Below are 40,556 nucleotides of genomic sequence, written 5' to 3' on the forward strand. Positions count from 1 at the left end.
TTTTCCCAACAGTCCGCCCACTCTACTTTTGTCTAAATTCATCGCCGCTAAGCTAGACTCCTGCCCCAGCGCTGGTGCACCTGACTTGGCGGCCTAGAAATCCAATCAAGAACTTAGGACTGCCCAGTTAACAAACTTGACGCTATAGGCAGAACAAACTTGACACTAGCTAAGGACAAAAGTTATGACTGTGGGAAGAAGAATGGTTGTATATGCAATTTTGCTTACAGCTACCTGCCATATCGTTTTATCTTAGTATGTTGACAGGAACCTCCTAAAGATTCTTTGAGATCTCCAAGTTTGTAGCCTTGTTAGATAATATGAGTTCAAAAAGTAAGCGAAGACACATTTTTATCAGTCATCACCATGCTGATGATTCCGAAGTCGGTAATTTAACATCTCTTCTGTCACGCGGTGGCTATGACATCCGTAACAGTTCGGTTAGGATGAAACCTGCTAACCAAAGGAGATTTGAGCAAGGAATGGTGAGCGATGAAACAATCCGACGATTGCTTCGCATGAAAATTTCTTGGGCTGGAAAAATTGTAGTTTTGATTGGCAAAGAAACCCATTCAAGACCCTGGGTAAACTGGGAAATTGAACAGGCTCATTCAAAGATTCACTAAACCAAGTGTCAGGAGATCCTTTTGACTTCCAAAATAGTGAAAGACGTTACTCTCCATAAAGGCTCGATTGTTTTGCTTGAAGAGCGTCTCGACAAGGCGAGTTATTCAAGTCGCCATCAAAAGCTTAAGACTTCACTTGCTGACTCAAAGTTTCCTGCATGGTGGCTATGCTTCAATACTTACTTATTGGAGGATGGGCATGTTTTGAACTAAACTAAACTGCCGATTTCGATTCAGCAAACTTAAAACCTCTCCCTGCTCCAGTATGATCAGAATTCCCGAATCCAAGATGATGATCAACTGATTTCAGTGCAATATCTTAAGGTCATCGACCTGACCCTCAGTACGCATCACCCGCCACAATTCTTGCTAATGCCTTCATGATCTGTAGCGTTTTGGCTAGCCCCTCATCCTGATCCAAAATCAGCTCCTTAGAGCGGGCATATTGCCGACCCAACCGCTTTACAAACACAAAACTACTGCCGTTTGTCACCAGCCCATACAGCGGCAGCGATGTGTCTGGGGCGGCCATCATATAGCCCAACACTTGAGGAATCCCCACCTTGAGCGAAAACTCAGCCCGCTTTGACTCAATCACCAGCACCCAGAGTTGATCTTTCAGCACCAGTACATCGAGCCGCCCCCTCAGGGTAAGGTCATCGGCTGAGGCCGTAATTTCTACCGTTTTCTCGGTGGTGACATAGAACGGCGGCAAAAACAGCCCGGCCAAATCGAGTAGGGGCGCGACCACGGCCAGCTTGACGGTATTTTCGAGCAGCGATCGCCGCTCCAGATTGGCATAGGCTGCCTCTACCCGTGCCAACCGTTCCCGCTCTGCCGAGCTGAGCTCAGGTAGATCGCCCTGCCATTCTGAGAAAAAAGAGCCAGCGGCAACCTCCTGAAGCCCGAACTGCTGTTCCAGGTCATACAGGGTCAACTGCTCAATGGGTAATGTCTGCACCATGGCGAAACCTCCTACCGCTATTGTGGCATTTGTGAAACGTCTAAGTTTTCCTGGAGTCCGGATATCTATTGAATGACTAAAAACCAGTGTCATCCGAAGGAAAGGTACCCAATTCTTTCGGTATAGTGCAGCACATGCCCCGAAGCCGATTCCTGCGGGGGGTGAGCTAGACTAAAAAGCACACAACACAATCACTGTGGCTCTGTTATGGCATTGTCCTTGCCCCCTGAACTACAACAGTTTGCAGAACGCCAAATTGCCAGTGGTCGATACACCTCCCTAGACGAGGTGCTTTTGGCCGGTCTACAGGCTTTAGTCGAGCGCGAGCACCTCTACCAGGGCAGATTTGAAGAGCTACGCCACGACATTTTGGTAGGGGCTATTGAGGCTGAGCAAGGCCAGCTCTTGGACGGGGCCGAAGAAATTAGCGCTATCCGTCAGCGGTTGCGCCAGCGTCATGCTGAGTCATGAGCCGAGTCTGTCGCATTACGCCGCGAGCGAGTCAAGATATTGAAGCGATCGCAGACTACCTGGCCACCCAAAGTAGTTTAGCCAGTGCAGAAACCTTTCTAACTGAGGTTGAACGAGTCTTGCAGCGCATTGGTCAGTTTCCCAACATTGGCCGTCAGCGAGATGAGCTATACCCAAATTTGCGTAGCTTTCCCCATCGGCAGTACCTGATTTTCTATCGGTTGCTAGACAATGAAATAGAGGTTTTCCGTGTCGTAAGTGGCTATCAAGATCTGACAGCGCTGTTTGAAGAAGGCCAGTAGCCCTGTACGTTTGGCCCACCGTCTGAGATTTAATCGCAACCAACGCTATGCAAGACAAAACCCTATCTATCCCCAACGCCGCTATTCTCGCCGCCCTGGAACGCCTGGTGGATATCATTGCCCAGCTGCGCCATCCCGAAACCGGCTGCCCGTGGGATTTAGCCCAAACCCCTACCAGCCTGATTCCCTACGTGATCGAAGAAGCCTACGAGGTGGTCGATGCCATTCAGGTGGGGGAACAGGATGCGATCGCAGAGGAACTCGGCGACCTGCTGCTTCAGGTCGTGCTCCAGGCCCAGGTGGCTAGCGACAACGGCGACTTTGACCTGGCCACCGTCGCCACCGGCATTGCCAACAAAATGGTGCGTCGCCACCCCCATGTCTTTGGCGATACCAGCGCAGCTACCCCCGCCGAAGTAAACCAAAACTGGGACCGCATCAAGGCCGAAGAAAAGGGCATTCCCCACGAACCCCACAAACTATCGCCCAAGCTGACCAAGTACAGCCGCACTCTGCCGCCGCTGATGGCCGCCAGCAAAATCTCGGTCAAAGCCGCCAAGGCCGGGTTTGAGTGGGAAGATATTAACGGCGTGTGGAATAAATTTCACGAAGAGCTAGACGAATTTCGTCTGGCCCTGGCCCACGAACCGAAGGAAAACCAGCGAGCGGAACTGGGCGATCTGCTGTTTACCCTGGTAAACTTGGCCCGCTGGTACGACCTCGACCCGTCAGAGGCTTTGCAGAACACCAACCGCCGCTTTATCCAGCGCTTTGAGCTGGTGGAAGGGGCGGCGGAGAAACCCCTAAATGAGTATTCGATTGAGGAGCTAGAAGCGCTGTGGCAGCAAGCCAAGGCGCAGCTGGCTGATGCGTAAGCCTGAAACCATAGTGGGCGGCGCCCACCAACACCCATGCCATGGTCATACAACTACTTCGGTGCATCGGGTTTGTAGTAATCTTTGGAGCTGGCAGACTGGTTGCCGCCATTTTGGTTGATACAGCCAGGCTTGTCGATGTGGCGACAGACACGAGCGTACAGCTTGAGGCGGGTGCCCGGTGGCCCCACAGAAAACAATACGCGATCGCCCCCCGCGCAGCCCACCAAAATTTTAACGCCGCACACGGGGCAAGTTTGAGGAGCCGCCATCGCCATGAACCCGAGACAACTGGGGAAGGGTTCAGCCTTCCAGTTGTCAGCATCCTACCCTGCGGATTAGCCCGCAAGGCTTTGCAACTAAACGATAAATCTGCCCGGTTTAGACCGCTATGGTAGAGAGCCGCTGTCGCCAGGCTTGGACTCGCGATCGCATGGATACGGGTAGCCAGCTGTCGTACTGGGGGTAGATGGGCAGACGGGGATGGAGCTGCCAGCCAGCGGGGGCGATCGCTGCCTCAAGTGCCGCTGGGTGGGGATGCTCGTAGTCAGGATTTACCTCGTCTACCGGGCTAATGCCGCCCAAATCCCTGGCGCCCGCCTCCAGGCAAGCCAGCAATCCACGGGGGCTCACCAGATTCGGCGGAATCTGCACAACGATATCTGAAGACAAGTACTCTTTTGCCAGCCCTACAGCGCTTGCTAAGGCTGTCTCTGTCAGCGCCAGCCCTGGCTGAGCCTGACTTTGACCGGGGCTGTGGGGCTGCAAAATGACCTCTTGAATGTGGCCGTAGCGCCTGTGAATAGCGTTAATTGCCTGCAAAGCTTCGATCCAGTCGGTTTCGGTTTCCCCTAACCCCAACAGCAGCCCGGTCGTAAAGGGAATGCCCAGTTCGCCCGCCTGCACCAGCTGCCTCAAACGCACCTCGGGGCGCTTGCTGGGGGCATGGCGGTGCACCGTATCAAGCAGCGTTGGCGTCACCTGTTCGACCATCAAGCCCATCGACACATTCACCCGCTGAAGCTGGGCCATTTCGTCGCGACTGAGCGGCCCAGCGTTGGTGTGGGGGAGCAGTCCGGCATTGAGGGCCAGCTCGCAGATCTGGTAAATATGATTGACCCAATCAGCACGTCGGGGGCTGTGGGGGGCCACTTCGCCGCTGAGCACCAGCAGTTCACACACCCCCTTTTGCCGCAGCCGTTCACATTGACGCTCGACTGCTTCCAAGCTCAGCCAGGGCGATTGGCCCACATCGGCCCGAAAATTGCAGTAGGTACAGCGGTTAAAGCATTCGTAGGTGGGCACCAATGTGTGGGCAAAGCTGTAGGTCGCTACTCGATGCAAAACACCTAGCGCCGAGCGGCTACCCCACCAGCCCACTGTCTTAGCCTGAACCATACTGCGATTTGACCCAACGGTGCCAGTGTAGACGACATTAGGCCACTGCCGTTGTCACCATCTCTACCGGAAACCCCGCCGCTTTCCAGGCGGCCACCCCGCCGCGCACGATGGCCACTCGCACAAAGCCTGCCTGGCGTAGCTGCTCGGCCACCGCCATAGATTCGTCATCGGTGTTGCTGTAGACATAGAGATCGCGATTGACCTCAAAGCAGTTGACCGCCGTAGTCAACAACGACTCTAGGGGCATAGAGATGGCCCCCGTAATGTGGCTTTGGTTAAACTCGACGCGATCGCGCACATCGATAATTGTCAACGCTGGCTCACCCCAATCTAAACGCTCTTTCAGGTCATATACCCGAGACTCGGGGCGCAGCGGCGATGGCTTGGGAAACAGACCAAAGAAAAGATTCATGGTGAGGAGGATCCACTAGAGGCGTTCTCCTGCAATGTAACAAACCTTAATAGGTTGCGCAAACTTTTGTTAGAAAAGGTAGACAAAGTTGTCAATGATTTTGCTTATTTTGATTGATTTAGATCAATCTATTGCGTTGAGAAAGTTTTGGGATGGAAGTCCCCATGAGCTCTATCCACCGAGCTAGAGCACAGGTATGGTGAGGGGGCTCCCCTCGCAGTAGCATGAAGCTAGTTGCCCTGGAGACAAATTCCAATTCCTGCATCCAGCCCGTTCGAAGCCCATAACCACCCCATTCAGCCACTGCCGGGCGCGGTAGTGCACAGCATTGCCGCTGGGGAGGTGATCGACTCGCTGGCGGCGGCGGTGCGCGAGCTGATCGAAAACGCCCTGGATGCCCGCGCTACTCACATCACCCTTAATCTTTGGCCCCACCAGGGGCGGGTGCAGGTAGCCGACAACGGGATCGGTATGACCCTTGAGGATCTGCACCGGGCGGCAGTACCCCACAGCACCAGCAAAATACGTACCCAAGCCGATCTGTGGCAGGTGGCGAGCCTGGGGTTTCGCGGTGAAGCATTACACAGTTTGGCTCAGGTCGGTCACCTAGAGATTTGCAGTCGCCTCTCGGGGCAGGCCTCAGGCTGGCGGGTCACCTATTCTCCTCAGGGTGACCCGCTGGTGACTACACCTGTCGCCCTGGCACCGGGCACGGTGGTCATTGTAAACGAGCTCTTTGGCCGCTGGCCTGCCCGGCAGCAGCGCTTGCCAGCGCTCTCTCAACAGTTGCACCAGGTGCAGTGGGTGATCTACCACTGCGCCCTCGCCCACCCCACCGTGACCTGGGCCGTGCAACTCAGCGATCGCCCCTGGCTGGCCCTCACCCCCAGCCCTACCGCCCGCGGGCTCGTGCCCCAGATGGTGCGGGCTGTCCAGGATGCCGATTTGCACGAAGGGCAGCAGGTGGCTCCCTGGTTGAACGATCAAGACAACCCATACCATCCAGGTATTTACGGCCTCATTGGGCTACCCGATCGCTGTCATCGGCCACGGGCTGACTGGGTCAAAGTGGCGGTGAATGGGCGGCTGGTGACGGTACCCGAGCTAGAGCAGGGCATTGTGCAGGCCTTTCGTCAGACATTACCTCGTCACCGCTATCCGCTGGCCTTTATTCATCTGACGGTGGCGCCGCACCACATCGACTGGAATCGTCGCCCCGATAAGGGCACGTTGTACCTGCACCAGCTCGACCAATGGGTCGCCCTGTGTCAAAACCAGGTAGACCTGCTGCTGGGTCAGCAGGCAACTCCCCTCGCCGACCAGGGGCAGCAGCGGCTGACCCAGTTGATTAAAACCGCCGAATCCAGCGGCGCCTATGCCCTGCCCACAGAGCTATCCGATCAGTTGCCCCACCGGGCTCGCCCCGGCAACCTGCGGGCGCTCGCCCAGGTTCACAACCGCTATATTCTGGCCGAGCAGCCCGACGGCCTCTGCCTGATTGAGCAACACATTGCCCACGAGCGCGTGCTCTACGAGCGTTTGCAGGCCCGGTGGCAGCTCGTGCCCCTGGCTACCCCCGTCGTGCTGGAGGGCCTGAGCGCAAGACAGCTGGAGCAATTTCAGCGCCTGGAGCTGGAGCCAGAAGCCTTTGGCCCCAATCGGTGGGCCATTCGTCAGGCTCCAGAACCGCTGCGCGATCGCGACGATTTGCCCAACGCCTTGCTGGAACTGAGTCTTGGCGGCGATCTCCATACGGCCCAGGTTGCGATTGCCTGTCGGACGGCCCTGCGCAACGGCATCCCGCTCAATTTAAAGGCAATGCAGACCCTACTCGACGATTGGCAACAGACCCGCAACCCCCGCACCTGCCCCCACGGTCGCCCCATTTGCCTCACCCTAAGTGAAACCAGCCTGGCTCGATTTTTCCGGCGTCATTGGGTGGTTGGCAAGAGCCACGGCATCTAAGCGAGAACAGAACCCCGGTTTCTCGTCCTTGCAGCTACAGACACCTTGCGATCGCCCAGCAGAAACCAGGGTTCTTTGCCCCTACGCAGCAAAGTTCGCCGGGTCTTGATCCCGGCGATGGCGCGTGGGCAGCGGGTCAGGCTGGGCATCTCCCGCCAGGGCAGCCGTGGTTTCTAGCGCATCGCGCAGGCGTTTGGCAGCATAGATCGACATATCGCGGGGCACATTGATGCGATCGCGCAGATACCGCAACCCTCGATCAGCGCCAGTCGGAGGCACACAGGGTGCGCCGGTGATCAAATAGGTGAGGGCGCACCGCAACGCCGGGTCGATTACCTCTGGGGCCGCTGGATTGACCCTCATAATGCTGTCCCGATGTTTCAGCATCCGAGCCAGCGCTTCAACCCGTGAGGTTTCCGGTTCTGGGTAGGCCACATCGGGCAGACCCAACCAGGGGCCGTAGTCAACCTGGGTTTGGTTGCGTTTGGTCTGAGGCAACTCGTTTTCGTAGCAGCCCCCCATCTGGGGCGGCAGATCATGGACATGGGTATGAAAATCACTTTGGGTGCCGCGATAGGTCGAGCGACTTTCCAAGCCGTCAAACCAGGCGCTCAGCCCAGGGTTTTCCTCTCGCAGAGAATAGCCCTTGTAGTAGTAGAGGCTGGCATTCATGCGCTCCACGTAGGGTACAAACACTACGTCAGCGGTGCTAAACGCCGACAAAAAGAAAGGCCCTGGGGTGCTGGCTAAGGCCTGTTCGACCCGTTGCACAACGCCAACAAACTGATCCCCGGCCCGCTGGTCAGCCGCCTGCGATCGCACTGGCTGGCATAGCCACAGACACCAGGCCCGAAAGAGTAAGCGCTCCAGCTGCCGCAGCGGTACCACGGTGGGGTCGTTCATGCCCCAGACCAGCGGCCCAAAGGCGGCTTCCAGGGCCAGCAGAATATCGTCACTCTCAGTAATCATGCGCCCGTCTAGCTCCAAAGCGGGCAGCATACCGGAAGGCACCTTGCACTTATACCAGGTTTCCTTCTCGCCGTAGCAAAACATAGTGACCTTTTGGATGCGGTAAGGCACCTGTTTTTCTTCTAGCCATAGCCACACCTTCTGGCAGTAGGGGCACCAGGCGTGGTTATCGCGGTAAAGGGTCACTCGCACCGCCGACTCAGGCTGGCCAAACAGGCGCAGTCGGGCCTGGGCATTGGTGGGGCCGTTGACGGCATCAGTGGAAAAGTCGGCCATCTCTTCCAGGGCCGACCAGCTCAGGGGGGCAGTCGTCATACAAAAAAATGCTAGTAGGTCGCTAGTCTGATTTTGACAGACATCGCTTCATCCCTACCCGCCAATTCATCCACCCATCCACAACCAGAGGGGCCCAGGCAGGGTTAAGCCTTGTTGTTTTCGATGGCCCAGCGGGCTAACTCAGTACGATTATTCAGGCCAGTCTTACCCAGCATATTGCTGACGTGGCTCTCGATGGTGCGCTGGCTCACTTGCAGCTCATTGGCGATCTCGCGGTTGGCCATCCCCCGGGCGACAAACTGCACGACTCGCAGCTCAGTAGGGGTCAGCTCAACGTCAAAGGGCACCTGAATCGCCGGGCTGCCCGCACCTTTAATTTGCTGCTTAATCAGGCGAGACGCCTGTTTGAGCGAAGACTCTACCTGAGCCACCAGTTCTTCAGGCTCAAAGGGCTTGACCATGTACACGTCGGCCCCGGTATTGAGCCCTTTGACGCGATCCTGACTTTGCCCCTTAGCGGACAGAAACAAAATTGGAATCCACTCAGTAGAGGGGCTTTCGCGCACGTGACGGACAAAAGCATGACCATCCATCTCAGGCATCATCACGTCGCAGATAATCATGTCTGGGGAAGTCTCTTCCAGCATGTCGAGGGCTTCTCGCCCATTGCCTGCCGTTTTTACTTCGTAACCGCGAAACTCAAGGTAGTCCTTGACCAGCAAGATCAAATTAGGGTCGTCATCAATTAGCAAAAGCTGCTTCTGATCGCCTGGGGTTGAATCCTTCATGCTCTGATCATCACTACGATTAGCTCTTAGTTAATATGCCCCTGAAGTAATGCGCACTCTCACTGACGTAGTTCTGGTGCGTTTTGAGCCTAGCCCCGGTAGCTTGCGGCTAGAAGACCAGCTCTTACTGCTGATGATACTTCAACAAACGACTGTCGGGGCGCGAGCGCCCCGGCATGTCCTGGATCAGGAATCAGCTACGGCAGCGACTAAATCGGTAGCAGCACCGCATCAATGACGTGAATGACGCCATTACTAGCTTTAATATCGGCAACCACGACATTAGCGTCATTGACAGTGACCATGTCTCCATCAACCGACACCATTACGGATGCACCTGCCATAGTGTCCACTTCCCCAGCCGCCAGATCCGTAGATAGCACCTCACCATCTACCACGTGGTAGCCCAAGAGTTGAACGAGTTGGCCACGATTTTCGGCTAGCAGCAGCTCATCTAGGGTACCTTCAGGCAACGCCGCAAAGGCATCGTCCGTAGGCGCAAATACCGTCACCGCTAGGTCGTCGTCGCTAAACGCTTCAGTCAGGCCAGCCGCTTCAATGGCAGCCGTTAAGATCTCAAAATTTTCGTCACTGGCGGCAATCTCTGCGATGGACTGTTCAGCCGCAACGGGCGACTCCCCTGGGGCGAGTTGCTCAGCCTGAGCACTATAGGTATCTGAAATAGCCTGCTGAGGCAACACGGCGATAGCGGCGGGGGCAGCGGCAAACAGCAATATGCCCAGGGCAATGCGAAGAGTGTTCGGAGTCATGGGAAGCTAAGTCCTGACGAGGATTACAGACAATTTAGTCAAGTTGTTTTACACAGCTTAACGAAATTCAATGAACTGTAACATCCTGACTTGGGTGGGCTATCTATCTCCCGACATAACTAAGTCACTCATGGCGCTGACTACCAGCCTGCGAACGACCGGGGACAGATTCCATCGCCGCGATTACAGCCTGTTGGGCCGCCAGAATGTCACGCTCTTCGCCCCCCAGGTACAGTCGCCCAAAGCTGCCCACCGAGCTAATCTGCAAAATGTTGATAAAGGCCGCTTTTTCGGCCTCATTGGCGGCCAGCGAGGCATAGGCTGCGGGCTCGACCTCAAATACGTAGAGGGTCTGACCGGCCACAATCATATTGCCCCGGCGGCTGCGGTTGATCAGCTGCACATGGTGAGGGTCGAGGTTGCGAATTACCTGGCTTGAGATCACGCGGGGCTTGAGGCGTTCTCGGTAGGAGAGACCTAGGGCATCGAGCATGGCGCCACCGGCGGCGTGCACTTCTCCCTGATTACTGGCATGGATTTCAAGCAGACCGTAGAGGCGTTCTACAATCAGGGTGCCGGGGCGCACTACCGCCGCCTTCAGGCCAATGTCGAGGATGCGGTTGATCTCAATGCCAGGAGAGATTTCTATCCACAGGGAGGCATCACCAGGCAATGGCAAAAACCCCAGCGACACAGTGCCCATGTAGGCGGCGTGCTGGGGTTGAAGACTATCAATGTAGACATAGCTGCGAAGATCGACGCCCAAAGCCCTCTATCCTACTTTCCTTCCTTGGTAGTATACCGGGCCAGGGTACAACCAACCGAGGCGCTAGGGGCAGGGCAAAGGTCTGGAAAACCGCTTAAAACTCAGAGCCAAAGCCTATAGAGGTTGTGCCCATAGCATCATAGACAGTTAGCCCCAGAGGCAGATTGAGGTTTCCTGACTCATCTAGTAAGTCATCTAATAGCGGTATATTTAACGACTCAATGACATCAGGGGTTCCACTGTTTGCTTGGCGACCGACCTGCTGGCCCATTTGGTTAGCCAGGCGAGACAGGCTACTTTGGCTATGCTGGTCAGCCGCTAGGGCATCGGCCATGGTCAGTGGAGTAGTTTGCAAATCCTGGGGCGCAGCCGTTGCCTGTACGGGCGCACTACAAATTCCTAGGACTGTTGCTGCCGCAAGCCAGTGAAAAGTATTCATAGAATTGTGTGTGTGAGGGTGGTCAAAGGTTGACGATCAGAAACTCAAACCCCTGGCCCTGACAAAAAGGCGAAGTGTTTCTCTAGGTATAGCCCGCCATAGCAAATTGTCAAAGCAAACTTATTTTGAGTTTATGAAGTTGCAAATTTACGATGCAACATGATCAAACTACTGAGAATTCGGGCTAGTAGACATCGGTCTACAGGGGTAGATGATCCAGGCTGCCCTTTCAGCACCACAGTCTTAATCCAACGGAATAACCGGTTCGAAGGCCATGGGCCTGGTGCTCAAACTTAGATCTCTACCCGCTGGCCGGTATCAGCAGCGGTCGCAATGGCTTCCATGAGTTTGATCAAGTCGGTGGCCATCGCTCCCGACGAAATAGGGGAAGGGCGATTGGCGGCAACCCCGTCTAAAAAGTGCTGGCACATGGCCTGAAGGGGTTCTGTGGGAGCGATCGCAATGTTTTCGGCCTCGATCGCAGTCGGTAGAAAGGGCAATGCCTGGGTCTGAAACTCACCCCGGTAAAGGGTCAGGGGGTTGGCCGGGGAACCTTCGTCAAAGACCAGGGTACCGCGATCGCCCACTAGCGCCAGTCGCCGCTGTCGGTCGGGGTTGGCCCAACTCACCTGTACTACTACTTCAAGGGCGGGGTGGCCAGGTTCAGTAGCGTAGATCAACCGCAGCCAGCCCGCATCTCGCAACCCGAAAGGAAATCTATCCTGGGGCTGGGATTGCAGCCAGACCGGCCCCCAGGCCTCCACAGCCGTAGGCATGTGCCCTACCCAATAATTCAAAATTGATACGTCATGGATGGCCAGATCCCAGAAGACGTCGGCATCGGGCCGGACGGGGCCGAGATTGGTGCGCGCGGCATAGCCGTAGCGCAGAGTACCGATTTGAGAGCATAGCGGCTGCCCCTGCTGCACTGCGGCATGAAACAGGTAGGTGTGATCGACCATGAGTTGCCGCCCTTGGGTCTGGGCCAACTGACACAGAGCAGCGCTAGTAGAGCTCTCCAGGGTAAGGGGCTTTTCGCTCAACACATGCAGCCCCGCCCCCAGCGCTGCGTCAATAATCGGGTAATGGGTTTCAGCGGGGGTGGCAATCACGACAGCATCGAGGCCAGGATGCGCGATCGCCGGTTGCCAAGTCCCATAGCAGGTGACCGTATCATGCAGCTGAAAGCGATCGCGGCTCTCCCACAGCCGCTGAGGGTGAGGGTCTACTAGCGCCACCACATTGGCCCCAGGCAACCTCAAAAAATTACGCAGTAGATGGGTTCCCCAGCGACCCAAGCCAAAAATAGCCAAGTTAAGGGGTGGAAGATGGGTGGTCATAGATGGGTGCTGGGCTGAGGCGATCGTAGGCAACGGCGGCAGCGGCTTGCTCAGCCTGTTTTTTAGTGGGGCCGTAGCCACGGCCCCAGCAGGCAGATTGAAACCAGACTGTAGCCGCAAAGCGCTCAGGGTCGCCATCTACGGGGCGCTGTTCGACGGTGCGATATTCGGGCAAGGTTTTACTGCGGGCTTGGGTGAGTTCTTGCAACGCTACCTTATAGTTTTGGCGGGCTGGATCGCGGCGAACGGTAACGGCTAAGGGGTGTAATTTAGCATCTAGCCAGGTTCGCACTAGCTCAAGGGTATGGGTTTCTAGATAGAACACGGCCACAACTGCCTCTAGAGCATCAGCGAGATGCGTGGGGCCAACAGTCATACCTGGGCCAACTCTCAGCAGAGGGGCGAGACCCATGTCTTGGCCCAACTGACCCAAGGTGCGATCGCTAATCAGCACCGACCGTACCGCTGACAGCTCTCCTACCGACAGATCGGCAAAAGCCTCCTGCAAACATTCTGTCGCCGCCAGCCGCAACACGGCATCTCCGAGCAGTTCTAGCTGCTCGTAGTTATAGTCAACATCGGCAGATTTGTGGGTCAAAGCCTGATCCAGACGCACCCAACTGAAGGCAATCGGAGGGCTTAACCCGATCTGCTGCACCCAATCTTTCAGCTGGTGCTGCCGATCCGGCCCGAGTATTACAGGGGGGAAGGAGGTAGACATAAGCCGGGTTCTGTTCCTCCGTTGCCGGAGGGGCGGTTATCTATCTGGGACGCTTGTTACCAAACGCCTCTTGCGGTACTTACAACAGGGCCGGAAAAAGACCAACCTTGCCCCTTGACCTTGCACCCAACCGGGGTTTACCGAGCCAGCACCTCTCGATGCTGCTGGTGCGCTCTTACCGCACCCTTGCACCCTTACCTGTGCCCTTAGAAAATTCCTGAGGGCCATCGGCGGTATGTTTCTGTGGCACTCTCCTCACGGTCGCCCGCACTGGGCGTTACCCAGCAAGTCTGGTCTTTCGGGAGCCCGGACTTTCCTCAGACTGACCTAGGCCAGTCCGCAACCACCTACACTACCTCCCTCTTAGTTCTAGTGTAAGCCGCTTAGCCCAGAACGCCTTACCTAAGGTAGCAAAAGCCCTGGCTGAGCAAGTCAGCCAAGGCTTTGAACTCTCGGCCTAGAGGGCCTCAGTCTGGTCGTCAATCAGCAGGTCATCATCATCGAGGCTGGCGCCATTCCCACTCGGAGGAGCCTCACCATTGCCCCGCGAGCTGCCGTCATCCACCGACATTCCCCCAATCATTTCATCATCACTGAGCATGTTGAGGTTGCCATCTAGGTCGTAGCTACGGGCCGTGAAATCGTCCAACACCACATCTTGAAGCACCATATCATCGTCTAAAATAGCCGACTCATAGGCCGGATCCAGCTCTGGAGCAGGCGTCTCATCATAGGCGTTATAGCCCGTACCCGCCGGAATCAAACGGCCAATGATGACATTTTCCTTCAGACCACGCAGCCAGTCCGACTTACCTTCAATCGCCGCCTCCGTCAGCACCCGGGTCGTCTCTTGGAAGCTAGCCGCAGAGATAAAGCTGTCAGTATTCAGCGACGCCTTGGTAATTCCCAGCAGCACAGGCGTGTATTCGGCTGGGGCACCACCGGTAATGGCCATCGCCTCATTCACCTGCTCCACCTGGTAGATTTCCACCAGCTCACCGGGCAGCATAGTGGTATCACCACCGTCGTCAATGCGGCACTTCGACGACATCTGCCGCACAATCACCTCGGTGTGTTTGTCAGAAATATCGATGCCCTGGGACTGGTACACCGACTGCACCTCATTCACCAAGAACGACTGCACCTGCTGCAGCGCCCCCAGAGCCGCATCGTGAATTCCCTGGCCGAGGCTGAGGTTGTACTTAAAGAACACCTCTAGAATCTGGTGGGGATTGGCCGGGCCGTCGGTGAGGTGCTCAGCCGTGCTGACGCGCTGACTGTCGGATACAATCACATTCTGGCCAGGGCTAACCGGATACTCGGTAACTACGCCATCGTCTTCAATGATTTTGACCTCTACGGTTTCATCATCGCTATACACCACCTGAGCGTTGCCCGGACGCTCAGCCAGGACACAGGCCTCCTTGGGCTTGCGCGCTTCTAGCAGTTCTTCAATGCGGGGAAGACCCTGGATAATGTCGCCAGTCTTAGCTCGCTCAAATACCAGCAGCACCAGATTGTCACCCCGCTGTACCAGATCCCCGTCTTCAATATGAAGTACCGCCCCGGTAGACACCCGGTAGGGACGTGCCAGCCTCAGCAAAATCTGGTCACCGTCAATGGCCGTTACGGTGCCTGAGTCCTCATAACTAATACCGGGAGCAAGCTCGGTATTGGCTACCACCAAGTCACCCACTTTTGCCGTGGGGGTTTTACCCTGCAAGTCCACCTTGACTCGGTCGGTCTCACGCACCACTAGCAATCGACGAATAGCCTCTTGACCTTCGCGAATACCGCGCACTTCTCCCGATTCTTTACAACGAATCTCGGTACGGGCAACCACAGCCCCAGGCTCAATCTGCTGCCCTTCTTCTACCAACAAACGAGTAACCGTACTCCCCTGGGTCTGATCGGCGACCACATCGCGACGAATCACCTGGGTCTCAAGCACAACCATCTGCAACCGCATCAGATCATCGTCTTGGTCATCGGGCACGAGCTCAATATCGGCTACCACGTGGGGCGATTCCTCTTCAATATCAAGCACCAGTTGAGTGCGCAACAGCTCAACGCCATCCACTGACTTAACGCGCTCTCCGTCTTTGAAAGGAATACGCTGAATGGCACGAAGTTTGATCGAGCCAGCCGCATCGGCAGCAGAGTCCTGACTGGGTACCGCAGGTTCGTCGGGCACCACATACTCTTCCACAGGGCGCAGTAGCAGCGCTGGCCCGTCGGGAGTTTCGACGTACTCTACGTAACGCAGATCACTGGCAACTAGCCCTGGCATCACCTCTTCTCCGGCGTTGACCAGGGTACCATCGCGGTCCATGACGTCTTCGGGGGCGTCTACCATGTGAATGTCACCAGGCTTGACCAGGATCTCCCGCAGAATGTCATTCTTTTGGGTGACTTCAACCACGCCGCTGTTTTGGCAGAAGATGTCTTTTACAACTTCGGTGCCGGCCTCTAGGTACTGGCCATCTTCCACCATGAGCAGAGAGATATCTTTGTTGACTTCGTGGGCCTCTTCTGGAATCCAAAGTAGGGTGCCGCCCTGGACAACTTCGTAGCCCTGTTTGCCCTTGCCTTTTTTAGCCACATCCACTCCGGAGAATTTGACGATACCACCGGTTTGAGTGCGGTAACGATCGTCTTCTAGCTCAGCAATTACCTGGCCACTGGTGACCTTGGCCCCCGGTGTAGCAATGAGGGAGAAACGCTGACCGTGGGAGGTTTCAATGAAGTAGTGCTCGCGCCCCTGGCCATGCTCTTTGCGCACCTGAGCCTGATCTAGCATCACTGAGGCCGTGATAATTTCCACCTCTCGCGTGCCCTTTTCGTCGTCGGCTTCGGGCAACCGCACCAAGCCACCTCGTTCGGTGGTGAGTTTGGTTTCGGCCAGGGTGTCGTCGGCATTGACGTAGTCGCCGTTGCGAACTACCGGCTCAGCGCTAGGAGGTAGGTTATACACATCCCCAGCCAGGACCCAAAGCAACCCACCCCGTTGAGCCAAACGAGTCGTGTTGCCCTGGCGGTCAGTTTTTTCTTCCTGCACTAGACCGGCAAATTTCACCTCTCCGGCCAGGTCAGAGGTCACGTCTTTAGTCGCCTTCTCGGTGACTTTACGGGTACGCCCAGCGGAGGGTAGCTCAGCCAAAAGCGCTTCTTTTTTGACCACATCGCCGTCGTTAACAAACAGAATCGTGCCCTGGGGCAGTGACTCGGTCTTGTTTTTGCCGGTGCCCTCAATGACAACGTCGGCATTTGACTCCAGCATCAGCGCCTCTTCGCCGTAGCGGGTGCGGAAAACGCGGGTCTTGAGGTTTTTGGGCAGCTTCACGGTGCCATCCTTAACCGCCCGAATGCGGGGGGCGACCTCACCAGTAAACGTACCCCCCGTGTGGAAGGTACGCATGGTCATCTGGGTGCCCGGTTCACCAATAGACTGAGCTGCGATAATGCCCACCGCCTCGCCCAGGTCAACCATTTCTGAGTGGGCCAAACTCCAGCCGTAGCAGAGGCGGCACACGGAACGGGTAGCCTCGCAGGTGAGGGGCGATCGCACCACCACCCCTGCGACCCCTGCCTCTGCCAGCATTTCTGCAGTTTCTGGCGATACGGCATGATCTTTTGCCAGCAGCACTTCACCCGTTTTAGGGTGAACCACATCTTTGGCAACGACCCGACCCAGCAGCCGGTTTTCTAGCGGAATCAGCACCCGCTCACCATCGGTCATGCTGCGCAGGGGAATGCCTCGCTCGGTGCCGCAGTCGTGCTCACGGATAATCACATCCTGGGATACGTCCACCAAGCGGCGGGTGAGATAGCCCGAGTCAGCCGTACGCAGGGCGGTGTCAACCAGACCCTTACGAGCACCATAGGAGGAGATCACATACTCGGTAACGGTCAGCCCCTCACGGAAGTTGGTCTTAATCGGTAGGTCAATGATCTCCCCTTGGGGATTGGCCATCAGACCCCGCATGCCCACCAGCTGGCGAACCTGAGAGATATTTCCCCGCGCTCCGGAGAAGGCCATCATGTACACCGAGTTGAGCGGGTTATTTTCCTTAAAGTTCTTCACCACCTGATCTTTCAGCTCTTCGCTAGTGTCATTCCAGGTGTCGATTACTTTAGTCAGACGCTCAACCTCGGTAATTTCACCTCGGGTGTAGCGCTCCTCGGTAACGCGAATATCCTCCTCGGCAGCGGCTAGCATGCCCTTCTTTTCCTGGGGTACCTGGAGATCTTCCACGCTAATGGAAACCCCTGCCCGAGTGGCATATTTGAAGCCCAAATCCTTGATGCGGTCAGCCATCTGGGATGTGCGCGCCGTGCCGTAGTGGGTAAACGACCAAGAAATCAACTTCTTGAGCTGCTTCTTGTCGATGATCCGATTTCGAAAGGTCAGTGCGTTTTGAGGTGCCCCTTGCTCAGCCATAGGTTTCGCCCTTATGTAATGGTGATGGTCGTGCGGTAGTAGTTGTGGTTTGAGATGGCCCCTTAGCCTGCGATCGCGTCGAGCACCGCTTTGTTGTAGATAATGCGGCCTGGCGTCGTCTGGATATATTGAGAAATCAGGTTGCCCTCGCTGTCTAGGCGACGGCGGCGATCGGGATAAATTTCAGTGATGGTGCCGTCTTCAGATTCCATCCGCTCGGGAGCCGCTGTATTGGGCTGATCGGACTCAACTTCGCCATCAAACCGCAACCACACCTTGGCGTGGAGCTCCACTAACCCCTGCTCAAAAGCCATGATGGCATCCTCCATGCTGGCAAAGTAGTGACCAGCTCCCTTGGTAGCACCAGGATTCTCTGCCGTCAGGTAGTAGCACCCCAGCACCATATCCTGGGATGGCGTAATGATCGGCTGCCCCGTAGCCGGTGACAACACATTGTTCGAGGCCAGCATGAGCAGCCGCGCCTCTGACTGAGCTTCTAGCGACAGCGGCACGTGAACCGCCATCTGGTCACCGTCAAAGTCAGCATTAAAGGCCGGACACACCAAGGGGTGCAGCTGAATCGCGCGGCCTTCGACCAAAATTGGCTCAAAGGCCTGAATACCTAAACGGTGCAGGGTAGGTGCCCGGTTGAGCATCACCGGGTGGCTCTCAATCACCTCTTCTAATACATCCCATACGCTGGGATCATTGTGCTGAATCAGTTTTTTCGCCGCTTTGATGTTGTTAACGAGACCCTGGCGAATCAGGCGATGGATGACAAACGGCTGAAACAGCTCAATGGCCATTTCCCGGGGCAGCCCACACTGATGGATCTTCAACTTCGGCCCCACCACAATGACCGAACGCCCAGAGTAGTCAACCCGCTTACCGAGCAGGTTTTGCCGAAAGCGGCCCTGCTTACCTTCGATAATGTCAGAGAGCGACTTCAGCGGCCTGTTGTTGGCCCCGACCACCGTGCGTCCCCGACGACCGTTGTCGATCAGCGCATCTACGGCCTCCTGAAGCATCCGTTTTTCGTTACGAACAATGATTTCAGGGGCGAGAATCTCCTGCAAGCGAGCCAGACGATTGTTGCGGTTAATCACCCGACGATAGAGATCGTTAAGGTCAGAGGTGGCGAACCGTCCGCCGTCTAACTGCACCATAGGCCGTAGATCGGGTGGAATTACCGGAATAACATCCAGCACCATCCACTCGGTTTTAGAACCGGTAGCAATAAAGTTGTCAATCACCCGCAGACGCTTGATCAACTTGGCCCGCTTCTGACCCTTAGAATTGGCAATGTCTTCCCGCAGCTTTTCAGCTACCGCCTCCAATTCCAAGTCCTCTAGTAGGCGCTGAAGGGCTTCTGCGCCAATACCCACTTCAACCCCGACCAATTCAGTCTCTTCGTCATAGAGCTGATCTTCAATTTCAATCCACTGATCTTCGGTGAGCAGCTGCTTATAGCTCAGATTTTCGGCATTACCAGGGTCGAGCACTACATAGGCATTGAAGTAGACAATCTGCTCTACGTCTCGCAAGGGCATGTCGAGCAAAATAGCAATGTAGCTCGGAATGCCCTTGAGATACCAAACGTGAGCTACTGGCGCAGCCAGTTTGATATAGCCCATGCGATGACGGCGTACCCGAGACTCAGTCACCTCCACACCGCAGCGCTCGCAAACAATGCCGCGGTGACGAACACGCTTATATTTGCCGCAGTGACATTCCCAATCCTTAGCAGGGCCAAAGATCCGCTCACAGAACAGCCCGTCCATTTCAGGCTTGAGGGTGCGGTAGTTAATGGTTTCGGGCTTGGTCACTTCGCCCACGATTTGCCCATTGGGTAGGGTGCGTTCACCCCACTGGCGAATCCGTTCGGGAGAAGCTATTCCAATTTTGACGTAGTCAAACCGCTGTTCTAGCTTGGCCATGCTGAGTGTTTTCCTTGTAAGCGCAATCTAAAGGGGGCGGGGTTAACCAACCCCTGGGGCAGGCATAGGAGCGATCGCAAAACCACAACCACTCCCAACCACAATTCAAAAGTAGAGAAGATAGGAATACTGTGGACTATTCCTCAACTTCCTCGAGATCTTCTTCCCGGGCAATCGACTCATAGGTAGGGCGAGAAGGCGTGCGTCGACTATTAACATCAGCCATCAGATCCACCTCGGTATCCCGGCTGGTGCCATCTTCCCGAGTCTCAACCTTATGCACCGCAATGTCTAAACAGAGAGACTGCAATTCCCGCATCAGCACTTTGAAGGATTCAGGAGTACCCGGACGAGGGATCGACTTGCCCTTGACAATGGCATTCAGCGCTTCGTTGCGACCCTGCATATCGTCCGACTTCACTGTCAGCAATTCTTGCAGAGTATAGGCGGCGCCAAAGGCTTCCAGTGCCCACACCTCCATTTCACCGAAACGCTGACCGCCCTGCTGGGCCTTGCCGCCCAGGGGTTGCTGGGTCACCAACGAGTAAGGCCCCGTAGAGCGAGCGTGAATCTTGTCGTCAACCAAATGCACCAGCTTCAGCATATAGGCCCGCCCCACAGTGACAGGATGATCAAAGGGCTCCCCGGTACGACCGTCGAAAACCTGAATTTTCCCAGGGTTGTCGGGGTTAAAGACCCAGTCATTACCGGTGGTCTCCCGAGCCTCCATCAGCTTGCCGTGGGTGGAGTTGCGGGAGGCCTCTTCGCCATACATCTCGTCAAAGGGAATCACCTTAAACCGGGCATCCAGGTTGTCAGCAGCCCAACCCAATAGACACTCAAATACCTGGCCTACATTCATCCGAGAGGGCACACCCAGGGGGTTGAGCACGATATCCAGGGGAGTCCCATCGGGCAGGTAGGGCATATCCTCGGTGGGCAAGATCCGGGAAATAATCCCCTTATTGCCGTGGCGACCAGCCATTTTGTCGCCCACCTGAATCTTACGTTTCTGGGCCACATAGACCCGCACCACCATATTGGCACCCGGGGGCAGCTCATCCCCCTGCTCACGGGTAAAGACGCGCACATCGACGACGCGACCTTTTTCACCGTTGGGCACGCGCAGGGAGTTATCCCTCACGTCCCGTGCCTTTTCACCAAAGATAGCCCGTAACAGCTTCTCTTCTGGGGGCTGATCAGACTCACCTTTGGGGGTGACCTTACCCACCAAAATGTCCCCCGACTCAACCCAGGCTCCAATGCGAATAATGCCGGTTTCATCCAGCTGGCGCAGTGAGTCTTCCCCGACGTTAGGGATTTCTCGGGTAATCTCTTCGGGGCCAAGCTTGGTCTGACGGGCCTCAATTTCAAACTTCTCAACGTGGATAGAGGTGTAAACATCGTCGAACACCATGCGCTCACTGAGCAAAATGGCATCCTCGTAGTTGTAGCCTTCCCAGGGCATGTAGGCGACAAGAATATTTTGTCCTAACGCCAGTTCACCCCCCTCGGTGGCCGAGCCATCGGCCAACACCTGACCTGCTTGCACCCTTTCGCCAGGAAACACGATGGGCCGCTGGTTGAGGCAGGTGTCTTGGTTGGAGCGCTGATATTTTTGCAGCTCATACCCATGGACGTTGCCTTCGGGATCGCGCACCTTAATCAGATCCGCATCCAGATATACAATTTCACCGTCGGTGTGGCTAATGATCACCATGCCCGAGTCCCGTGCGGCCTGAGCCTCCAGCCCAGTACCGACTAGAGGACGCTCAGGCTTAAGCAGCGGCACGGCCTGCCGCTGCATGTTTGAACCCATCAGCGCCCGGTTGGCATCATCGTGCTCGAGAAACGGAATCAGCGAGGTGGCCACCGAGATAATTTGTACCGGTGACACCGCTACATAGTCCACCTCAGTAGAGTCGGTGGTAGTAAAGTCTTGGCGGTAGCGCACCGGAATGGTGTCACCGATAATGTAACCATTTTCATCGGTGGCAATGTCACCAGGGGCCACCCGCAGGTCATCTTCTTCATCGGCAGTCATGTAAATCGGTTCGACGTCTTTAAAGACCCGACCATTCTCGGCTTTGAAAAAGGGAGTCTCAATGAAGCCAAACTCATTCACCCGGGCATGGGTGGCTAGGGAACCGATTAGCCCCGCGTTGGGGCCTTCTGGGGTCTCAATCGGGCAAATACGCCCATAGTGGGAGGGGTGAATATCCCGCACGGCAAAGCCCGCTCGTTCCCGAGTCAGACCACCCGGGCCTAGGGCACTGATGCGGCGCTTGTGGGTCAGCTCGGCCAGCGGATTGGTTTGATCCATAAACTGGGAAAGCTGGCTGGAACCAAAGAATTCTTTGATGGCAGCCACTAGGGGTTTGGGGTTGACCAGGGAGGCCGGCGTCAAGGAATCGGAGTCAGAAACAGTCATGCGCTCTCGGATGATGCGCTCGAGACGGTTAAGCCCAACTCGCACCTGGTTTTGCAGTAGCTCACCCACAGAGCGCACCCGGCGGTTGCCCAAGTGGTCAATATCATCAATGCTGCCGATATCGAACTCGAGATTGATGAGATAGTCGATCGCCGAAAGGATATCAGTGGGGGTCAACACCCGGGTTGCGTCGGGTACGTTCAGCCGCAGCTTGCGATTGAGCTTGTAACGACCAACTCGACCCAGGTCGTAACGCTTAGGATCTGAGAAGCGAGAGTGCAGCAGTTGCTCACCGCCAGCTACCGTCGGCGGTTCACCGGGCCGCAGCTTGCGATAAAGCTCTAGCAGAGCCTCTTCTTCGCTGAACTGGCCCTCTTTTTCGATGGTTTTTTGGAAGTAGTCGGGATGCCGTAGAGAGTCGAAAATTTCGTTATCGGTCAGCCCCAGGGCCTTCAGCAGTACTTGGGCCGACAGCTTGCGAGTTTTATCAATGCGCACCCACACCAGATCGTTTTTATCGGTCTCAAACTTGAGCCAAGCTCCACGGTTGGGAATTAGGTTGGCATTGTAGGTGCGGCGACCATTTTTATCGGTTTCGGCCTTGTAGTAGACCCCAGGGCTGCGCACAATTTGGTTGACGATTACGCGCTCGGCACCGTTGATGATGAATGTGCCGCGATCGGTCATCAGCGGCAGATCCCCAATGAAGACTTCCTGCTCTTTGATCTCACCGGTCTCTTTATTGATCAGTCGGGTCGGCACGTACATCTGCACGGCATAGGTCGCATCCCGCCGCTTGGCCTCATCGACATCGTACTTGGGACTTTTGAGCTTGTACTGCTTACCGAGAAAGTGCAGCTCAAGCTTGCCGGTGTAGTCGGTGATCGGAGAAAAGCTTTCCAGCTCTTCAATCAATCCTTCTTCTAGGAACCAGCGAAAACTAGACCGCTGAATTTCTACCAGGTCAGGTAGAACAAAGTTGGGAGGAGCTTGGTAAACAGTGGTTTCAGTCATGGGTCTCCTAGTGCAGGTGGGCCAAATGCAGATGGCCAATATCAACGACGCGTCTGGAACAGGGGAAAGGCGGGCGGGCAGATGCGATCGCCCTAACAAATAAGCCTAGCTAACTTGCCGGGGTTAGCTGGGGCGGGCAGTCAATATCAGCAGAGAAAGACAAACGTAGCTCAGTCAAATCAAATAGAGTCAAAGCATTACGGGTAGTGGTTTGAGCTAGGGTTTCGAAATCGACCTGACGTAGCTGAGCTAAATAGGCCGCCACATGATAGACAAAAGCAGGCTGATTACGCCGCTCCTTGCGACAGGGCTCTGGAGATAGAAACGGACAGTCAGTTTCAACTAACAGCCGATTGTCGGGTACAGCCTGGGCCGCAGCTTTGACCTGGTGAGCATTCTTGAACGTGACAATGCCGCTAAAGCTGATGTAAAACCCTAACTCTAAGAACCATTCGGTCTCAGCTGGAGTGCCTGCCCAGCAGTGCATCACTCCAGTGATGGGGCCAACGGTACGCTGAAATTCACGAATCATTTCAGCAGTAGCCCTAGCCGCATCCCGACAGTGAATGATGACCGGCAGACCCAGATTGTGAGCAATCAGCAACTGACGCCAAAAGGCATCGCGCTGAACGACTTCATCACTGGCCTTGTAAAAGTCAAGCCCAGTTTCACCGATGGCTACAACCCGGCGATCGGAGGTCGCTAACTCGGCGATCTGAGCGGCCGTAGCATCGTCCCATTTGTCCATGTCGAGGGGGTGAAGCCCTATCGACAAATATAACTCTGGGATCTGGTCGGCGATGCCCTGCATGGCCTCAAACTCACCCGGCTCCACGCAGGAATGTACCAAAGCCAAAACCCCGGCCTGTCGCCAGGCCTGGGCTAGTGTGTCAAGATCCCCAGCGAATGTATCAAAGTTGAGATGTACGTGGGTATCAACCAGAGGCATAACAAATGCAGCGACAAGAAAGGTCAGGAGCCTAACGGGCAATCACCCCAGCATCTCTAGGAAGCAGACCCGGCGGTCTCCTGAGCTTTGATGGCCCGGGCCAGACGGGACTTCTTACGAGCACCAGTATTGGGATGAAGCACGCCACACTTGACGGCCTTGTCAATCTTGCTGTAAGCGTTAGCCATGGTAGCCTCTACCTGTTTGAGGGTATCGGAACCAGGGCTAGCCTGATGAGCATCGACAGCGGCGAGGTAGGTTTTGGTGAGGGTCTTAACCGCCGATTTATAAGACCGATTCTGGAGCCGATTGCGTTCGGCAACTTCAATTCGTTTCAGTGCAGACTTAATGTTTGCCACAGTTCGCCCTAGCTTAACAAGATCAATTGACTGGATAAAGTATGTTAGCACCAAATGGGCCAATTGATTACTTTGGTTTGCCCCCAAATTCGTCTTCAGATCGACTAGGATGTTAGAACACTGATGCTAGCGGCTTCCTGGGTTGCCCTGTTGCCCTAGGTGGTTCCTGAATACCCGCATCAGGCTGGCTCATTTTGATTCCTAGGCTGTAATGCTGCGCATCACCCATCAGCTAACTGAGGCTAAGACAGAGCTGCAGCGCATCTGTGCTCGCACCCACGACGATCAGGTCGTTCACAAAGAAGCTACGGTACGGGAAATTCTCCACGCCATACGGCGTCAGGGGGATCAGGCTCTCTTTCAGTATACGTCGGACTTTGATGGGGTCAGCCTAAACGCAGAAACCCTGCGATTGTCGGGCGCTGAGCTCGATGCCGCTTACCAGCAGGTGAGCAAAGGTCTGCTAGATGCTATTCGTCTAGCTTGCAAAAACGTGGAGGCCTTTCATCGCCAGCGTCTGCCCCAGAGCTGGGTTCGGTTTGAGGACAATGGCGTCGTATTGGGCAAGCGCTACACCCCCATCGATCGCGCCGGTCTTTATGTACCTGGTGGTCGGGCATCGTATCCGAGCACCGTGATTATGAACGCAGTTCCAGCACGGGTGGCGGGGGTTCCCCGCGTGGTGATGGTGACACCGCCAGGTAAGACTGGCGCGGTGAACCCTGCGGTGTTGGTGGCCGCCCAGGAGGCTGGGATTACCGAGATCTATCGAATTGGTGGCGCTCAAGCGATCGGTGCGCTGGCCTACGGTACCGAAACCATCCCGGCGGTGGATGTGATTACTGGACCTGGCAATATTTATGTCACCTTGGCCAAAAAGCTGGTATTTGGCACCGTGGGTATTGATTCGTTGGCAGGTCCTTCCGAGGTGCTGGTGATTGCTGACCATACGGCTGATCCGGCCCATGTGGCGGCTGACTTGCTGGCCCAGGCAGAGCATGACCCGATGGCAGCGGCTATTTTGATTACGACCCATGATCCCCTAGCGGAGCGGGTGGCCATAGAAGTTGATCGTCAGCTAGCTGGGCACCCGCGCCAAACCCTGACAGAAAAGGCGATCGCAAACTACGGTCTAGCCGTGGTAGTTGACAGCTTGGAGATAGCGGCCGACCTCTCCAACGGCTTTGCCCCTGAACATCTCCAGCTGGAGGTAGCCGAGCCCTGGGATTTACTGGAGCATATCCGCCATGCCGGAGCTATCTTTTTGGGCCACTCTACCCCTGAGGCAGTGGGCGATTATTTAGCTGGCCCCAACCACACGTTGCCGACCTCTGGCGCCGCTCGCTACGCCTCGCCGCTGTCCACCGAAACCTTTATGAAGTACTCCAGCTTAATCCAGTATTCGCCTGAGGCTTTGCAGGGGGTGGCTGAGGCGATCGCAGTCCTGACCGACACCGAGGGGCTGCCATCCCATGGCGACTCAGTACAGCGCCGGGTGCAGTCAGATGATGATGGCGACAGTGCTCTAAACCTTTAAAATTGGGGTACTCCTAAAAAGGTAAGGATGGTTATGATCCTCTTTCTGAAAGGGTTTCGATCAATGAAGCTAGCTTCTGAGTGCCGAAGTATCCTGGTTATTCACAGGATTTCAACCCACAATCCACGGGAGAATCAGTGTTCCAGCCCTCAACGAGCATATATACTTAGCGCCTTCGAGAAGGATGTAAAACTTGATATCCCTTGCTGCATATAGGATTCAGCCATCCTTACCTATGGGGCACTACCAAAATTGGCTCTCTAACTGGGTGCTGAAAGCCTGTGGCACAATTAACGGGTTAACGCTCCTGGGTCTAGGTTGAGCTGCTATGACAAAATTTGTATTTGTAACCGGCGGGGTGGTGTCGAGTATTGGTAAAGGGATTGTTGCGGCTAGTCTGGGTCGGTTGCTTAAATCGCGCGACTATTCTGTCTCTATTCTCAAGCTTGACCCCTATATCAACGTCGACCCAGGCACCATGAGCCCGTTTCAGCATGGCGAGGTGTTCGTCACCGAAGACGGCGCTGAGACCGATCTTGACCTGGGTCACTACGAGCGCTTTACCGATACCGCGATGTCGCGACTCAACAGTGTAACTACCGGCTCAATTTACCAAGCCGTGATTAACCGAGAGCGGCGGGGTGACTATCAAGGGGGAACTGTCCAGGTGATTCCCCATATCACCAACGAGATTAAGGAGCGCATTCATCGAGTGGCACGCAACACCAATCCCGATGTCGTGATTACCGAGATTGGGGGCACCGTGGGCGACATCGAATCGCTGCCGTTTTTAGAGGCCATTCGCCAGTTTCGCAAAGATGTCGGCCGCCAGGATGTGCTCTACATGCACGTTACCTTGGTGCCCTGGATTGCTTCGGCCGGAGAGCTGAAAACCAAGCCTACCCAGCACTCCGTCAAAGAGTTGCGCTCCATTGGTATCCAGCCCGATATCTTGGTGTGCCGCTGCGAGTGCCCGCTACCTCAACCCATGAAGGAAAAAATTGCCGAATTTTGTGACGTGCCAGCCGAGGCAGTGGTTACTTGCCAAGATGCCAGCAGCATCTACGAGGTGCCCCTCAAACTTGAGCAGGAAGGATTGGCCCACCAGGCGATGAAAATGCTTTCCCTCGATCAGCGTCACCCCCATTTGGGCCATTGGGAAGCTCTGGTAGAAGGGCTTTATAGCTCTAGCCGCCCGGTGGATATTGCCATCGTAGGCAAGTACGTTAGCCTTAACGATGCCTACCTATCGGTAGTCGAAGCCCTGCGGCACGCTGCGATCGCCCATCGTGCGGCCCTGAATGTGCGCTGGGTCAACTCCGAAGAGATCGAGAGCGATGGCCCTGAGGCTTACTTGAGCGGTGTCAATGGTATTTTGGTGCCCGGGGGGTTTGGTTCCCGTGGCATTGGCGGCAAGGTGCAGGCAATTCAGTACGCCCGAGAGCGAAATATTCCGTTTCTGGGGCTGTGCCTGGGAATGCAGTGTTCGGTGGTGGAGTGGGCCTGCAATGTGGCTCATCTAGACCATGCCGATAGTTCTGAATTCACCCCAGACACTCCAAATCCAGTGATTAGTCTGCTGCCTGAGCAACAGGATGTCGTCGATCTCGGCGGTACTATGCGCCTAGGCCTTTACCCCTGCCGCCTGGTGCCTGACACCTTAGCCCGACGCCTCTACGACAAAGAAGTCATCTACGAACGCCATCGCCACCGCTACGAATTTAACAATGCCTATCGCAATCTATTTGTGGAGTCAGGCTACACCGTTAGCGGCACCTCCCCCGACGGTCGTCTGGTGGAGATCATTGAGCTACCCAACCATCCTTTCTTTATTGCCAGTCAGTTTCACCCTGAGTTTCAGTCGCGACCTAGCGCTCCCCATCCATTGTTTTTAGGCCTGATGAAGGCCGCCTTAGGCACAGCCATGCCGATAGCTACCCCTGTTGAAGTGGGGGCGGCTGTCGAGGGCTAGGTTGGATTTGCTCTAACCGCAGGACAACATTGGAGCAGGCGAACCGCTCAAGGTTAGGGGCTCAATCTGCGCTCATTCCCTGCAATCCGGTTAATTTGGATGTTATATCACATCCGCTCCAGCACCCGAATGCCGAGCAGCATTAACCCTAGTTTCAGGGTTTTTGCGGTCAGGTCGCACAGCAGCAGGCGAGAGGTACGCTGGGGTTCGTCGGCCTGCAGGACAGAGCAGCGATCGTAGAACTGGTTGAACTTTTGGCTGAGCTCAAACAAGTACTGGCAGAGGCGATTGGGATAAAGCTCTTGGGCCACTTCCCCCAGCACCTCGTCGAGCTGAAGCAGATGACGAGCCAGGGCAAACTCGCTGTCGTCTTCGAGGTGGATGCGAGCCTCGGCGGGCAGGTGGTCGAGGTCGACATCGCCCTTGCGGCTAATGCCCTGCACCCGCACGTAGGCATAGAGCATGTAGGGAGCGGTGTTGCCCTGCAGGGCCAGCATCTTATCAAAGCTAAAGATGTAGTTGCTGGTGCGATTTTGGCTCAGGTCCGCATACTTGACCGCGCCAATGCCCACCGCTTCGGCCACGTTTTGAATAAATGCCTCGGTTTCGTCGCGCTCCTCGGTTTGAATACGGGTTTCCAGGTCTGTGCGAGCGCGGCTGACTGCTTCATCCAGCAGATCCCTGAGCCGGATCGTTTCACCGGAGCGGGTTTTGAACTTTTTGCCGTCTTCGCCCTGCACCACGCCAAACGGTACGTGGGTGAGTTTGACCTCAGCCGGAATCCAACCCGCCTTGGCTGCCACCTGAAACACCTGGGCGAAATGGTTGCCCTGCCCGGCATCGACCACGTAGAGCACGCGCTCGGCCCCGTCTTGCTGGGTGCGGTAGCGAATGGCCGCCAGGTCTGTGGTGGCATAGTTATAGCCGCCGTCGGATTTTTGAATGATCAGCGGCAGGGGGTCGCCGTCTTTATTGGTGAAGCCATCCACAAAGACAACCTGAGCGCCCTGGTCTTCGACCAGCAGACCCTGCTGGGCTAAATCTTTCACGACATCGGGCAAAAAGGAATTGTAGAACGACTCACCCCGTTCCTGAATCGTAATGTCGAGACGGTCATAGAGCTTTTGGAACTCCTGTCGAGACTGCTCGCACAGAGCTTCCCAGGCTTTGCGGGCGGTGGGTTCCCCGGACTGCAAGCTGACGACGGCCTCGCGGGAGCGAGTCTTGAAGTCGTCGTCGGTATCGAAGCGTTTTTTGGCTTCTTTGTAGAACGCCACCAGATCGCCGATATCGACGTTGCCTCCAGCCTCCAGCGCCTCGGGGCAGGCTTCTTTGAGATGGGTAATCAGCATGCCAAACTGGGTGCCCCAGTCGCCGACGTGGTTGAGACGCAGCACGTCATGGCCCATAAACTCCTGTACTCGGGCAATGGAGTCACCGATGATGGTAGACCGCAGGTGACCTACATGCATCTCCTTGGCAATATTTGGTGCTGAAAAATCAACGATGACCTTTTGGGGGTGGGCGGTAGGGGCCACTCCCAGTCGTGGGTCAGTCTGCATGGCCCGGAGTTGGTCTTCTAAATACTGGGTTTTAAAGCGCAGATTGATAAAGCCAGGGCCAGCAATTTCGGGCGGCTCACACAGGTCGCTAACGTCGAGTTGTGCAACAATTTGGGCGGCGATATCGCGGGGTTTTTGCTGCAGGGGCTTGGCCAGCGCCATGGCCAGGTTGGCCTGGTAGTCGCCAAACTTGGGGTTGCTGGTGGGCACCAGCATGGGGTCGGTACCAGCCAGGTCGTTGCCAAAGGCGACGACCAGCGCCTGGTCAAACCGGGCGGCGAGTTGTGCAAGTGTAGACTTCATAGTGTGTTGACCCTAACCCCTGTCCGAAGATCTCCCTAGTTTTAAGCCGCCTATGCCGAGTTCTAACCCGCTGTTGCCAGCTAGTGCGATCGCAGCGCTACCCGAATCTATCTTTGTGCATCCTCTCAATCCTAGGGCAATCCGCCACGGTAAGTCGCTGGGCGACGAAACCGGATTGCAGTATCTAGGTGTTCACCTGGTGCGGGTCGAGCCTGGCCACGATTCGACCCAGCACCACCTGCACCAGGCCGAAGAAGAGTTTATCTACATTCTCTCGGGGCGCGGGGTGGCCGAAATTGGCGAGGAGACCGTAGAAGTGGGCCCGGGCGATTTTATGGGCTTTGTCACCGGCGGCCCGGCCCACAGCCTCAGCAACCCCTTTGCCGAGGACCTAGTCTACCTGGTGGGTGGCCTGCGGCTAGAGTTTGACATTTGCGACTATCCCAAAATCAACACTCGCATGTATCGCCGGGGCGAGCGGCGAGAGTATGTGACTTTAGAGGAATGAGCGCGGTCTATCACCGATTTCTTGGCGTCGATCTGGGTTGGCAAAGTGGCCCGACAGGATTGTGCTGCCTCAGTCTAGAATGCGGCACTCTCCGGCTAGTGGCGCTCGATCGCATCCAAAGCGTAGACGATATTCTGGCCTGGATTGCCCACTGGGCTGACGGGTCCACCAACGCCGTGGTCGCTGTGGATGCACCGACGCTAATCCCCAATGAGACCGGGATGCGCCTGCCCGATCGCCTGGCCCACAAGTACTTTGGCCGCTACGACGCGGGCTGCTACCCGGCCAACCGGGGCCGACCCTTTGCAGAAAAACTCATTGCCTTTGGTCTAGCGTTGGAAGACCTGGGCTTTCGGCATCAGCCCGACACCAACCCCCAGCCCCAGGGACGGTTTCAGCTCGAGGTTTTCCCCCATCCGGTGACGGTGCACCTATTTGGTCTGAGCCGGATTCTGAAGTACAAAAAAGGTACCTTGGCCCAGCGTCGTCCCGAACTGGAAAAGCTGCGACAGTACCAGCTCTCAGTGCTGCCCACCCTGGAGCCTGCTTTGACCCTGAAGGAATCCAATTTGCCGGAAATTCCCACCACCGGGAAAGCGATGAAGGCCGTGGAAGACCAGCTCGATAGCCTTACCTGCGCCTATGCTGCCGCCCACTGGTGGTATTGGGGCAGAGAACGAAATTGGGTATTGGGCGATGTTGCCGAGGGCTACATCGTCGTACCGGCTCCGGTTAACGGGCCGCCCCAGCCCGCTACACTAAAGCCTTAGGAACCCAGAAATTTCCTCCACTCGCCCATGCCAAAGCCCCTCGATATTGATGATTTTCTGCAAGGCTCTGGCCCGATTCTGGATGTGCGCAGTCCGGGAGAATATGCCCAGGGGCACATTCCTGGGGCAGTGAGCTTTCCGCTTTTTAGCGATACCGAGCGCGCCCAGGTGGGTACCTGCTACAAGCAGGTGGGCCGCGACTCGGCGGTAGAGTTGGGGTTCGACATCGCTGGCCCCAAGTGCGGCGAGTTCATTCGCACGGCCCGGGCACTAGCCCCCGATTCGCAAAGCGATCCGTTTCGGCATCGCCAGTTGCGGGTGCACTGCTGGCGCGGCGGCATGCGCAGCGGCGGCATGGGCTGGATTTTGGAACTGGCCGGGTTCACGGTTTACACCCTAGCGGGCGGCTATAAAGCCTACCGCCGCTGGGTGCGCGAGACCCTGGCAATACCCAAGCCGATCGCGATTTTAGGCGGCATGACCGGCAGCGGTAAGACCTTAATTTTGCAAGCGCTAGCCGATCTAGGGGAACCCGTGCTGGATTTAGAGGCCCTAGCCCACCATCGCGGCAGCAGCTTTGGGGCACTGCTGCTGCCGCCCCAGCCCTCCACCGAGCACTACGAAAATTTGCTGGCCGAGCAGTGGGCCAAGTTCCCACTCGATAGTCAAGGACTGACCCCAAAGGGGCAACGCCCGATCTGGCTAGAGGCGGAGAGCCGTCGGGTGGGTACCTGCCGCATTCCCAACGAGTTGTTTACCCAGATGGAGGCAGCCCCGGCCATTGAGGTGGTGCGATCGCTCGACGAACGTCTCGATCTACTGGTAGATATCTACGGCGAAGCCGCTACCGCTGAGCTGGTTGACGCCACCGAACGCATTCGCAAGCGGTTGGGGGGCGATCGCACCCAGACGGCGGTGCAGCATATCCAGATCGGCAATCTGCGAGCCGCCTGCGCCATAATCTTGGACTATTACGATCGCGCCTACCGCCACGATCTGGAGCGACGCCATCGAGCAATTCCCAAACTCGATGTCAGTGGTTTGTCGCCTGCGGCCAGCGCCCGGCTTTTAGTCGAGCGCTGGCCGCAGCTGTGCCCACATTAGCGGATTAGGTCGATGACACCGGCTCGTTTCCCAGACTTGAGGGCTAGGAATTGGGCTCAGCCGTCACGCTTGTCGCACCATCGACGGTCATGGCGATTTTCTTAGCTTGCTCCAGCACACCCGCAGCATCAGGGTTGTACTTCAGCACTACGGTAGAGCCAGTTTGGGCGACCCAAAGCCCCACATTGTCAGACAGCCCTGCATCGTCAAAGGCCTTAGCCACCCGCTTAGCCAGACCGCTTTCATCAAACTTGCCATCTAAGCCCACCTTAGCCGGGTCAATCTGAGCCGCAGAAGCCGCCTGCTTAACATTGACGCTAGGGGTAGCCTGCGCTTTTTCTTCTTCTTTTTTGCCAAATAGCTTGCCTAGAAAACCCATGACATATCTCCTGTGAATCGAACCAACTGACTGTAGCACCCGCGCGACTTAACCTAAGCACATGGGATGAACCCTCGGCTCAGCGCCTCAGCCACACTGGGCTTGAAATCTATCAGTAGATAGTAAAGGACTGATCAAGGGGCACCAAGAATCTCCGGATAGAGGTACGTTCTAGGTCTTTAGGCAGAAGCTGTGGGGAGCAATGGAGGGAAGGCTTTGGGCTAGAATAAGAGACTTGACCATGCGATCGCCATCGTCCGGTTCGCCTCTACTTCAAACACTATTGCCCCACAGGTCTGCCATGAGTAAGGGTACGCTATTCGACAAAGTTTGGGATTTACACACCGTTGGCACCTTGTCATCGGGGCAGACCCAGCTCTTCATTGGTCTGCATCTGGTCCATGAGGTCACCAGCCCCCAGGCCTTTGCCATGGTGCGCGAGCGGCAGCTAAAAGTCATGTATCCCCAGCGCACCGTCGCCACCGTAGACCACATCGTGCCGACCGAAAGCCAGGCCCGTCCCTTTGCTGACCCCCTGGCCGAAGCCATGATGCAAGCGCTAGAGCAAAACTGCCAGGAACACGGCATCCGCTTTTACAACATTGGCTCCGGTAGCCAAGGCATTGTCCATGTGATCGCCCCCGAGCAGGGGTTGACTCAACCCGGTATGACCATTGCCTGCGGCGACAGTCATACCTCGACCCACGGCGCTTTTGGGGCGATCGCCTTTGGCATCGGCACCAGCCAGGTGCGCGACGTGCTAGCCTCCCAGACCCTCGCCCTAGGCAAACTTAAGGTTCGCCGCATCGAGGTCAACGGAGAACTCTCCTCCGGTGTCTACGCCAAAGATGTTGTCCTACATATCATCCGTAAACTCGGAGTCAAGGGCGGCGTGGGCTATGCCTACGAATTTGCAGGTACCACCATTGAAGCCATGTCGATGGAAGAGCGGATGACCCTGTGCAATATGGCAATCGAAGGCGGGGCCCGCTGCGGCTACGTCAACCCTGACCCAACTACCTATGACTACCTACAGGGGCGCGATTTTGCCCCCCAAGGAACGGCATGGGATGAGGCCGTCAGCTGGTGGAACACCCTACGCAGCGATACCGATGCTCAGTACGACAACGTGGTGGTCTTCGATGCCGCTGACATTGCCCCCACCGTTACCTGGGGCATTACCCCTGGCCAGGGCCTCGGCGTGGATGAAACGATGCCTGCCCTCGAAAGCCTGCCGGACGACGAGCAGGTACTGGCCCAAGAAGCCTTTGCCTATATGGACTTTACCCCTGGCCAAAGGATTAAGGGTACGGCCATCGACGTGTGCTTTATTGGCAGCTGCACCAACGGGCGGCTCAGCGATCTGCGAGAAGCCGCTAAGGTAGCCCAAGGACGCACCGTCGCCACAGGTGTGAAAGCCTTTGTGGTACCTGGTTCAGAACGAGTCAAGCAGGAGGCTGAGGCCGAAGGGCTCGATCAGGTCTTTACCGCTGCGGGCTTTGAGTGGCGAGAGGCAGGATGCTCGATGTGTCTGGCGATGAACCCAGACAAACTCCAGGGACGACAGATTAGCGCCTCATCGTCTAACCGCAACTTCAAGGGGCGTCAGGGCTCTGCCTCAGGGCGCACTCTACTCATGAGCCCAGCCATGGTGGCCGCAGCGGCTGTGGCCGGTCAGGTGACTGATGTACGTGACTATATAACTGCCTCCTAAGGCTGCTCCAGTTTTCTCCCAGGGGTAGTATTGCAAACAGCCAAAATAGGCTCAATTAGTGCGGCAAATCACAAGTTTTAATGAGCTATTTGCCCAGCCTTAACCTAAGGTGGGCAGTTTCTTAATGTCGGGCGTTGACCATGGGCTTGGGAACGTTGCTAGGAACATGGGGTCTGGGCCGTTGGCAGCCTAGGCACTGACTAAGCGCCACAGATGAGCTAGTTGTCGATGACTGTGGCCGATCTGGCAGCCTACCTGGGTGAACTCTAGGTACTTCTGTGTCTGTAATCGCAACGTCTGCTACCCGCAATTCCCCCCTTGACTCCCACAGCCACCAAACCTTTATCCAGCTCCTAGAGCAGTTATATCGAGAGCGCGCTCTGGTCTTCTACGGAGCCGGGCGATCGATCCCGCTACGGGAGGATGAAGTGTTAATCATTTGTCGCGGTGTTGTGCAGCTATTTACTATTCAGCAAGACGGTAGCGAAACGCTCCTGGGCCTGGCTGGGCCGTCCATGCCGGTGGGTTTACCCTTGACCACTGTCGACCCCTACTGGGCAAATGCCCTCACCGATGTAGATGTGCTGACGTTACCGATGGCCGAGATCGAGGGGTCATCCGTGCTGATGGCAGGCATGTTCCGCAATGTGACCCTACGGATGCAGCAGGCTGAAGCATGGCTTGCTCTCTCGGGCAAGCGCCTGGTCGCCGATCGCCTGCAGCAGTTCTTACTCATGCTGGCCAAAGACTTTGGCCAGGTTGAACCCAGCGGCATTCGCATTCCTATGCGGCTGACCCACCACCAGTTGGCGACGGCCATTGGCACCACCCGGGTCACCGTTACACGTTTGCTCAAAGACTTTAAGCTCGAAGGCTGGCTCACTATCGACCAGCGTCATGTAGTGCTGCGGCTCGATCCTCGATTTCCGGCCAATCAGCTGATCACCCCGATCATCCGGCGCTAGTGGTTTGATGAGCTGATTGGCCCCAACTTGCCAGGCCAGACTATGGTTCCGACCTGAGGAGATTTAGCCGCCCATGGCGGCCAGAGCGATCGCCGCTGGGTAGATGCGGTGCTCCTGCGTTTGAATGCGCGCCTGGAGGGTAACCGCCGTATCTTGCATCTGCACAGGCACAGCTGCTTGCATCACAACCGGGCCACTGTCAACAGCCAGTTCGACGTGGTGAACCGTACAGCCCGATAGCGTCACCCCCGCCGCCAAAGCCTGCTCTACAGCTTTGAGACCGGGGAAGCTGGGCAGCAGGCTGGGGTGGATATTCAAAATTCGCTGCGGAAAGGCGTCGATTAAGACCGATGTCACACAGCGCAGCCAGCCAGCCATAATCACCCAGTCCACATCGTGAGCCTGAAGAGCTTGCACAATATCTCCGTCGAGGGCTTCGCGACTGGCATAGTCTCGATGGTTGAGCAGCACCGTAGGCAATCCTAACCGCGTCGATCGCACAGCGACACCAGCCTGGGGATTGTTGTACACCACCACCTGAATCTGAGCATGGAGCTGGCCAGATTGGATACTCTGGGCGATCGCCGCCAAATTGGTACCGGCCCCCGAGGCCATCACCCCCAACCGCAACGGTTGCCTAAAGCGAGGCCAAACCGTTGGCAACGGCGGCGAAATCATAGCCTCGGGAGTTTCTAGCATGGCGTCAGAAATGGCAGCAGGAAATCGGGGAATGAGGACTATCATATGACAACATAAAAATCCCCTGGGTTAGGGAGAAAGGAGTGCCGTTGGTGAATCGAGGCATGCGGCTAGGACTGATTTTTCTCTGGGGGCTTGCGATCGCCGTCGCTATCTCCGTCGGGCACAGCAGCCAGGGAATGGCCATAGATATTTCTCAAGCCCCCCACTATGCTCAAATCGACAAATCGCCTACCGACAATGACGCCCCAGAGACGCCGACAACTCCTGATGCTGGCGCTAGTAGCCTCAAGCCCTTCGCAGACGTCGTTAACGAGCTAACTGTATCGGCAGGGCTTTTCACTCTTTACCACGACCTTGAGCGTAACCGAGCAATGCTGGGCATTAAGCCAGAGCAGCTCAACCAAAACCTGCTATTTATGGCCAACCTAGAGTCGGGGTTAGGCGAGCTCGGGCTATTTCGCGGCTGGCCCGTCAACGATTTCATGATCCAGTTTCGCCAAATCCCCGACTATCGCATTCAGGTAGCCATCCCTAACATCTACTTTCGCAGCCCTCGCCCCCAGACCCAGCAGCTGCGGCAAGAATCCTTCGGTGACTCAGTCCTGACCACCCTACCCATCCAGGCCATCGACGATGAAACCGGCGAGATTCTCATCGACCTCAAAGATTTTCTCATCAGCCGCGACCCAGCTAATCTCTCAGTCCAGTTCCCCTGGGTGTTAGGCAGCTACGCCGTTAACAGCGAAGCATCCTATCTAGGGCCGATGAAAGCCTTTCCCGAAAATATTGAGCTTGAGACCGTACTGGGATTTTCTGGCGGCGGAACGGAGTCTCCCTTGGCCCTGGGGCTGACAAGCATCCCCGACGCCCGAGGCTTTAGTTTACGAGTACGCTATAGCCTATCCGTGATTCCCAACCATCCAACGTTTCAACCGCGGCTGGCCGACGAGCGCGTTGGCTACTTCCTCACGGCCTACCGAACCCCGGGCCGACCCGGTAGCGCAGATCCCTTTGTGCGCTATATTAGCCGCTGGCATCTGGAGAAACAGGAGCCTACCGCCACCCTTTCTCCCCCCAAAACTCCCCTGGTGTTTTGGCTCGAAAACACTATTCCCCAGCCCTACCGAGCGGCCATCCGCGATGGCATTGAGTGGTGGAATGTTGCCTTTGAGCAGGCTGGGTTTACCCAGGCCATTGAAGTGCGCCAGATGCCCGCCAACGCCGATTGGGACCCTGCTGATGTGCGCTACAACGTAATTCGCTGGTCAGACTCGCTCTATCCATGGGCCAGCGGTCTAGGCCCCTCACGCATCAATCCGCTGACGGGGGAAATTCTCGATGCCGACGTGGTGCTCGATGCCAGTATTGTCAGCGACCTCAGCCTCGAGTATGAAACCCTGGCCCTGTCGGCACCGGCAGCGGTCAACCAGATGCCTCCCTGTGCCCATCCCCTGACCGATCGCCTCCGGTCTCGTCTCCAGCAGGCCGCCTCCAGCCATAGCCCCAACGCTGCGCTCCCACCGCTCGATGGAGTCAGTTCCTGCGCCGCTCTGCGGGGCAGCCAAGCAAATGCCTTTGGTACGTTAGCGGTTACCACACTGGCTCCACCCTTTTCTACGCGAGCGGCCAAGGATGCCTACATTCAACAGTACCTGCGGGTAATCACCGCCCACGAAGTCGGCCACGTACTGGGATTGCGGCACAACTTTTTGGGGAGTACCCTGCTGTCGCCGGCAGACCTGAATGACACCACAATCACCCAAGCCCAAGGCATGGTCAGCTCAGTCATGGACTACCTCCCCCCGAACCTAGCCGCACCAGGCGACAGCCAAGGTGACTACTTCCCCACTCAGCTCGGCCCCTACGATCGCTGGGCCATTGAGTACGGCTACCGCCCCGCCAACCAACGCCTCACGGCTCAATGGGAAGTACAAGCCATCGCCGACCGTTCGGGGCCCCCCGAGCTAGCCTACGCCCCCGATGAAGATGCCTATTCCCTGCTTGACCCCACCGCCAATGCCTGGGATATGAGCGCTGATCCGCTGGGCTATGCCGAGGGCCAAATGGCGATCGCTAAAGCCATCTGGGACAGGCTAGACTGGTTCTCGATCAACCCAGGAGACGGCTACGGCCAGCTGCGGCAGCAAGTCAATCTAGTCTTTCTGCACTACGACATCCAGGCCGATATCATTGCCAACTACATCGGGGGGCAGCGCTTTACCCGCACCGATCCTTGGAATTCGCGGGGTCAGGCGGCCTTCGAGCCCATCGCCGCCGCCGACCAGCGCCGTGCCCTAGCCGTGCTCAATCAACAGGTATTTGCCCCCGACGCCCTGACTCTGTCACCAGATCTCGTCAATCGCCTCGCCCCTAGTCGATGGCTGCACTGGGGCCAAGACCCCTTTGTCGATCGCATCGATTACCCAATTTACGATCGCATCTTAATCACCCAGGCCTTTACCCTCAGCAACTTGCTCGACGGCTACCGGCTGCTACGGCTGCGCGATAGCGAATTTAACCAGCAGGGGGCAGATCGCTTTACGATGGCCGAGCTGTTTGACACCCTGGGTCAAGCTATCTGGGCCGAGGTATTCAATCCCCCCGCTGCATCAGCCTCCATCTCTAGCCTGAGGCAGGGGCTACAGCGACACCACCTGAATACCTTAACCAGCCTAGTGCTACGCAACCACGGTTCTGGCGAGGGCGTAACCGATCTGTTCGGCTTCGTAGCCCAGGAGTTTACCGCTGGGGCACCCGAAGAAGCTCGGATACTGGCTCGCTACCAGCTGGGTCAGCTACAGGATGCGATCGCCCAATACCGTCGCCGCCGGGGCCAACGCCTCGACATCGCCACGTTGGCCTACTTAGAAGATATAGGCGATCGCATCGCCAAGGTACTGGATGCCCCCCTACAGGGTCAATAATTTGGCACAAAATCTATCAAAACCCAACATTTTTCCAAAAATTAGTCCCCAATACCCTGTCCTCTTAGGTGGTATTGTAGATCGGGCTAATGTGGTATCAGTGATTCCACCATTGGTGATCGATGGCGAATGCTATCCTGTACACCCCTAGGTTGTTCTTTGTCACTGTGGTCTATGGGCTACGTCTCCTACTCTGCTGGCGATCGAGTTCAAAGCCGATTGTCATAAGGGTTCCATCTACTGCTTCAGGACTCTTCTACCTGGGCACACTGAATCTATTAGTGTATTTTGGTCGTTCCACGGGTTATCCATGCTGAGTGCGTTAGCCGCTATCACCCTGTCTCCACTGTTTGCTCAACTATCCCAGGGTGAAACTACTCCGCCCATTGAGACTCAAACAGTCGTTATTCCCCATAACGGTTCCTATGCTGAGGTCATCCGCTATCAAGAAGTGCGCCCGTTACCTGGCGGCCTCGATGATATCCCGGTGTTCAATAGCAACAGCCCCGAAGTAGTTCAGCAGAACGGCATTCTGCTATCTACGTTTCCCAAAGATGGTATGGCTCACCCCGATGCCCATCTCAACTACGCCTTTGAGGGTCGTTTTGATATCTTTGCCCACCACATTGCCCGGGGCATTAATCCCGACGATCGTCGCACCTTGTTTATGGCAGTGGTGGTCTACAACCCCGGCAGTGAACCCGTCGATATCACCATTAACCAAGGAGTTAGCTATCTAAGTCAAGAGGCTCCCTTCATCAACCTACCCGATGCCCGCCTCAGCACCAACGGCAGTGTCTATGCTGGCCCAGGTAGCCGCACTACCACCGATATTCTGCGGGGTGCCAATCAATCGCACTGGCCCGATCGCATCACTATCCCACCGGGTCATGTGCAAATTCTCATGAATACCCCTATTCCCCTGCGGCAGCTCACGGTTCCGGTTAACGGCAGCTATCCCCAAGGCAGCGCAATTCCTAAGCCTCCGGTGCGCCCCGTCACCCTGACCGCCGCCGCCGCCCAAATCAACACCGAAACAGGAGCGCACGAGATGGTGGCCCCTCCACGTCCCGTGCCCAGCAACGGGCGCACCGCCATGATGTACCTGTCTAGCAGCGGCCCTGTGCATATGGCTAGCCTAGCCCGCTACGCCGATGTTTTACCCAACGGCAATGAGCGGGTGCCGTCGCTACAAGATTGGCTCCAAGTACTCAAGCAGGGTGACCTAGCTGGTCCTCGAGATATTCCTCCCACCGACCCAGAAGCCTATCAATTTGGGCGATTTTACTATGGCCGCGTTGCCGGGGTGGCCAAAGGTTCCACCTGGAAAGCGACGCTGACTGACTCGCCTGACGCCGATGTGCTGACGATTCCAGAACCTGGAAATGCCTTTTCCTACGTAGTCAGCTCTGTTGATCGCAATACCTTTGGCACAGGACAAATTCAGAGTGCACCCATGGTAGCCCGCTACCCTGATACGGCCTATCGGGCCCACGGTAACTATGGCGTGCGTTATAGCCTCAAGCTACCCTTATACAACAGCCGTGACTCTGAACAGACCGTTACCCTTAAGTTTCAGACCCCCCTGCGCGACGAAGACCTAACCCAGGGGCTACGATTTCGCCGTCCGCCCGATGACCGAATATTCTATCGAGGCACTCTGCGTTTGAAGTTTAAAAACCAGATGGGCCTAGAGCGCACCCATTATGTTCATTTGGTGCAGCGCCGTGGCCAGGAAAGTGAACCCTTGCTACGCCTCAACATTCCGGCTGAGGCTCGCCAGGATTTAGAGATTGATTTAATTTATCCCCCCGATGCGACGCCGCCCCAGGTGATTACGCTGCTGAATGGGGGAGCTCCCGAGCTGTTTGAAGCTGACACTAACACCATAGGAGTACCC

33 protein-coding genes and 1 other RNA gene are annotated in these 40,556 nt (G+C 56.3%); 14 read left to right on the plus strand and 20 right to left on the minus strand.

Going from position 1 to position 40,556, the window contains the following annotated elements; all coding sequences use genetic code 11:
- Positions 1 to 308 precede the first annotated feature (308 nt).
- Positions 309 to 626, plus strand: coding sequence for a TIR domain-containing protein (locus IQ254_RS11300; RefSeq protein ID WP_228040530.1), 318 nt, complete (start codon positions 309 to 311; stop codon positions 624 to 626).
- Between the two features lie 340 nt (positions 627 to 966).
- Here IQ254_RS11300 and IQ254_RS11305 read toward each other — a convergent pair whose 3' ends face one another.
- Positions 967 to 1,590: a restriction endonuclease subunit R gene (locus IQ254_RS11305; RefSeq protein ID WP_193966264.1), complete on the minus strand. Its 624-nt coding sequence runs from the start codon at positions 1,588 to 1,590 to the stop codon at positions 967 to 969.
- A gap of 207 nt (positions 1,591 to 1,797) precedes the next feature.
- On the opposite strand from IQ254_RS11305, the gene IQ254_RS11310 reads away from it, so the two are divergent.
- From IQ254_RS11310 to mazG, 3 genes are read left to right on the plus strand one after another with little or no spacing between them, the layout of a single operon-like run.
- On the plus strand, positions 1,798 to 2,061 hold the full coding sequence (locus IQ254_RS11310; RefSeq protein ID WP_193966265.1) for a type II toxin-antitoxin system ParD family antitoxin: 264 nt from the start codon (positions 1,798 to 1,800) through the stop codon (positions 2,059 to 2,061).
- Complete coding sequence (locus tag IQ254_RS11315; protein ID WP_193966266.1) at positions 2,058 to 2,363, plus strand: type II toxin-antitoxin system RelE/ParE family toxin; 306 nt, start codon at positions 2,058 to 2,060, stop codon at positions 2,361 to 2,363. The genes IQ254_RS11310 and IQ254_RS11315 overlap by 4 nt, the downstream gene beginning before the upstream one ends.
- Positions 2,364 to 2,410: 47 nt before the next feature.
- Positions 2,411 to 3,238: a nucleoside triphosphate pyrophosphohydrolase gene (gene mazG, locus IQ254_RS11320; RefSeq protein ID WP_193966267.1), complete on the plus strand. Its 828-nt coding sequence runs from the start codon at positions 2,411 to 2,413 to the stop codon at positions 3,236 to 3,238.
- Between the two features lie 53 nt (positions 3,239 to 3,291).
- Here the strand turns inward: mazG and IQ254_RS11325 are convergent, their stop codons facing one another.
- From IQ254_RS11325 to IQ254_RS11335, 3 genes are all read right to left on the minus strand, one after another.
- Positions 3,292 to 3,516: a hypothetical protein gene (locus tag IQ254_RS11325; protein ID WP_193966268.1), complete on the minus strand. Its 225-nt coding sequence runs from the start codon at positions 3,514 to 3,516 to the stop codon at positions 3,292 to 3,294.
- A gap of 103 nt (positions 3,517 to 3,619) precedes the next feature.
- Positions 3,620 to 4,636 (minus strand): 7,8-didemethyl-8-hydroxy-5-deazariboflavin synthase subunit CofG, encoded by a 1,017-nt coding sequence (gene cofG, locus IQ254_RS11330; RefSeq protein ID WP_193966269.1) that lies wholly within the window; start codon positions 4,634 to 4,636, stop codon positions 3,620 to 3,622.
- A gap of 37 nt (positions 4,637 to 4,673) precedes the next feature.
- On the minus strand, positions 4,674 to 5,051 hold the full coding sequence (locus IQ254_RS11335) for a rhodanese-like domain-containing protein (RefSeq protein WP_193966270.1): 378 nt from the start codon (positions 5,049 to 5,051) through the stop codon (positions 4,674 to 4,676).
- 234 nt (positions 5,052 to 5,285) lie between these two features.
- On the opposite strand from IQ254_RS11335, the gene mutL reads away from it, so the two are divergent.
- Positions 5,286 to 7,016 carry a DNA mismatch repair endonuclease MutL gene (gene mutL / locus IQ254_RS11340; protein WP_228040532.1) on the plus strand — a complete coding sequence of 577 codons (1,731 nt, stop codon included), beginning with the start codon at positions 5,286 to 5,288 and terminating at the stop codon, positions 7,014 to 7,016.
- Positions 7,017 to 7,097: 81 nt separating this feature from the next.
- Here the strand turns inward: mutL and IQ254_RS11345 are convergent, their stop codons facing one another.
- The 13 genes from IQ254_RS11345 to rpsT all read right to left on the minus strand — a co-directional run bounded on the left by IQ254_RS11345 (position 7,098) and on the right by rpsT (position 24,216).
- Positions 7,098 to 8,300: a glutathione S-transferase family protein gene (locus IQ254_RS11345; protein WP_193966271.1), complete on the minus strand. Its 1,203-nt coding sequence runs from the start codon at positions 8,298 to 8,300 to the stop codon at positions 7,098 to 7,100.
- Positions 8,301 to 8,404: 104 nt separating this feature from the next.
- Positions 8,405 to 9,049 carry a response regulator transcription factor gene (locus IQ254_RS11350; RefSeq protein WP_193966272.1) on the minus strand — a complete coding sequence of 215 codons (645 nt, stop codon included), beginning with the start codon at positions 9,047 to 9,049 and terminating at the stop codon, positions 8,405 to 8,407.
- A gap of 209 nt (positions 9,050 to 9,258) precedes the next feature.
- Positions 9,259 to 9,819 (minus strand): fasciclin domain-containing protein, encoded by a 561-nt coding sequence (locus IQ254_RS11355; RefSeq protein ID WP_228040533.1) that lies wholly within the window; start codon positions 9,817 to 9,819, stop codon positions 9,259 to 9,261.
- Between the two features lie 124 nt (positions 9,820 to 9,943).
- On the minus strand, positions 9,944 to 10,585 hold the full coding sequence (locus tag IQ254_RS11360) for a hypothetical protein (protein WP_193966273.1): 642 nt from the start codon (positions 10,583 to 10,585) through the stop codon (positions 9,944 to 9,946).
- A gap of 94 nt (positions 10,586 to 10,679) precedes the next feature.
- The gene (locus tag IQ254_RS11365) at positions 10,680 to 11,024 is read right to left on the minus strand and encodes a hypothetical protein (protein ID WP_193966274.1); all 345 of its coding nucleotides are present in this window, start codon (positions 11,022 to 11,024) and stop codon (positions 10,680 to 10,682) included.
- 293 nt (positions 11,025 to 11,317) lie between these two features.
- A complete protein-coding gene (locus tag IQ254_RS11370) occupies positions 11,318 to 12,364 on the minus strand; it encodes a Gfo/Idh/MocA family protein (RefSeq protein WP_193966275.1) in 1,047 nt (348 codons plus the stop codon).
- The gene (locus IQ254_RS11375; protein WP_228040535.1) at positions 12,339 to 12,962 is read right to left on the minus strand and encodes a ribonuclease III family protein; all 624 of its coding nucleotides are present in this window, start codon (positions 12,960 to 12,962) and stop codon (positions 12,339 to 12,341) included. The genes IQ254_RS11370 and IQ254_RS11375 overlap by 26 nt, the downstream gene beginning before the upstream one ends.
- A 107-nt stretch (positions 12,963 to 13,069) precedes the next feature.
- An RNA gene (rnpB, locus tag IQ254_RS11380) (RNase P RNA component class A) lies at positions 13,070 to 13,445 on the minus strand.
- A 97-nt stretch (positions 13,446 to 13,542) separates the two neighbouring features.
- Complete coding sequence (locus IQ254_RS11385; RefSeq protein ID WP_193966276.1) at positions 13,543 to 17,526, minus strand: DNA-directed RNA polymerase subunit beta'; 3,984 nt, start codon at positions 17,524 to 17,526, stop codon at positions 13,543 to 13,545.
- A 62-nt stretch (positions 17,527 to 17,588) separates the two neighbouring features.
- Entirely contained in the window at positions 17,589 to 19,463 is a 1,875-nt protein-coding gene (locus IQ254_RS32075) for a DNA-directed RNA polymerase subunit gamma (protein WP_193966277.1), read from the minus strand.
- A 136-nt stretch (positions 19,464 to 19,599) separates the two neighbouring features.
- Positions 19,600 to 22,908: a DNA-directed RNA polymerase subunit beta gene (gene rpoB, locus IQ254_RS11395; RefSeq protein ID WP_193966278.1), complete on the minus strand. Its 3,309-nt coding sequence runs from the start codon at positions 22,906 to 22,908 to the stop codon at positions 19,600 to 19,602.
- A 109-nt stretch (positions 22,909 to 23,017) separates the two neighbouring features.
- Positions 23,018 to 23,857 (minus strand): TatD family hydrolase, encoded by an 840-nt coding sequence (locus IQ254_RS11400; RefSeq protein ID WP_193966279.1) that lies wholly within the window; start codon positions 23,855 to 23,857, stop codon positions 23,018 to 23,020.
- A gap of 56 nt (positions 23,858 to 23,913) precedes the next feature.
- Positions 23,914 to 24,216 carry a 30S ribosomal protein S20 gene (gene rpsT / locus IQ254_RS11405; RefSeq protein WP_193966280.1) on the minus strand — a complete coding sequence of 101 codons (303 nt, stop codon included), beginning with the start codon at positions 24,214 to 24,216 and terminating at the stop codon, positions 23,914 to 23,916.
- A 211-nt stretch (positions 24,217 to 24,427) separates the two neighbouring features.
- Here rpsT and hisD point away from each other — a divergent pair, with 211 nt between their 5' ends.
- Complete coding sequence (gene hisD, locus IQ254_RS11410) at positions 24,428 to 25,753, plus strand: histidinol dehydrogenase (protein ID WP_193966281.1); 1,326 nt, start codon at positions 24,428 to 24,430, stop codon at positions 25,751 to 25,753.
- 328 nt (positions 25,754 to 26,081) lie between these two features.
- Positions 26,082 to 27,725 carry a CTP synthase gene (locus IQ254_RS11415; protein WP_193966282.1) on the plus strand — a complete coding sequence of 548 codons (1,644 nt, stop codon included), beginning with the start codon at positions 26,082 to 26,084 and terminating at the stop codon, positions 27,723 to 27,725.
- A gap of 107 nt (positions 27,726 to 27,832) precedes the next feature.
- Here the strand turns inward: IQ254_RS11415 and argS are convergent, their stop codons facing one another.
- Positions 27,833 to 29,590 (minus strand): arginine--tRNA ligase, encoded by a 1,758-nt coding sequence (gene argS / locus IQ254_RS11420; protein ID WP_193966283.1) that lies wholly within the window; start codon positions 29,588 to 29,590, stop codon positions 27,833 to 27,835.
- A 52-nt stretch (positions 29,591 to 29,642) separates the two neighbouring features.
- Between argS and IQ254_RS11425 the strand changes: the two genes are divergently transcribed.
- The 3 genes from IQ254_RS11425 to mnmH are packed head-to-tail and all read left to right on the plus strand — an operon-like array spanning position 29,643 to position 31,972.
- Entirely contained in the window at positions 29,643 to 30,098 is a 456-nt protein-coding gene (locus IQ254_RS11425) for a cupin domain-containing protein (protein ID WP_193966284.1), read from the plus strand.
- Positions 30,095 to 30,868 (plus strand): DUF429 domain-containing protein, encoded by a 774-nt coding sequence (locus IQ254_RS11430; RefSeq protein ID WP_193966285.1) that lies wholly within the window; start codon positions 30,095 to 30,097, stop codon positions 30,866 to 30,868. Before IQ254_RS11425 ends, IQ254_RS11430 begins: the two co-directional genes overlap by 4 nt.
- Positions 30,869 to 30,895: 27 nt before the next feature.
- Positions 30,896 to 31,972 carry a tRNA 2-selenouridine(34) synthase MnmH gene (mnmH, locus tag IQ254_RS11435; protein ID WP_193966286.1) on the plus strand — a complete coding sequence of 359 codons (1,077 nt, stop codon included), beginning with the start codon at positions 30,896 to 30,898 and terminating at the stop codon, positions 31,970 to 31,972.
- A 43-nt stretch (positions 31,973 to 32,015) separates the two neighbouring features.
- On the opposite strand, the gene IQ254_RS11440 is transcribed toward mnmH, so the two are convergent.
- Positions 32,016 to 32,351, minus strand: coding sequence for a hypothetical protein (locus tag IQ254_RS11440; RefSeq protein ID WP_193966287.1), 336 nt, complete (start codon positions 32,349 to 32,351; stop codon positions 32,016 to 32,018).
- Positions 32,352 to 32,652: 301 nt separating this feature from the next.
- Between IQ254_RS11440 and leuC the strand changes: the two genes are divergently transcribed.
- On the plus strand, positions 32,653 to 34,065 hold the full coding sequence (gene leuC, locus IQ254_RS11445) for a 3-isopropylmalate dehydratase large subunit (protein ID WP_193966288.1): 1,413 nt from the start codon (positions 32,653 to 32,655) through the stop codon (positions 34,063 to 34,065).
- A gap of 278 nt (positions 34,066 to 34,343) precedes the next feature.
- A complete protein-coding gene (locus tag IQ254_RS11450; RefSeq protein ID WP_193966289.1) occupies positions 34,344 to 35,030 on the plus strand; it encodes a Crp/Fnr family transcriptional regulator in 687 nt (228 codons plus the stop codon).
- A 63-nt stretch (positions 35,031 to 35,093) separates the two neighbouring features.
- On the opposite strand, the gene purN is transcribed toward IQ254_RS11450, so the two are convergent.
- Positions 35,094 to 35,729 (minus strand): phosphoribosylglycinamide formyltransferase, encoded by a 636-nt coding sequence (gene purN, locus IQ254_RS11455; RefSeq protein WP_193966290.1) that lies wholly within the window; start codon positions 35,727 to 35,729, stop codon positions 35,094 to 35,096.
- A gap of 104 nt (positions 35,730 to 35,833) precedes the next feature.
- Between purN and IQ254_RS11460 the strand changes: the two genes are divergently transcribed.
- Both IQ254_RS11460 and IQ254_RS11465 read left to right on the plus strand, forming a co-directional pair.
- Positions 35,834 to 38,656: a zinc-dependent metalloprotease gene (locus tag IQ254_RS11460; RefSeq protein WP_193966291.1), complete on the plus strand. Its 2,823-nt coding sequence runs from the start codon at positions 35,834 to 35,836 to the stop codon at positions 38,654 to 38,656.
- A gap of 310 nt (positions 38,657 to 38,966) precedes the next feature.
- Positions 38,967 to 40,556 (plus strand): DUF3370 domain-containing protein (locus IQ254_RS11465; RefSeq protein WP_193966292.1); only part of this gene is annotated, 1,590 nt, incomplete at its 3' end.

It is taken from the genome of Nodosilinea sp. LEGE 07088 (genome assembly GCF_015207395.1).
Lineage (GTDB): Bacteria > Cyanobacteriota > Cyanobacteriia > Phormidesmidales > Phormidesmidaceae > Nodosilinea.

What these genes read in the sequence shown, in the direction of transcription:
- IQ254_RS11325 (WP_193966268.1), bottom strand. Translation starts at nt 3,516, where the DNA reads ATGGCGATGGCGGCTCCTCAAACTTGCCCCGTGTGCGGCGTTAAAATT.
- IQ254_RS11430 (WP_193966285.1), top strand. Translation starts at nt 30,095, where the DNA reads ATGAGCGCGGTCTATCACCGATTTCTTGGCGTCGATCTGGGTTGGCAA.
- IQ254_RS11400 (WP_193966279.1), bottom strand. Translation starts at nt 23,857, where the DNA reads ATGCCTCTGGTTGATACCCACGTACATCTCAACTTTGATACATTCGCT.
- IQ254_RS11305 (WP_193966264.1), bottom strand. Translation starts at nt 1,590, where the DNA reads ATGGTGCAGACATTACCCATTGAGCAGTTGACCCTGTATGACCTGGAA.
- IQ254_RS11350 (WP_193966272.1), bottom strand. Translation starts at nt 9,049, where the DNA reads ATGAAGGATTCAACCCCAGGCGATCAGAAGCAGCTTTTGCTAATTGAT.
- hisD (WP_193966281.1), top strand. Translation starts at nt 24,428, where the DNA reads ATGCTGCGCATCACCCATCAGCTAACTGAGGCTAAGACAGAGCTGCAG.
- mnmH (WP_193966286.1), top strand. Translation starts at nt 30,896, where the DNA reads ATGCCAAAGCCCCTCGATATTGATGATTTTCTGCAAGGCTCTGGCCCG.
- IQ254_RS11440 (WP_193966287.1), bottom strand. Translation starts at nt 32,351, where the DNA reads ATGGGTTTTCTAGGCAAGCTATTTGGCAAAAAAGAAGAAGAAAAAGCG.
- leuC (WP_193966288.1), top strand. Translation starts at nt 32,653, where the DNA reads ATGAGTAAGGGTACGCTATTCGACAAAGTTTGGGATTTACACACCGTT.
- IQ254_RS11425 (WP_193966284.1), top strand. Translation starts at nt 29,643, where the DNA reads ATGCCGAGTTCTAACCCGCTGTTGCCAGCTAGTGCGATCGCAGCGCTA.
- IQ254_RS11310 (WP_193966265.1), top strand. Translation starts at nt 1,798, where the DNA reads ATGGCATTGTCCTTGCCCCCTGAACTACAACAGTTTGCAGAACGCCAA.
- IQ254_RS11385 (WP_193966276.1), bottom strand. Translation starts at nt 17,526, where the DNA reads ATGGCTGAGCAAGGGGCACCTCAAAACGCACTGACCTTTCGAAATCGG.
- IQ254_RS11345 (WP_193966271.1), bottom strand. Translation starts at nt 8,300, where the DNA reads ATGACGACTGCCCCCCTGAGCTGGTCGGCCCTGGAAGAGATGGCCGAC.
- IQ254_RS11365 (WP_193966274.1), bottom strand. Translation starts at nt 11,024, where the DNA reads ATGAATACTTTTCACTGGCTTGCGGCAGCAACAGTCCTAGGAATTTGT.
- rpoB (WP_193966278.1), bottom strand. Translation starts at nt 22,908, where the DNA reads ATGACTGAAACCACTGTTTACCAAGCTCCTCCCAACTTTGTTCTACCT.
- IQ254_RS11415 (WP_193966282.1), top strand. Translation starts at nt 26,082, where the DNA reads ATGACAAAATTTGTATTTGTAACCGGCGGGGTGGTGTCGAGTATTGGT.
- IQ254_RS32075 (WP_193966277.1), bottom strand. Translation starts at nt 19,463, where the DNA reads ATGGCCAAGCTAGAACAGCGGTTTGACTACGTCAAAATTGGAATAGCT.
- IQ254_RS11335 (WP_193966270.1), bottom strand. Translation starts at nt 5,051, where the DNA reads ATGAATCTTTTCTTTGGTCTGTTTCCCAAGCCATCGCCGCTGCGCCCC.
- argS (WP_193966283.1), bottom strand. Translation starts at nt 29,590, where the DNA reads ATGAAGTCTACACTTGCACAACTCGCCGCCCGGTTTGACCAGGCGCTG.
- mazG (WP_193966267.1), top strand. Translation starts at nt 2,411, where the DNA reads ATGCAAGACAAAACCCTATCTATCCCCAACGCCGCTATTCTCGCCGCC.
- cofG (WP_193966269.1), bottom strand. Translation starts at nt 4,636, where the DNA reads ATGGTTCAGGCTAAGACAGTGGGCTGGTGGGGTAGCCGCTCGGCGCTA.
- IQ254_RS11315 (WP_193966266.1), top strand. Translation starts at nt 2,058, where the DNA reads ATGAGCCGAGTCTGTCGCATTACGCCGCGAGCGAGTCAAGATATTGAA.
- IQ254_RS11460 (WP_193966291.1), top strand. Translation starts at nt 35,834, where the DNA reads ATGCGGCTAGGACTGATTTTTCTCTGGGGGCTTGCGATCGCCGTCGCT.
- IQ254_RS11370 (WP_193966275.1), bottom strand. Translation starts at nt 12,364, where the DNA reads ATGACCACCCATCTTCCACCCCTTAACTTGGCTATTTTTGGCTTGGGT.
- purN (WP_193966290.1), bottom strand. Translation starts at nt 35,729, where the DNA reads ATGCTAGAAACTCCCGAGGCTATGATTTCGCCGCCGTTGCCAACGGTT.
- IQ254_RS11355 (WP_228040533.1), bottom strand. Translation starts at nt 9,819, where the DNA reads ATGACTCCGAACACTCTTCGCATTGCCCTGGGCATATTGCTGTTTGCC.